Source organism: Paenibacillus sp. SSG-1 (assembly GCF_002224835.1).
In the GTDB taxonomy this organism is placed as follows: domain Bacteria; phylum Bacillota; class Bacilli; order Paenibacillales; family Paenibacillaceae; genus Paenibacillus_AQ; species Paenibacillus_AQ favisporus.
This window is the reverse complement of record NZ_MBRK01000001.1, coordinates 3,907,911-3,965,581: the sequence shown is the minus strand read 5'-3', so window position 1 is coordinate 3,965,581 and position 57,671 is coordinate 3,907,911. Positions and strand designations below refer to the sequence as shown.

51 protein-coding genes are annotated in these 57,671 nt (G+C 55.8%); 42 read left to right on the top strand and 9 right to left on the bottom strand.

Going from position 1 to position 57,671, the window contains the following annotated elements; translation table 11 throughout:
- Positions 1-406 precede the first annotated feature (406 nt).
- Positions 407-2,323: a threonine--tRNA ligase gene (gene thrS / locus BCV73_RS18380; RefSeq protein WP_089550312.1), complete on the top strand. Its 1,917-nt coding sequence runs from the start codon at positions 407-409 to the stop codon at positions 2,321-2,323.
- A gap of 168 nt (positions 2,324-2,491) precedes the next feature.
- On the opposite strand, the gene BCV73_RS18375 is transcribed toward thrS, so the two are convergent.
- Complete coding sequence (locus tag BCV73_RS18375) at positions 2,492-4,249, bottom strand: Rqc2 family fibronectin-binding protein (RefSeq protein WP_089548145.1); 1,758 nt, start codon at positions 4,247-4,249, stop codon at positions 2,492-2,494.
- Between the two features lie 190 nt (positions 4,250-4,439).
- Here BCV73_RS18375 and BCV73_RS18370 point away from each other — a divergent pair, with 190 nt between their 5' ends.
- The 19 genes from BCV73_RS18370 (at position 4,440) to spoVM (ending at position 25,536) form a co-directional block, all read left to right on the top strand.
- Positions 4,440-7,235, top strand: a complete 2,796-nt coding sequence (locus BCV73_RS18370) for a calcium-translocating P-type ATPase, SERCA-type (protein WP_089548144.1) — start codon at positions 4,440-4,442, stop codon at positions 7,233-7,235.
- A gap of 79 nt (positions 7,236-7,314) precedes the next feature.
- Entirely contained in the window at positions 7,315-8,154 is an 840-nt protein-coding gene (gene dapF / locus BCV73_RS18365; RefSeq protein ID WP_089548143.1) for a diaminopimelate epimerase, read from the top strand.
- A 211-nt stretch (positions 8,155-8,365) separates the two neighbouring features.
- The gene (locus BCV73_RS18360; protein ID WP_089548142.1) at positions 8,366-10,249 is read left to right on the top strand and encodes a bifunctional homocysteine S-methyltransferase/methylenetetrahydrofolate reductase; all 1,884 of its coding nucleotides are present in this window, start codon (positions 8,366-8,368) and stop codon (positions 10,247-10,249) included.
- Positions 10,250-10,284: 35 nt separating this feature from the next.
- Positions 10,285-11,181 (top strand): YicC/YloC family endoribonuclease, encoded by an 897-nt coding sequence (locus BCV73_RS18355; RefSeq protein WP_089548141.1) that lies wholly within the window; start codon positions 10,285-10,287, stop codon positions 11,179-11,181.
- 58 nt (positions 11,182-11,239) lie between these two features.
- Positions 11,240-11,500 carry an extracellular matrix/biofilm regulator RemA gene (gene remA / locus BCV73_RS18350; RefSeq protein WP_006209218.1) on the top strand — a complete coding sequence of 87 codons (261 nt, stop codon included), beginning with the start codon at positions 11,240-11,242 and terminating at the stop codon, positions 11,498-11,500.
- Positions 11,501-11,516: 16 nt separating this feature from the next.
- Positions 11,517-12,089 (top strand): guanylate kinase, encoded by a 573-nt coding sequence (gmk, locus tag BCV73_RS18345; protein ID WP_089548140.1) that lies wholly within the window; start codon positions 11,517-11,519, stop codon positions 12,087-12,089.
- 45 nt (positions 12,090-12,134) lie between these two features.
- Positions 12,135-12,359 carry a DNA-directed RNA polymerase subunit omega gene (gene rpoZ / locus BCV73_RS18340; protein WP_076169934.1) on the top strand — a complete coding sequence of 75 codons (225 nt, stop codon included), beginning with the start codon at positions 12,135-12,137 and terminating at the stop codon, positions 12,357-12,359.
- Between the two features lie 160 nt (positions 12,360-12,519).
- On the top strand, positions 12,520-13,746 hold the full coding sequence (coaBC, locus tag BCV73_RS18335; RefSeq protein WP_089548139.1) for a bifunctional phosphopantothenoylcysteine decarboxylase/phosphopantothenate--cysteine ligase CoaBC: 1,227 nt from the start codon (positions 12,520-12,522) through the stop codon (positions 13,744-13,746).
- Positions 13,747-13,751: 5 nt separating this feature from the next.
- Positions 13,752-16,289: a primosomal protein N' gene (gene priA / locus BCV73_RS18330; RefSeq protein WP_089550311.1), complete on the top strand. Its 2,538-nt coding sequence runs from the start codon at positions 13,752-13,754 to the stop codon at positions 16,287-16,289.
- Positions 16,290-16,376: 87 nt separating this feature from the next.
- The gene (def, locus tag BCV73_RS18325) at positions 16,377-16,859 is read left to right on the top strand and encodes a peptide deformylase (RefSeq protein ID WP_076169936.1); all 483 of its coding nucleotides are present in this window, start codon (positions 16,377-16,379) and stop codon (positions 16,857-16,859) included.
- 6 nt (positions 16,860-16,865) lie between these two features.
- The gene (gene fmt, locus BCV73_RS18320) at positions 16,866-17,798 is read left to right on the top strand and encodes a methionyl-tRNA formyltransferase (RefSeq protein ID WP_089548138.1); all 933 of its coding nucleotides are present in this window, start codon (positions 16,866-16,868) and stop codon (positions 17,796-17,798) included.
- Positions 17,795-19,180 (top strand): 16S rRNA (cytosine(967)-C(5))-methyltransferase RsmB, encoded by a 1,386-nt coding sequence (gene rsmB / locus BCV73_RS18315; protein ID WP_076169938.1) that lies wholly within the window; start codon positions 17,795-17,797, stop codon positions 19,178-19,180. Before fmt ends, rsmB begins: the two co-directional genes overlap by 4 nt.
- A gap of 154 nt (positions 19,181-19,334) precedes the next feature.
- Positions 19,335-20,375 (top strand): dual-specificity RNA methyltransferase RlmN, encoded by a 1,041-nt coding sequence (gene rlmN, locus BCV73_RS18310; RefSeq protein WP_089550310.1) that lies wholly within the window; start codon positions 19,335-19,337, stop codon positions 20,373-20,375.
- Between the two features lie 7 nt (positions 20,376-20,382).
- Positions 20,383-21,159, top strand: a complete 777-nt coding sequence (locus BCV73_RS18305; RefSeq protein WP_089548137.1) for a Stp1/IreP family PP2C-type Ser/Thr phosphatase — start codon at positions 20,383-20,385, stop codon at positions 21,157-21,159.
- Positions 21,156-23,339 carry a Stk1 family PASTA domain-containing Ser/Thr kinase gene (gene pknB / locus BCV73_RS18300; RefSeq protein WP_089548136.1) on the top strand — a complete coding sequence of 728 codons (2,184 nt, stop codon included), beginning with the start codon at positions 21,156-21,158 and terminating at the stop codon, positions 23,337-23,339. Before BCV73_RS18305 ends, pknB begins: the two co-directional genes overlap by 4 nt.
- A gap of 119 nt (positions 23,340-23,458) precedes the next feature.
- On the top strand, positions 23,459-24,373 hold the full coding sequence (rsgA, locus tag BCV73_RS18295; RefSeq protein WP_076169941.1) for a ribosome small subunit-dependent GTPase A: 915 nt from the start codon (positions 23,459-23,461) through the stop codon (positions 24,371-24,373).
- 4 nt (positions 24,374-24,377) lie between these two features.
- Positions 24,378-25,040 carry a ribulose-phosphate 3-epimerase gene (rpe, locus tag BCV73_RS18290; protein WP_089548135.1) on the top strand — a complete coding sequence of 221 codons (663 nt, stop codon included), beginning with the start codon at positions 24,378-24,380 and terminating at the stop codon, positions 25,038-25,040.
- A gap of 4 nt (positions 25,041-25,044) precedes the next feature.
- Positions 25,045-25,305 carry a hypothetical protein gene (locus BCV73_RS18285; RefSeq protein WP_076169943.1) on the top strand — a complete coding sequence of 87 codons (261 nt, stop codon included), beginning with the start codon at positions 25,045-25,047 and terminating at the stop codon, positions 25,303-25,305.
- A 150-nt stretch (positions 25,306-25,455) separates the two neighbouring features.
- Positions 25,456-25,536 carry a stage V sporulation protein SpoVM gene (gene spoVM / locus BCV73_RS18280; protein ID WP_036707696.1) on the top strand — a complete coding sequence of 27 codons (81 nt, stop codon included), beginning with the start codon at positions 25,456-25,458 and terminating at the stop codon, positions 25,534-25,536.
- A gap of 354 nt (positions 25,537-25,890) precedes the next feature.
- On the opposite strand, the gene rpmB is transcribed toward spoVM, so the two are convergent.
- The gene (gene rpmB, locus BCV73_RS18275) at positions 25,891-26,079 is read right to left on the bottom strand and encodes a 50S ribosomal protein L28 (protein ID WP_047910965.1); all 189 of its coding nucleotides are present in this window, start codon (positions 26,077-26,079) and stop codon (positions 25,891-25,893) included.
- 284 nt (positions 26,080-26,363) lie between these two features.
- On the opposite strand from rpmB, the gene BCV73_RS18270 reads away from it, so the two are divergent.
- From BCV73_RS18270 to BCV73_RS18235, 8 genes are all read left to right on the top strand, one after another.
- Positions 26,364-28,169 carry a DAK2 domain-containing protein gene (locus BCV73_RS18270; protein ID WP_089548134.1) on the top strand — a complete coding sequence of 602 codons (1,806 nt, stop codon included), beginning with the start codon at positions 26,364-26,366 and terminating at the stop codon, positions 28,167-28,169.
- Between the two features lie 58 nt (positions 28,170-28,227).
- Entirely contained in the window at positions 28,228-29,085 is an 858-nt protein-coding gene (locus tag BCV73_RS18265; protein WP_089548133.1) for a DegV family protein, read from the top strand.
- 13 nt (positions 29,086-29,098) lie between these two features.
- Positions 29,099-31,150, top strand: a complete 2,052-nt coding sequence (recG, locus tag BCV73_RS18260) for an ATP-dependent DNA helicase RecG (RefSeq protein ID WP_089548132.1) — start codon at positions 29,099-29,101, stop codon at positions 31,148-31,150.
- A gap of 62 nt (positions 31,151-31,212) precedes the next feature.
- Positions 31,213-31,500: a stage VI sporulation protein F gene (locus tag BCV73_RS18255; protein WP_076169947.1), complete on the top strand. Its 288-nt coding sequence runs from the start codon at positions 31,213-31,215 to the stop codon at positions 31,498-31,500.
- 312 nt (positions 31,501-31,812) lie between these two features.
- Positions 31,813-32,598, top strand: coding sequence for a gluconate 2-dehydrogenase subunit 3 family protein (locus BCV73_RS18250; RefSeq protein WP_256992892.1), 786 nt, complete (start codon positions 31,813-31,815; stop codon positions 32,596-32,598).
- A 67-nt stretch (positions 32,599-32,665) separates the two neighbouring features.
- On the top strand, positions 32,666-34,345 hold the full coding sequence (locus BCV73_RS18245; protein WP_076169949.1) for a GMC family oxidoreductase: 1,680 nt from the start codon (positions 32,666-32,668) through the stop codon (positions 34,343-34,345).
- Positions 34,346-34,420: 75 nt separating this feature from the next.
- Positions 34,421-34,612 (top strand): twin-arginine translocase TatA/TatE family subunit, encoded by a 192-nt coding sequence (gene tatA / locus BCV73_RS18240; RefSeq protein ID WP_076169950.1) that lies wholly within the window; start codon positions 34,421-34,423, stop codon positions 34,610-34,612.
- A gap of 41 nt (positions 34,613-34,653) precedes the next feature.
- On the top strand, positions 34,654-35,040 hold the full coding sequence (locus BCV73_RS18235) for a cupredoxin domain-containing protein (RefSeq protein WP_076169951.1): 387 nt from the start codon (positions 34,654-34,656) through the stop codon (positions 35,038-35,040).
- Between the two features lie 126 nt (positions 35,041-35,166).
- On the opposite strand, the gene BCV73_RS18230 is transcribed toward BCV73_RS18235, so the two are convergent.
- Positions 35,167-35,841, bottom strand: a complete 675-nt coding sequence (locus BCV73_RS18230; protein WP_089548130.1) for an SOS response-associated peptidase — start codon at positions 35,839-35,841, stop codon at positions 35,167-35,169.
- A 302-nt stretch (positions 35,842-36,143) separates the two neighbouring features.
- Here BCV73_RS18230 and BCV73_RS18225 point away from each other — a divergent pair, with 302 nt between their 5' ends.
- The 8 genes from BCV73_RS18225 to BCV73_RS18185 all read left to right on the top strand — a co-directional run bounded on the left by BCV73_RS18225 (position 36,144) and on the right by BCV73_RS18185 (position 46,873).
- Positions 36,144-37,412 (top strand): DNA polymerase IV, encoded by a 1,269-nt coding sequence (locus BCV73_RS18225; RefSeq protein ID WP_089548129.1) that lies wholly within the window; start codon positions 36,144-36,146, stop codon positions 37,410-37,412.
- A complete protein-coding gene (locus BCV73_RS18220) occupies positions 37,409-37,909 on the top strand; it encodes a YhjD family protein (protein ID WP_076169954.1) in 501 nt (166 codons plus the stop codon). Before BCV73_RS18225 ends, BCV73_RS18220 begins: the two co-directional genes overlap by 4 nt.
- Before the next feature lie 870 nt (positions 37,910-38,779).
- Positions 38,780-41,014 (top strand): hypothetical protein, encoded by a 2,235-nt coding sequence (locus BCV73_RS18210; RefSeq protein ID WP_076169955.1) that lies wholly within the window; start codon positions 38,780-38,782, stop codon positions 41,012-41,014.
- A gap of 36 nt (positions 41,015-41,050) precedes the next feature.
- Positions 41,051-42,244 (top strand): HEAT repeat domain-containing protein, encoded by a 1,194-nt coding sequence (locus BCV73_RS18205; protein ID WP_076169956.1) that lies wholly within the window; start codon positions 41,051-41,053, stop codon positions 42,242-42,244.
- 43 nt (positions 42,245-42,287) lie between these two features.
- Positions 42,288-43,655, top strand: coding sequence for a glycosyltransferase family 2 protein (locus tag BCV73_RS18200; protein WP_179232149.1), 1,368 nt, complete (start codon positions 42,288-42,290; stop codon positions 43,653-43,655).
- Between the two features lie 49 nt (positions 43,656-43,704).
- A complete protein-coding gene (locus BCV73_RS18195; protein ID WP_076169957.1) occupies positions 43,705-44,511 on the top strand; it encodes a response regulator in 807 nt (268 codons plus the stop codon).
- Between the two features lie 69 nt (positions 44,512-44,580).
- A complete protein-coding gene (locus tag BCV73_RS18190) occupies positions 44,581-45,942 on the top strand; it encodes a nucleotide sugar dehydrogenase (RefSeq protein WP_076169958.1) in 1,362 nt (453 codons plus the stop codon).
- A gap of 16 nt (positions 45,943-45,958) precedes the next feature.
- Entirely contained in the window at positions 45,959-46,873 is a 915-nt protein-coding gene (locus BCV73_RS18185) for a hypothetical protein (protein ID WP_089548127.1), read from the top strand.
- A gap of 134 nt (positions 46,874-47,007) precedes the next feature.
- Here the strand turns inward: BCV73_RS18185 and BCV73_RS18180 are convergent, their stop codons facing one another.
- The gene (locus BCV73_RS18180) at positions 47,008-47,391 is read right to left on the bottom strand and encodes a YhjD family protein (RefSeq protein ID WP_089548126.1); all 384 of its coding nucleotides are present in this window, start codon (positions 47,389-47,391) and stop codon (positions 47,008-47,010) included.
- A 221-nt stretch (positions 47,392-47,612) separates the two neighbouring features.
- Between BCV73_RS18180 and BCV73_RS18175 the strand changes: the two genes are divergently transcribed.
- Positions 47,613-48,110, top strand: coding sequence for a Crp/Fnr family transcriptional regulator (locus BCV73_RS18175; protein ID WP_076169961.1), 498 nt, complete (start codon positions 47,613-47,615; stop codon positions 48,108-48,110).
- Between the two features lie 286 nt (positions 48,111-48,396).
- Here the strand turns inward: BCV73_RS18175 and hmpA are convergent, their stop codons facing one another.
- Positions 48,397-49,599: an NO-inducible flavohemoprotein gene (gene hmpA / locus BCV73_RS18170; RefSeq protein ID WP_089548125.1), complete on the bottom strand. Its 1,203-nt coding sequence runs from the start codon at positions 49,597-49,599 to the stop codon at positions 48,397-48,399.
- A gap of 654 nt (positions 49,600-50,253) precedes the next feature.
- Here hmpA and BCV73_RS18165 point away from each other — a divergent pair.
- On the top strand, positions 50,254-50,958 hold the full coding sequence (locus BCV73_RS18165; protein WP_089548124.1) for a YitT family protein: 705 nt from the start codon (positions 50,254-50,256) through the stop codon (positions 50,956-50,958).
- Positions 50,959-51,108: 150 nt separating this feature from the next.
- Here the strand turns inward: BCV73_RS18165 and BCV73_RS18160 are convergent, their stop codons facing one another.
- Positions 51,109-51,540 (bottom strand): DUF2188 domain-containing protein, encoded by a 432-nt coding sequence (locus tag BCV73_RS18160; protein WP_256992891.1) that lies wholly within the window; start codon positions 51,538-51,540, stop codon positions 51,109-51,111.
- 161 nt (positions 51,541-51,701) lie between these two features.
- Here BCV73_RS18160 and BCV73_RS18155 point away from each other — a divergent pair, with 161 nt between their 5' ends.
- Positions 51,702-52,493, top strand: a complete 792-nt coding sequence (locus tag BCV73_RS18155) for a lipid II flippase family protein (protein ID WP_089548123.1) — start codon at positions 51,702-51,704, stop codon at positions 52,491-52,493.
- Between the two features lie 130 nt (positions 52,494-52,623).
- On the opposite strand, the gene msrA is transcribed toward BCV73_RS18155, so the two are convergent.
- Both msrA and BCV73_RS18145 read right to left on the bottom strand, forming a co-directional pair.
- Complete coding sequence (gene msrA, locus BCV73_RS18150) at positions 52,624-53,589, bottom strand: peptide-methionine (S)-S-oxide reductase MsrA (protein WP_089548122.1); 966 nt, start codon at positions 53,587-53,589, stop codon at positions 52,624-52,626.
- An 84-nt stretch (positions 53,590-53,673) separates the two neighbouring features.
- Positions 53,674-54,288, bottom strand: coding sequence for a TVP38/TMEM64 family protein (locus tag BCV73_RS18145; protein WP_089548121.1), 615 nt, complete (start codon positions 54,286-54,288; stop codon positions 53,674-53,676).
- A gap of 398 nt (positions 54,289-54,686) precedes the next feature.
- On the opposite strand from BCV73_RS18145, the gene BCV73_RS18140 reads away from it, so the two are divergent.
- The 3 genes from BCV73_RS18140 to BCV73_RS18130 all read left to right on the top strand — a co-directional run bounded on the left by BCV73_RS18140 (position 54,687) and on the right by BCV73_RS18130 (position 56,733).
- Positions 54,687-55,373 carry a TerC family protein gene (locus tag BCV73_RS18140; protein WP_076169968.1) on the top strand — a complete coding sequence of 229 codons (687 nt, stop codon included), beginning with the start codon at positions 54,687-54,689 and terminating at the stop codon, positions 55,371-55,373.
- A gap of 93 nt (positions 55,374-55,466) precedes the next feature.
- Entirely contained in the window at positions 55,467-56,432 is a 966-nt protein-coding gene (locus BCV73_RS18135) for a Gfo/Idh/MocA family protein (RefSeq protein ID WP_179232028.1), read from the top strand.
- Positions 56,425-56,733 (top strand): hypothetical protein, encoded by a 309-nt coding sequence (locus BCV73_RS18130; protein WP_076169969.1) that lies wholly within the window; start codon positions 56,425-56,427, stop codon positions 56,731-56,733. The genes BCV73_RS18135 and BCV73_RS18130 overlap by 8 nt, the downstream gene beginning before the upstream one ends.
- Positions 56,734-56,830: 97 nt before the next feature.
- On the opposite strand, the gene BCV73_RS18125 is transcribed toward BCV73_RS18130, so the two are convergent.
- Positions 56,831-57,671 (bottom strand): glycosyltransferase WbsX family protein (locus BCV73_RS18125; RefSeq protein ID WP_256992890.1); only part of this gene is annotated, 841 nt, incomplete at its 5' end.

Here is a 57,671-nt window from a genome sequence, read left to right as displayed (position 1 = left end):
TTGCAAAATTGGAAAATTGGGCTTGCGCCGGGCTTGCAGGCCGTACTATAATGTTGAACCAAGCAACAAACACAAACTTGTAAGGCGATGACCAAAGACATGATTTCGATCCAGGACTGCCCAGAGAGAGAAGTGAGTGGTGCAAGCTTCTCCTGACACCGGTTCAGAAATTACCCCTTTGCAGCTGTCCCTTTGAACCCGCTGTCCCAAGCGGCGGCAGTAGAAGGAACCGGTTAATCCCCGATATCGGATGCTTAATAAGGACTTTGCATATGTACGTGTTCGGATGAACCGTCGGATGCAGGTCGAATTAGGGTGGAACCACGAGCTGAACGCACTCGTCCCTTGGGATGAGATGCGTTTTTTTGCGTTCACCAAATCGACCGAATTTGACGGAGGGAAGAACATGAACAAGGAAATACAAGTCAAGCTGCCGGACGGCTCGGTAAGAGCATTCGAGCAAGGCGTCCGGCTGGAGAGCATCGCCGAATCGATCAGCAGCAGCCTCGTGAAAAATGCCGCAGCAGGCAAAATTGACGGGATCCTGGTGGATCTCAGTACGCTGGTGGAGCAGGACAGCAGCATTGAAATCGTGACGGTGGACAGTCCGGAAGGGATCGGGGTGTACCGGCACAGCACAGCGCATTTATTGGCGCAGGCTGTGAAGCGTTTATTCGGAGCATCTTCCGTCAAGCTGGGGATCGGGCCGGTCATCGAGGACGGATTTTATTACGACATGGATCTTCCAAGCCCGCTGACGAGCGATGATTTATCCCGGATCGAACGGGAAATGAAGCGGATTGCGGAAGAGGATCTGCCGATACGGCGGAAGGCGGTCAGCCGGAAGGAAGCGCTGGACCTGTTCGCGCAGCTGCAGGAGCCGCTGAAGCTTGAGATTATCCGGGACCTGCCCGAGGACGCCGAAATTTCGATTTACGAGCAGGGAGAGTTTGTGGACCTGTGCCGAGGACCGCACCTTCCTTCCACGGGTAAAATCAAAGCGTTCAAGCTGCTGAGCGTAGCCGGAGCCTATTGGCGCGGAAGCTCGGACAACAAGATGCTGCAGCGGATTTACGGCACCGCCTTCCCCAAGAAGGCGCAGCTTGACGAGCATCTTCACATGCTCGAGGAAGCGAAGAAACGCGACCATCGCAAGCTGGGCAAGGAGCAGGGGTTGTTCCTGTTTTCGGAGGAAGCGCCGGGCATGCCGTTTTACCTCCCTAAAGGCATGACCATCCGCAACGAGCTGGAGAAGCTGGAGCGTGAGCTGAACGCCGCTAGAGGATATGAAGAGGTCCGCACGCCGCTTATGATGAACAAGCGGATGTGGGAGGAATCCGGGCACTGGGATCACTACAAGGACAACATGTATTTTACCCAGGTGGACGAGACGGAATATGCGCTGAAGCCGATGAACTGCCCTGGGCATATGCTGATTTTCAAGAGCGGCCTCCGCTCCTACCGCGAGCTGCCGATCCGGCTGGCCGAGTTCGGACAGGTTCACCGCCACGAATATTCGGGCGCGCTGAGCGGCATGATGCGTGTGCGGACGTTTTGCCAGGATGACGCTCACCTCTTTGTCAGACCTGACCAAATCGAGGAGGAAATTGCCGGCGTCATCGACCTGATCGACCATATGTACGCCATATTCGGCTTCTCATACCGGATCGAACTGTCGACGCGGCCGGAGGATTCCATGGGCTCGGATGAGCTGTGGGAGCAGGCCGAGCAGTCGCTGCGCAGCGTGCTCGAGCGGAGGGGGATCGAATACCGCCTGAACGAGGGGGACGGAGCTTTCTACGGTCCGAAAATCGATTTTCATATTCTCGATGCTCTGAAGCGCAGCTGGCAGTGCGGGACGATCCAGCTCGATTTTCAAATGCCGGAGAAGTTTGGTCTCAGCTATGTCGGTGAATACAACCAGAAGCATCGCCCGGTCATCATTCACCGCGCCGTCTACGGCTCCATCGACCGTTTCATCGGCATTCTGACGGAGCATTACTCGGGAGCTTTTCCGCTGTGGCTGGCACCGGTCCAGGCCAAGGTCGTCCCGGTATCCGAGCACGATCTGGATTATGCTTATCAGGTTAAGCAGTCGCTTGCGAAAGAGGGCATTCGGGTTGAGGTCAGCGCCAAAAACGAGAAGCTGGGCTATAAAATCCGCGAAGCCGAGCTGGAAAAAGTGCCGTACGTGCTCGTCGTCGGCAAGAGCGAGCAGGAGGCGGGTGCAGCGGCGGTCCGCAAGCGGGGCGAAGGGGATCTTGGCATGCAGAAGCTGCCGGATATCATCGAGCGACTAAACCGGGAAATCCGGGAGAAATAAACCGGACAGACATTAAATCAGGAAGACATCAAAAAAGGCTGTATCCCACCCGCTCTCAGGAACGGAGGATATAGCCTTTTCTATTATGGGCGTTAAAGCTTACGGACGTTCATTGAGCACGGCTCAAACGTCTTCTTTCTATATTTAGAAATCTAAAGCTTTGTATGATTATTTAATGACGCTCGGAAGCGACTTGATCAATTCCTCGTCAGGCGTGACGATCAGCGTCCGCTGGTGATCATAAATGACAAAGCCCGGTTTGGCGCCGCTCGGCTTATGCACATGGCGGATGAGGGTGCAGTCGACCGGTACACTGCTGGATTCCTTGGCCTGGCTGAAGTAAGCGGCCAATTGGGCGGCTTCCTCCAGGGTCTGGTCCCCGAACTGGCTGCTGCGGATGACGACGTGGGACCCGGGGATATCCTTGGTGTGCAGCCACGTATCACTGCCGCTGGCCAGCTTGTTGGTCACGTATTCGTTCTGCAGGTTGTTTTTACCTACGTAAATTTCGATGCCCTCGGATGATGTGAACACATGCAGCGTAGGGCGGTCGTTTTTCTTCTTTTTGCGCGTTTTTTTGCTGCGGTCGCGGAGATATCCCTGCAGAACGAGCTCCTCACGGATTTCGTCGATATCGTTCATGGATGCATGGGCCAGCTGTTGGAGCAGGTCGTCCATGTAGCGGATCTCTTCCTTCGTTATAGCAAGCTGCTCGTCGATGACGGCCAGACTGTTTTTGTACTTATTATATTTCTTGAAATACCGCTGTGCGTTATCGGAAGGGCTGAGCAGCGGGTCCAGCGGAATGGCCACTTCCTTCTGTTCCTCGTCATAGAAGTTGGTCAGCACCGCTTCCTTGTCCCCCTTTGCAATCGTATGCAGGGAGGCAAACAGCAGCTCGCCGTAAATCCGGTATTGGTCCGCATCGGCGGCTTCCTCCAGATCGGCGTGCAGGTGGTCCAGCTTTTTAATGTTTTTGGCGCGCTCATTGTGCAGGAAACGCAGCAGATCGCTCGTTTTTTGCTTGACGGTGTCGCGCTCGGCTTTTTCACCGTAATAATCCTCCATGCATGTGCTGATGGATTCATAGCGTTTGACCTCTTCCTGAATCATCGTCAGCTCGACGGCGGAAAAAACCATTTTCCCCTTGGCGTTCGCCCCTGACATCGGCTGGTACGCCTGCTGTCTGACGCTGTCCATCAGCCCGGTAAAGGCGTTCCATAGGGCGCTTCGGCGTGCTTCGCCAGCTTCGGGCCCTTCTTCCGAGTAGGACTGAAGGCCGGCGCGGTGCACGATCTCCTGCGCAACCAGCGGGCTTACGCCGCTGAACGTATCCACGATCCACGAGATCGGTTCGGCATCCGCTTCCTCGGTATATTTTTGTGCAAATAGCTCTCCTGTAACCTCAAGCGGATTCAGCTTATGCTGCTGCGGAGGCTCCGTATAGGAAAAGCCCGGCATGACGACTCGGTAGCTGCTGATGCTCGGGGTGACATGGTGGATGCCGTCCAGAATCGTCCCGCTCGAAGGGTCTGACAAAATAATGTTGCTGTGCCGGCCCATCAATTCGATGATGAGCTGCTTTGAGGACACATCCCCCAGCTCATCCCGCTGTCTGACGGTAATATGAATGATCCGCTCCATTCCAACCTGCCGGATGTTTTCGATGATGCCTCCTTCGCAGTGCTTGCGCAGCAGCATGCAGAACATCGGCGCCTCCTGCGGATTCAGAAAGCTTCGTTCGGTGAAGTGCACCCGCGGATACGTCGGGTTGGCTGACAGCAGCAGCTTGGCGTTGCCCTCCCGGGTCCGGAGGTGAAAGAGCAGGTCGTGATCGTTGGGCTGGTATATTTTACTGATCCGGGCGCCCTGAATGCTTTGCAGCTCATGGACAAGGGCCCGCGTTACGATTCCATCTAATGCCATAGTGTATCTCCCATCTTTACGCTGTACTTGGTTACGATTGCCTCCATACTATGATGCCATAGTTTGGCCAAAAACTTAAGAGGCCAGGCTTGTGATATTTTAGGCCCTGTCCGAATACATTTACGATAGAACAGGTGGAAAAGCTGTTGAACACCCGCAGCGCACAAAGACCGGGAGGGAAAGGGAAGCTATGGAACAAAAAAAATGGCATCAGTTGGACGCGGAAGAACTGCAGCATGTCCTCGGCGTTCACCCGCATCAGGGCCTTTCGGAAGAAGAGGCGGAGGAAAGACGGAAGAAAAACGGATGGAACGAGCTTTCGGAAGGAAAGCGTATTTCTCCTTTGGCCTTATTTTTGAACCAATTTAAAGATTTCATGGTGCTGGTGCTGATGGGGGCAACGCTGGTTTCGGGCCTCCTCGGCGAATACCTGGACGCCATCACCATTATCGCCATCATTCTGCTGAACGGGGTCCTCGGCTTCATCCAGGAGTTCAAAGCGGAACGCTCCCTGCGCGCGCTGAAGCAGCTGTCCGCTCCGGGAGCGAAGGTGCTTCGCGGAGGCAAGGTAGTTCAGGTGCCGGCCAAAATGCTCGTTCCCGGGGACGTTGTTCTGCTGGAAAGCGGGGACCGTGTGCCCGCCGATGTCCGCTGGCTGGAAACGAGCAGCTGTTACATTGAAGAATCCGCGCTGACCGGGGAATCGGTGCCGGTAGGCAAGCATGCCAAGCCTATTCAAGAAGCGGACGTGCCCCTGGGCGATCAGAAGAACACCGGCTTCATGGGAACCATGATGACGCGGGGGACCGCCAAAGGCGTTGTCGTACGCACTGGCATGGATACGGAAATGGGGAAAATCGCCGATCTGATCCAGAATACAGACTCGCAGGAAACGCCGCTTCAGCACCGCCTGGAGCAGCTCGGCAAAATGCTCATCATCCTGTCGCTGGGGCTTACGGTCATGGTCGTCGTTGCCGGAATTTTGCATGGACAGCCTGCCGTCGGCATGTTCCTGGCCGGCGTCAGCCTGGCCGTAGCGGCGATTCCCGAAGGACTGCCTGCCATCGTGACCGTGGCGCTGGCGCTCGGCGTGCAGCGGATGATCAAGCGGAAAGCGATCGTGCGCAAGCTGCCGTCGGTCGAAACGCTGGGCTGCGCATCGGTTATCTGCTCCGATAAAACCGGAACGCTGACGCAGAACAAAATGACCGTTACTCGCGTATGGGTCGGGGGAAGAAGCCTGGAGGTCACCGGCGACGGTTATGCGCCAACCGGACAAATCCTCGAAGAGAAGAAGCCGGTCGACGTGAAGAACGACCAGGGGCTGCGCAGGCTGCTCCAGATCAGCGCGCTGTGCAACAATGCGGAAATTTACGAAACGGCGGCTCCGGAGTCGCACGGCAAGCGCAAAGGCAAGGATGAGCCTCAAGGCCCGGTATGGGAGCTGAAAGGGGATCCGACCGAAGGGGCGCTCATTACCCTCGCTTCCAAAATGGGGATGACGACGCAGTCCTTGTCGGCACTGTATCAGCGGGATAAGGAATTTCCGTTTGATTCCGAACGGAAGCTGATGTCGGTCGTGGTGAGCCACCAGGGCGGTAAAATTTTATGCACTAAGGGCGCGCCTGACGTGCTGTTGAACCAGTGCACTTATATATTGTGGGAAGGCAACGTTGTGCCGTTTACCGGCACGCTCCGGCAGAAGGTGCTTGCCGCCAACGAAGAGATGGCTTCCTCCGCGCTTCGCGTGCTGGGGACGGCATACCGCGACCTGCGCCCGCATGATTCACTGGACAGCGAAGCGGACGCCGAGAGCCAGCTCGTCTTCGTCGGCCTCGCCGGCATGATCGATCCGCCGCGCCGCGAAGTGCGCGATGCGATCAGCACCTGCCGCCGCGCGGGCATCAAGACGGTGATGATCACCGGCGACCATGGCACGACTGCCGAGGCGATCGCCCAGCAGCTTGGCATTATGCCGCGCGGAGGCGAAGCCATGTCCGGCCGGGAGCTGTCGCAGATCGACGACCAGGAGCTCGATGCGAAGGTCGACAACGTGTACGTGTACTCGCGCGTATCTCCTGAACATAAGCTGCGCATCGTCAAATCACTGCAGCGCAAAGGCCATGTCGTCGCCATGACCGGCGACGGCGTCAACGATGCGCCTGCCATCAAGGCGGCGGACATCGGCATTGCCATGGGCATTACCGGTACCGACGTCACCAAGGAAGCATCGGCGCTCATCCTGAGCGACGACAACTTCTCGACGATCGTGGCGGCAATCGAGGAAGGCCGGAGCATCTATGAGAATATCCGCAAATTCATCCGGTATTTGCTTGCATCGAACGTCGGCGAAATCTTGACGATGTTCTTTGCGATGATGCTCGCCCTGCCGCTGCCGCTGCTGCCGATCCAGATTTTGTGGGTCAACCTCGTGACCGACGGCCTGCCGGCGATGGCTCTGGGCGTGGATCAGCCGGAGAAGGACCTCATGGAGCACAAGCCGCGCGGGGCCAAAGAAAATATATTCGCCCGCCGGCTGGGATGGAAAATCATCAGCCGCGGCTTCCTGATCGGTCTGTGCACGCTCGGCGCGTTCTGGCTCACTCTCCGCGTGGATCCGCACAACGCCGCTCAGGTCACCAAAGCCCAATCGGTAGCTTTCGCCACGCTCGTTATGGCCCAGCTCATCCACGTGTTCGACTGCCGGAGCTCCAGATCGATCTTCCACCGCAACCCGCTGCAAAACAAGTACCTGGTGCTGGCGGTGCTGTCCTCGGTCCTGCTCATGCTCGGCGTCATGTACATCGAGCCGCTTCAGCCGATCTTTAAAACCGTGCCGCTCGGCTTCCGCGAATGGTGCATTACGATCGTCGGCGCCGGCGTGCCTACCTTCTTGATGGGCATCGGCAGCGTATGGGGCGGAAGACGCAACAAGCGGCGGGGAAGCGGCCGCCTCGTGGCGAAAAGTACAAACATTTCTGCATAAAGTCAATAGCACGGCCCGGTCCTTTGAGGTATGCTAGTGGACAGTAAAAAGCTAGCATAACAAAGGAGTGGCACCATCCATGGAATTTACAAAAATGCACGGACTCGGGAACGACTTTATCGTTATCTACGGCGAGAAGGCTCTGCCGGACAACGCGGCAGAGCTCGCCTTGAAATGGTGCGACCGCTATTTCGGCATCGGAGCGGACGGACTGGTATATATTTTGCCGTCGGAGAAGGCGGATTTCCGCATGCGCATCATCAACTCGGACGGCTCGGAAGCGGAGCAGTGCGGCAACGCCATCCGCTGCGTGGCAAAATACGTGTACGACCACGGCTATGTCAGCAGTGAGCAAATTACGATCGAAACGCTTGGAGCCGGCGTGCAGCCGGTAACGATCCATGTGGACAACGGCCTGGCCGCCACCGTCACGGTGGATATGGGCGAGCCCGTGCTCGACGGATTGAGCGTACCGACGACGATTGACGCGAACCCGGTCGTGGATGCGCCGATCGAGGCTGACGGCCGGCAGTTCCGGTTTACGGCCGTGTCGATGGGCAATCCGCACTGTGTCATTTACGTGGACGATGCGGTGAACTTCGACCTCGCCACCTGGGGACCAAAGCTGGAAGTGCACCCGGTATTCCCGAAAAAGGTGAACGTCGAATTCGCGACCGTGAAGGACCGCGGTACCGTGGACATGCGCGTCTGGGAGCGCGGCGCCGGTCCGACGCTGGCCTGCGGAACCGGGGCGTGTGCAACCCTCGTATCCTCCGTGCTGAACGGTTTAACCGACCGGTCGGCATCGATCCGGCTGAAAGGCGGAGACCTGTTCATCGAGTGGAGCGAGAAAGACAACCACGTCTATATGACAGGCCCTGCGGCTGTCGTGTATACGGGAAGTATCCAGGACGTTTAATCGCCCGGACTTTTGAAAAACCTGCGTTAACACCTTAATAGCCCGGGGAGCGTATCGGCGGATACGATCCGCCGGGCTTTCCTGCTTCTCGGGGGTGCAGATCGTCCAAATCCGACTCTAGTAAAATAACTGGAGGATTCTATGACTTATCTTGGGCGCCGATTTATGATACATTAATGTGAAACTACTTTTTCGGGGTGGAGGAGCCAACATGAAACCGGATTTGCGTCAAGCGTGGGATCAACAGGTGCTGATCGGCGACGGAGCGATGGGCACTTTTCTATATCAAATGGGCTTTCCTGTGGGAATTTCCTATGAAGAACTGAACCTGACCTCACCGGAGGTCATCAAAGATGTTCACCGGCGTTATGTGGAAGCCGGGGCTCAAATCATTGAGACCAATACGTTTTCGGCCAACTTCGACAAGCTGTCCAAATACGGGCTGGAGTCGAAGGTGGAGGATATCAACCGGGCGGGTGTCCGGATTGCACGGGAAGTAGCGGGAACCGCCGGCTATGTGGTCGGAGCCATCGGTTCCATCCGCGGCGGCAAACGGACCAACGTGTCGACGGCCGAGCTTAAGAAATATTTCGAGCAGCAGATTCAGGCCCTTCTGCAAGAAGGAGTGGACGGCATCCTGCTCGAAACCTTCTACGATGTGGAAGAACTGTATCTGGCCTTGTCTATTGTGCGCAAGCTCAGCCCGCTGCCGGTCATCTGCCAGTTCGCGGTTGAGGATGTAGCCCGGACCTTGGACGGCTATACGATGCCGGAAGCGTTCCGGATGATGCAGCAGCAGGGCGCGGACGTGATCGGCTTCAACTGCCGCACGGGCCCTAACGGCATCATGAGCGCGATGAAGACCCTCGGCGGCCACTTGTCCGTGCCGATGTCGGTGTATCCGAATGCCGGGGTCGCCGATTATGTGGATGGGGAATATCAGTACGGGGCCAAGCCGGATTATTTCGGCCAGATGGCGGTGAAATTCGCCGATCTCGGCTCCCGGATCATCGGCGGCTGCTGCGGGACGACACCCGCGCATATCGCGGCGATTTCGTCCGCGCTTCAGGGCTACGAGCCGCAGCCGATTACGTACGGGCCGATTGACATCGCCCCTGCCCCGATCGAAATTCATGAACATCTCGCGCCAGACGGCGGCGGTGAAGGCAAAGGCGGCAGCCCGAACCTGGTCGACCTCGTCAAAGAGCGTCACACCGTCATCGTGGAGCTGGACCCTCCGCGCGACTTGGATATCGCCAAATTTATGAAGGGGGCGCAGGTGCTGAAGGATGCCGGGACGGACGCGCTGACCCTCGCCGACAACTCGCTTGCGGTTACGCGGATGAGCAATATGGCTCTCGGCCATCTGGTGCAGGCTCAGACCGGTTTGCGCCCGCTGGTGCACATCGCCTGCCGGGACCGCAACCTGATCGGAACGCAGTCGCACCTTATGGGCTTTGACGCCCTTGGCATCGATCACGTGCTGGCTGTCACGGGCGACCCCGCACGCTTCGGGGATTTGCCGGGATCGAGTTCCGTATACGATTTGACTTCTTTTGAGATTATACGAATGATCAAGCAGTTAAATGAGGGAATCGCCTTCTCCGGCAAGCCGCTCAAGCAAAAGGCGAACTTCGTCGTTGGCGCGGCGTTTAACCCTCACGGGAAGCATCTCGATAAAGCCGTGCTGCGATTGGAACGCAAAATCGCTGCCGGCGCCGATTATATTATGACCCAGCCGGTGTACGATCCGGAGCTGATCCGCGCACTGAAGGAAGCGACGAGCCACCTCGACATTCCGATCTTCCTCGGCATCATGCCGCTGGCGAGCGGGCGCAATGCGGAATACCTGCACAACGAGGTGCCGGGAATTCAGCTCTCGGACGATGTGCGCCGCCGGATGAGCGGCCTGGAAGGCGAAGAAGGAAGAGCCATGGGGGTTGCCATTGCCAAAGAGCTGCTCGACGTGGCGATGGAGCATTTTAACGGAATTTACTTAATGACGCCGTTTATGCTGTATGACATGAGCGCCCAGCTCATCAGCCATGTGTGGGAGAAATCCGGACGCCGGCAGTCCCCCTTGTTTCACAGATAGTTATCAATTACAATAGTGTAATGGATGTGGTGCCGATGTCTTTCAGCATGACCGGTTACGGTCAATCCGCCCTTCATTTCGGAGGGTATAAAGTGGAAATTGAAGTGAAATCCGTGAACCACCGATACTGCGAAGTGGTCATACGCCTGCCGCGTGAATGGACACGCTTTGAGGACCCTTTGAGAAGAACGGTACAGCGGTTTGTCAAGCGCGGCCGGATCGATGTCTTTATTAACAAGGAGGCGGAAGAGAATACCGCTCCGCCTGTTTTGTTAAATCATAAAGCCGTCAATACTTATATGGAGGCGGCGCGTGAGGTATCCGAGAGGCATGGCCTGAACGGCGAACTGACGGTAAGAGACCTGCTGTCCCTGCCGGGCGTCTTTCTCACACCCGAGGAAGTCGGGACAAACCAGGATCCGGAGCCTGAAGAGTGGGGACGCGTGCTTGAAGAAGGTCTTGTAAAGGCCATGGAAGGACTCGTCGCGATGAGGACTTCCGAAGGAAGCTTCCTTGCCCGTGATGTGGAGCAGCGCCTGAACCGGCTGGAGAAGCTTCACGGAGAAATGGTACAGCTCGCACCCAGCGTAGTCGAAGAATACCGCAATAAGCTCAGACAAAGGCTGACTGAACTGAATGACGGTTCGTTTGCTTTTGATGAACATAAATTTGGCATGGAAATTGCTATTTTTGCAGACCGCTGCAATATCGATGAGGAATTGATACGTCTGCACAGCCATTTTGAGCAATGCAAAGGATTACTTCGTGCGGATGAACCGGTCGGAAGAAAACTCGATTTTCTGATTCAGGAAATGAACAGGGAAGTCAATACGATTGGATCCAAGGCCAATCATCTGACTCTGGTAAACCGTGTTGTCGAAATGAAAGCGGAGCTGGAAAAAATTAGAGAGCAACTGGCCAATATAGAGTAAGGCACAATTTCGACAGAAAACAGGAGAGAGTCAAATGAATAGGGGGAAGAACCTGAATATGGCAATCAAACTCATTAACATCGGCTTCGGGAATATTGTATCGGCTAACCGTATCATTTCGATTGTAAGCCCCGAATCAGCGCCTATTAAGCGGATTATTCAGGAAGCAAGAGATCGCCACATGCTGATCGATGCGACCTATGGGCGCAGGACGCGCGCCGTAATCATTACGGACAGCGACCATGTCATCCTGTCAGCGGTGCAGCCAGAGACGGTGGCTCATCGCCTGTCCAGCAAAGATGACGATAATGACGAATAACAAGATGGGGAGTAATATGTCAAAAGGAATATTGTTTGTATTGTCAGGACCTTCCGGGGTCGGTAAAGGAACCGTGTGCAGCGCGCTGCGCGGGAAGCTGCCGGATTTGGTCTATTCGGTATCGGCGACGACACGGAGTCCGCGCCAGGGAGAAGTGAACGGGGTCAATTATTTTTTCAAAACCCGTGACGAGTTTCTGGATATGATGCAGAATGACCAGCTCCTGGAGTATGCGGAGTACGTGGGGAACTATTACGGAACGCCGCGCGATTTCGTAGAGAAGACGCTGGAGAGCGGAAACGATATTATTCTGGAAATTGAGGTACAGGGTGCCCTTCAGGTCAAACAGAAGTTTCCCGAGGGGGTATTTATTTTCCTGCTGCCGCCTTCTCTGGACGAACTCAAGGACCGGATCATCGGGCGCGGTACGGAGAACCAGGCGACGATCGACCACCGCATGACGGTGGCGGTTGACGAAATCAATTTGATGCAGCATTATGACTATGCGGTGGTTAACGATCAGATTGATTGCGCCTGCAAACGAATAGAATCGATTATTATCGCCGAACATTGTAAAATCAAGCAATAAACGAAGACAGCAGCCATTTGAGAATAATAAAAGAGGTGTCGCCAAGTGTTGTACCCATCGATTGATGAAATGATGAATAAAGTCGACAGTAAATACTCGCTGGTCGTCGCGGCCTCCCGCCGTGCGAGACAGCTGCGCGAGGGCGCAAAGACCGACCTGAAGCATCCAAGATCCCACAAATACGTGGGCGTGGCGCTTGAGGAAATTTATGGGGATATGATTCGGGTGATTCCGGAACCGGTCGCCGAACGGGATGAGAATAAGGCGTAAGCCTGTTCTTCCCGGGACGGGGCTTTTTCTGCTGTTATGCGGCAGGTCTAACAAGAACTCATATTAAGTTTGCAGCAAGAGCGTATAGACGTCTTCCAGATACAACCGCAAGGTTGTATTTTTTTCTCTATCTAAATGAAACGGAAAGCGGGGAAATCGTATGTTAACCGGCAAAACCATCGTGCTCGGCGTGACGGGTGGAATCGCGGCGTTCAAGGCGGCCAGTCTGTGCAGCAAGCTGGTGCAAAAAGGCGCAGATGTCCACGTGATCATGACGGAATCGGCGAAGCAGTTTATTACGGAGCTGACCTTTCAGAGTCTGTCCAAAAATCCGGTATACAGCGACACGTTCGATGAGCGCGATCCATCCGTTGTCTCCCATATCCATTTGGCCGATGAGGCCGACCTCGTTCTCATCGCACCGGCTACAGCCAATATGATCGCAAAAATGGCCCATGGTCTGGCGGACGACATGCTGTCGACGACGCTGCTCGCCACCGAGGCGCCGGTCATGATCGCACCGGCCATGAACGTGCATATGTATGCCCATCCGGCGGTTCAGGCCAATATGCGGCTGCTCGAGTCCCGGGGCGTGATGATGATCGAGCCCGGCGAAGGACTGCTTGCCTGCGGCTATGTGGGCAAGGGACGGCTGGAGGAGCCGGAAACGATCGTCCAGGTGGTGGAGCGCTTTTTTACGGCTCGCAATGAATCCGTACAAGGGCAGGGTCTGCTCCGCGGGAAAAAGGTCATCGTCACCTCAGGCGGAACGGTTGAACGGATCGACCCGGTGCGTTACATCACCAATGATTCTTCCGGGAAAATGGGGTTTGCCATCGCCAAGGCCGCCAAAGACATGGGCGCGGAGGTGCATGTCGTTTACGGCCATACGGACGTTGAGCCCCCTTCGGACGTGGACGCGGTGAAAGTCCAGTCCGCCGAGGATATGTACCGGGCGGTGCTGGAACATTGGGAGGACAGCGACCTGGTCATCAAGGCGGCGGCTGTCGCGGATTACCGTCCGAAGGTGACGGCCGCAAGCAAAATGAAAAAGTCGGGGGATACGATGACGCTCGAGCTCGTCAAAACGGTGGATATTCTGGAGGAGCTCGGCAAGACGAAGACAAAGCAGTTTTTGATCGGATTCGCAGCTGAGACGAATGATGTGGAGAAATATGCCCAGGATAAGCTGAAACGGAAAAACGCCGATCTGATCGTGGCCAATGACGTAACGGCGGAGGGAGCCGGCTTCAGATCCGATACCAACATCGTTCAGGTATACGATGCCGGCGGACTGGTCGAACAAATGCCCGTAATGACCAAGGACGAAGTGGCCCGGCGCCTGCTGACGATCGCTGCGGCCCGGATGAACGGGGCTTTGTCCTGATGGAGATGCGTGTGGCAAAGGTGATCGTCGACGTCCCGGTGCGTGATACCGACCGTCCCTTTGACTATCTCATTCCCGAATCCATGCGGGCATGGATCGAGGTGGGAAGCCGGGTAGGTGTGCCGTTCGGCCACCGCACGGTCCAGGGATTCGTGGTCGGCCTTGAGCCGGAGCCGGCGGCTGCCGGCATGAAGCTTAAGGCCATCCAGGAAGTGCTCGACGTCATTCCGCCGCTGTCCGAAGAGCTGGTTGAACTGGCCGGGTGGATGAGCCGCAGGTATGCCTGCCGGATGATTACGGCGCTTCAGGTCATGGTGCCTACGGCCCTCAAGGGCAAGGCCGAACGGTTTATCTCGCTCGGAACCCCGCAGCCGAAGGAGCCTGAGGATTTGTATTCCGGCGGCTTGTTCGAATTGGAACTGGAGCCTTCCGGGAGCGAGCGGGCGATTCTTGATTTCGTCGAAAAAAGGGGTGAGGTCACCTCCAAGCAGCTGAGCAGACAGTTTCCGGACAGCGCACCGGTGATCAAATCGCTGCTGCGCCGGGGCGTGCTGCAGGAAAACCAATCCATCAAGGACAAGCTGCAGATCAAGACGCTGAAAGCCGTCGATCTGGCGGTAACGCCGGACGAAGCTGAGGCCGCGCTGGCATCGTTCGCGCCGAAAGCACAGCGTCAGCGCGAGGTGCTGCAGTTTATTGTGGAAATGAAAGAGATGCTTCCGCTTGCGCTGAAGGATGTCCTGGCGACGCTGCAGGTGTCGGCCGCGACCGTGAAAGGGCTGGCGGATAAGGGTTACATTACGATTGAGGACAAAGAAGCGTTCAGGGATCCTTACCGGGGTCGCTGGTTTAAGCCAAGCGATCCGCTGCCGCTGACCGCGGAGCAGCAGAACGCCTATGACCGTATTGTCTCGGTGCTCGATGCGCAGCGGCACGGGGTGTTTCTGCTGCATGGGGTTACAGGCAGCGGGAAGACCGAAATCTACCTGCAGAGCATCCAGCGCTGCATTGCGCAGGGCCGGCAGGCCATCGTACTCGTGCCGGAAATTTCGCTGACGCCGCAGATGGTGGAACGGTTCAAAGGGCGCTTCGGCGACCAGGTCGCCGTTATGCACAGCCGCCTGTCGGGCGGGGAGCGCTACGACGAATGGCGTAAAATCCGCGAAGGCCGGGCTGCCGTCGCCATCGGCGCCAGATCGGCGGTGTTCGCGCCGTTTGCCAAGATCGGGCTCATCATTATGGACGAGGAACATGAAACGTCGTACAAGCAGGAAGAAAGCCCGAAATACCATGCCCGGGACGTGGCCGTCCAGCGGGCGATGCAGCACGGCGCGGCGGTCATTCTGGGCTCGGCGACGCCTTCGCTTGAGAGCTACCATGCCGCGAGATCGCAGGCGAACGACGAGTTTGCGCCAATGCTGCTCGAGATGAAGGCTCGGGCGCTCGGCAATGAGCTGCCGGGAGTACAAATCATCGATATGCGGGAAGAATTAAAAGAAGGCAACCGCTCCATGTTCAGCCGTTCACTGCATCAGGCGGTTGCGGCCCGGCTGGAACGCAAGGAGCAGACCGTGCTGCTGCTCAACCGGCGCGGCTACTCCACGTTCGTCATGTGCCGCAGCTGCGGCTACGTGGCCGGCTGCCCCGAATGCGACATTTCGCTGACGTACCATCAGAAATCGAACAACCTCCGCTGCCATTACTGCGGCTATGCCGAGCCGGCGCCGTCCGTGTGCCCGGAATGCGGAAGCGAGCATATCCGCTATTTCGGCACCGGTACACAGCGCGTTGAGGAAGAGCTTGCGAAGCTGTTTCCGGGGATCCGGGTGATCCGGATGGACGTGGATACCACGACGGAGAAGGGATCGCACGAGAAGCTGCTGAAGCAGTTCCGGGACAAAAAAGCGGACGTGCTGCTGGGCACCCAGATGGTGGCCAAAGGGCTCGACTTTCCGGACGTAACGTTGGTCGGCGTCATTACGGCCGACTCGGCGCTCAACCTGCCGGATTTCCGGGCCGCAGAGAAGACGTTCCAGCTGCTGACCCAGGTCGCCGGCCGCGCCGGCCGCCACCAGCTCCCCGGGGAGGTCATGATCCAGTCCTATACGCCGGATCATTATTCGATCATTCACGCCAGCGGGCATGACTACGATTCGTTTGTCCGGGAGGAGCTGAAGCATCGGCGGAACCTGCATTATCCGCCGTACTGCCGGCTGATTCTGGTCACGCTGTCTCATGAGCAGCTGCCGTTTCTTGTCCGGATGGCGGAGAACATGGTATCCGTCCTCCAGGGCAAAGCCCGGCAGAAGGGCTGGTATGGCAGCCTGGACCGGCTGACCTCGGACGCTTTTGACGTGCTGGGGCCGGTGGCATCTCCTGTGCCCCGGATAAAAAATAGATACAGATTTCAATGTATGATAAAATGGCGTGGGACCATCGACGCTGTCGGCCTGGTCAGGGAAGCCGCCGAGCAGCTCGAGGATACCGCGCAGAATCCGAAGCTTCAAATCAGTATCGATGTAGACCCGCAAATGCTGATGTAGCGTTCTTAAGCGGCGTACCGTCATCATATGGAATCATGGATGAATAACCAACAATGAATATTTGAACCCGATAAGGAAGGTGTCAGCATGGCGATCCGAATTATTGTGAAAGAACCGGATGAGGTTTTGCATAAAACCGCTAAAGAAGTGAAAGAAGTTACCCCTAATGTCAAAAAGCTGCTGAACGACATGGCGGACACGATGTACGACGCGGAGGGCGTTGGCCTGGCCGCGCCGCAGGTCGGCATTTTGAAGAGACTGATCGTCGTCGATGTCGGCGATGAGCACGGCCTGATCAAGATGGTCAACCCGGAAATCGTAGCCAAGGACGGCGAACAGTTCGGCCCGGAGGGCTGCCTGAGCATTCCCGGATTAAACGGAGACGTGCGCCGTGCCGAGCAGGTTACGGTGAAAGGGCTGGATGAGAACGGCAAGGAAGTGACGATTACGGGCACTGGCCTGTTGGCCCGCTGCTTCCAGCACGAAATCGATCATTTGGACGGCGTGCTGTTTACCGACATTGCAGAAAGAGTGTATGAGTATACGCCGGAACGCGCCGGAAAGGAGTAATGCCTGATGAATATCGTTTTTATGGGGACGCCCGCGTTTGCCGTTCCCAGTCTCCGCATGCTGCTTGCGGAGGGCTACAACGTCGTGGCCGTCGTCACGCAGCCGGACCGTCCACAGGGACGGAAGAAGGTGCTGATGCCGACGCCCGTCAAGGAAGTGGCGCTTGAGCACGGCCTGCCGGTGCTGCAGCCGCAGCGCATGCGCCATCCCGAAGCGGTAAACGAGCTCGCGGCTTACAAGCCCGACTTGATCGTTACGGCCGCTTACGGGCAAATTTTGCCTAAAGCGGTGCTGGATCTGCCGGCCAAGGGCTGCGTCAACGTTCACGGCTCGCTTTTGCCGAAATACAGAGGCGGGGCACCGATTCAGCGCTGCATCATCAATGGTGAGACGGTGACGGGCATTACGCTCATGTACATGGCCGAAGGGCTGGACACGGGCGACATGATCGCCCAAGTGGAGGTACCCATCACCGACGAGGATACCTCGGGAACGCTGTTCGAGAAGCTGAGCACCGCCGGGGCGGCGCTGCTCAAGGAGCAGATGCCGCGGCTGCTGGAAGGCGGCGTCCCGGTGACGGTGCAGGATGACTCGCAGGCTACATACGCCCCGAACCTGAAGCGTGAAGACGAGAAAATCGACTGGAGCAAGCCGACGCGTGATATTTACAATCAAATTCGCGGCCTGGTGCCTTTTTCCGGGGCGTTTACGTTCTGGAACGACGACGTGTTCAAGGTCTGGGGCTCCCGCAAAGGAGAGAAGGCCTCCAAGGAAGCGGCTCCGGGAACGGTGCTTCAGCTTACGCCGGAGGGCATTGAAGTGAAAACCGGCGACGGGGCCCTGTGGCTGACCGATATTCAGCCGAGCGGCAAGAAGGCGATGGATGCCGGGCAGTTTATCCGGGGAACCAGCATGACGCCCGGGACGGTGCTGAAATGAGCGGACGCGGAACCCAAGAACGGAAGGGCCGCCAGCCCTCGGCACGCGAACTGGCGATGGATATCCTGACGCGCGTGGAGCAGGAAGGCGCCTACAGCAACCTGCAGCTTAACGCTGCGCTGCAGCGAGCGAACCTGTCCCGCGAGGATGCCGGCCTTGCGACCGAGCTCGTGTACGGTCCGATCTCCCGGATGAACACGCTGGATTATTTCCTGAACCGCTTTGTCAGCAAAGGCGTGAGCAAGCTGCAGCCCTGGGTGAGAAGCCTGCTGCGGCTCAGTCTGTACCAGATCATGTACCTGGACCGCATTCCTTCCCATGCCGTGGTTAATGAGGCTGTGAACTTGGCCAAGCGCCGCGGCCACCAGGGCATTTCCGGCATGGTGAATGGCGTGCTTCGGAACGTGCTGCGCAGCCCCGACAAGCTGGTTCTGCCGGAAAGCCTCGGACCGGCCGAACGGATCGCGCTGGAGCATTCCCATCCCGAATGGCTCGTTCAGCGCTGGATCGGGCAGTACGGGGAAGAAGCGGCCGAGGCGATCTGCCGGGCGAACAACGAGCCTCCGGCCGTCAGCGTCCGGGTCAACACGACGATGATCAGCCGCGACGGCCTGCTTGGCGAGATGGAGGAGAAAGGCATGGACGCGGTGCCGTCTCCGCTTACGCCGGAAGGCATTCTCGTCCGCAGCGGGGGTAACATGGCCCTGACCGGCTGGTACCGGGACGGCCAGCTGTCCGTGCAGGACGAGAGCTCGATGCTGGTCGGGGATGCGGTAGGTCCCGAGCCCGGCATGAGGGTGCTCGACTGCTGTGCCGCTCCCGGAGGCAAGACGGCGCATATGGCCGAGCTCATGCGGGACGAGGGGAAAATCATCGCCAACGATCTGCACGAGCATAAGCAGAAGCTGATTCGCGAGCAGGCCGAGCGGCTCGGGCTGGACGCCATCGAGCCGGTAACCGGCGATGCGCTGGAACTGGCCGGACGGTATCCGGCGGCGTCCTTCGACCGCATTCTGCTGGATGCCCCATGCTCCGGCCTTGGCGTTATCCGGCGCAAGCCGGACCTGAAATGGGCCAAGACCCCGGGGGACATCGAGGAGATCGCGGCCCTGCAGTACCGGCTGCTGGAATCGGTGTCGGCTCTGCTCCGGCCCGGCGGCATTCTCGTGTACAGCACGTGTACGATCGAGCCGCGGGAGAACGAAGAGAACGTCGAGCGGTTCCTGCGGAACCACCCGGAGTTCGCCATAGCGCCGGAAGCGCCCCCTGCCTGGGAACGGCTGCTGGGCACGGCGCTGCCGCGGGGCGGCGGCGTGCAGATTTTGCCCCAGCATTTTCATAGCGACGGATTTTACATTGCACGGATTCAGAGACTCTCCTAAACTAGCGGACCGCCCGCACGGGCAGCCGCTGCTTCCTGTAACCCGCCGGGCGCGAGCTTGGCGGGTTTTCTCTTTTACCGCTACTTTTATTTGTGTTAAAATAGGAAGAATGAGAAACAATAAGCATATGAATGAAAAGACAGGTGTGGTGAAGATGAAACCTTTTATATATGATTTGAATTTGGAAGACCTGCAAGATTGGGCGAAGGAAAACGGCGAGCCCGCGTTCCGCGCCGGCCAGATTTTTGACTGGCTCTACGTCAAACGGGTCAACAGCTTTGACGAAATGACGAACCTCTCCAAGGAGCTCCGCAAAAAGCTGGACGACCAGTTCCAGTTTGTGACGCTGCAGGAAATTACGAAGCTGGAATCTAAGGACGGAACCGTCAAGTTTCTGTTCGGCCTGCATGACGACCATGCGATTGAAACGGTCATCATGAAGCATAGCTACGGCAACAGCATCTGTGTCACGACCCAGGTCGGCTGCCGTATCGGCTGCACCTTTTGCGCCTCGACGCTGGGCGGTCTGAAGCGGAACCTGGCGGCCGGGGAGATCGTGGCCCAGGTGGTGCAGGCCCAGAAGATTCTGGACGAGAAAGGGGAGCGCGTCAGCAGCATCGTCATCATGGGCTCGGGCGAGCCTTTTGAAAACTATGAAGCGACGATGAAGTTCCTGCGTATTATGATTCATGAAAAAGGACTGAACATCGGGCAGCGGCATATTACCGTCTCCACGAGCGGCATCGTGCCGAACATTTATAAATTCGCGAACGAGGACACCCAGATCAATCTGGCGATTTCCATTCATGCGCCAAACGATGTGCTCCGCTCGAAGCTGATGCCCGTGAACCGCCGTTATCCGTTCGAGGATGTTATGGAATCCCTTCGCTATTACCTGGCCAAAACAGGCCGGCGGATTACGTTTGAGTACGCGCTGATCGGCGGTGTTAACGACCGTCCGGAGCATGCCCAGGAGCTGGCGAACGTGCTCAAGGATATGCTGTGCCACGTCAACCTGATTCCGGTCAATCACGTACCGGAGCGGAAGTATGTCAGAACGTCCCGTAACGATATATTCCAGTTTCAACGGGTTCTCGCCGATAGCGGCGTGAACGTGACGATCCGCCGCGAGCAGGGCCACGATATCGCGGCTGCCTGCGGACAGCTGCGGGCCAAGCACATGGAGTTGAGGTGAGAGGAATTTGATCAAAACTGTTCATGTCAGTAACGTTGGCCGGGTTCGCTCGGTCAATGAAGACTCGGTATGGGTCGGCCAGCTGCCGCAGGGCTATACCCTCGGGATCGTCGCTGACGGCATGGGAGGGCATCAGGCAGGCGATACGGCCAGCCGGCTGGCCGTCGAAACCATGACGGGCGACCTGTCCTCGCTAGAATCCGGCATTTCGCCGGAAGGCCTGAAGGCCGCGCTTAGCGACGCCATCCTGCACGCCAATGATGTGATTTATACCGAGGCCTCCAAACACGAGGAATTTTACAATATGGGAACGACGGTCGTGGCCCTGCTCCTGAGCGGGGAATCCGGCTACATTGGACATATCGGCGACAGCCGGGCCTACAAGGTTGCCGGCGGCGAGGTCGTCCAATTAACGGAAGACCATAAACTGGTGTATGAATTGTACAAACGCGGACAAATCAGCCTGGAGAACATGAAAGTCCATCCGATGCGCAATGCGATTACGCGCGCGCTTGGAACGGACGCCGACGTGTCCGTGGACCTGTATCCCATCTGCCTCTCCCCCGGAGAGGTGCTGCTCTTGTGCAGCGACGGCTTAAGCGATCTGGTCAGCTCCGAGCACATCGGGCAAATATCCGGAAACCGCGAGCTGCCGCTGGAAGAAAGAGCGGACCGTTTACTTCAACTGGCACTTCTCGCCGGAGGCGATGACAACATTACCGTCGCCCTGTTCGAACTTCAAGACGAAGTCGCCGGGCAAAGCATAAAGGAGTGGGATTCATGATCGGACACGAATTGGGCGGTCGTTATGAGGTGATCGAGCGGATCGGTGGCGGCGGAATGGCACTCGTTTACAAAGCTCATGATATTTTATTGGGCAGGAACGTAGCCATTAAGGTGCTGCGCCAACAGTTTGTGCACGATGAGGAATTTATTCGCCGTTTCCGCCGGGAGGCACAGTCAGCGGCTTCGCTATCGCATTCGAACGTGGTCAGCATTTATGATGTGGGCCAGGAAGACGACATTCATTATATCGTTATGGAATACGTCGAGGGACATAATCTCGACGAGATCATCAAGGAGCGGGCTCCCCTGCAGGTGGACGAAGCGGTGCGAATCGCCTCACAGATTTGTGACGCGCTGGATCATGCGCATCAGAATCAAATCATCCACCGGGATATCAAGCCGCATAACATTATGATCGGCCGCAACGGCCGGGTAAAGGTAACGGATTTCGGAATCGCCCGTGCCGTTACGTCGACGACAATTACGCAGACGGGTTCGGTGGTCGGATCGGTACATTATTTTTCTCCGGAGCATGCCAAAGGCGTGGTGACCGGGGAAAAGTCGGATTTATATTCTCTTGGTATCGTACTGTACCAGATGCTGACCGCACGTCTGCCGTTTTTGGGGGAGAGCCCGATCAGCGTGGCGCTTAAGCATCTTCAAGAGGAGTTTGAGGAGCCGCGTGAGGTGAATCCTCTCATTCCGCAGAGTGTCGAGAACATTATTCTGAAATCGATGCGCAAAAATCCGCAGGAGCGTTACCAGTCGGCCAAGGAAATGCTTCAGGACCTGGAGACCTGTCTGCTGCCGGAGCGCCGGAATGAGCCGAAGATCGAGTTTGACGATATGGACGATGAGGATCGGACCCGCGTCATTCCGGCCATCAAGCCACAGCCGCGCTCCATTTCGAGAGCGAAAGCGCAGGCCGTGGAGGACGATGACGAGGCGGACGAGCCGGCGGTCGGCAAAGGCAAGCCAAAGAAGAAAAAGTCGGGCAGGGCGGCGCTGTGGATCAGCTTAACCCTGGTCGTTCTATTGGCTTTGGGCGGTGTGGTGTGGTACGTCAACCAGAAGCTGGTCGTGCCGAATGTCACCGTGCCGAGCGTCATTAACATGACCGAGGATCAGGCGCGCAAAGCGCTCAGCGACAAGGGGCTGCTGGTGGAAGATCCGGTCATCCGGAAGTACAACAAGGACTTTGGCGATGGCATCGTCTATAAACAGAGCAGGCCGGAGGGCACGGTCGTCAAAGAAGGCGCGGCGATTCAGCTGACGGTGAGCACGGAGAAGCCGAAGGTACCGATGCCTGACGTCAAGGGTTATACGTTTGACGATGCGAGAAAAGCACTGAATGCCAAGGGCATTAAAGACGATAACATCAAGAAGAAAGAGGAATTCAGCGACAATGTTGAAAAGGGACTGATCATCAGTTCTGACCCTGGAGCTAACGATGAAATCGATGTGGATAACCAGGAGATTACCCTGACGGTCAGCCAAGGCCCAGAAACCGTAAAAATGCCCGATTTGATCGGCAAGACACTGCAGGAGGCACAGGATCTTCTAACGCAGAAGAAGCTGAAGCTGCTGCGGGTCGTCGAAGAAGACAGCTATACGGTGGAAAAAGGGAAGGTCATCAAGCAGTTCCCGTTTGACCCGAATACCCAGGCCACGCCGAACGCCGAAATCACGCTCACGATAAGCAAAGGCTACCCGGTGGATGCCCTGAACTATACGCTGAACCTGCCTGTGGCTCCGGTCGAGGAAGGCAAAAATACGAAAATCCAGATCAAATACTCCGACGCCCATACCGAAGGCAAAACGGTCGATTGGGGAACGAAGACCGTCCAAACGACGCAGGTGCTGCCGATCGAACTGGTGGTCGATCCGAACAGGGACGCCGTCGTCACGGTGCTTCGCGACGGACAGGTGTTCGATACGTATTCGGTACGGTACACCGATGTACAGAACGGCACCGTGCCGCAGATCGAGCTCCCGGCCATGGGAGGCGAGGATCCCGGCGATCCGGGCCATGAGGGTGATCCCGGTGATCAGGGAGATTCCGGCAACGGGGATGGTCAAGGAGCAGACGAGACCGGATTTCTGAACGACCACCCGGGGAAGGGCAAAGGCAAGGACAAGGGTAAGGGGCCCGACACCGAAAACGTCATTTACAGATAACCAACGTGTCATTCGGACATATTGAATAGATGTCAAAGTTAGTTAACTTTTAACAATCATATTATCTCCGGCCCTGCCTCATCGGCAGAAGCCGGAAAGAAAGAGAGGCCTTGCAATGTATGCCTGATGGAGTAATCGTGAAAGCTCTGAGCGGATACTACTATGTCAAACCGCTGGAGAACGGAAAAGCCGTAGGAAGCGCCGAAGCCGTACAGTGCCGCGCGCGGGGGATCTTCAAGAAGAGAGGCACCTCTCCGCTTGTCGGGGACCATGTGGTGTACTCCCTTACCGAGAATGGTGAGGGGATGGTGGATGAGATCAAGCCCCGCCGATCCGAACTGATCCGCCCGCCCGTTGCCAATGCGGAGCTTGCGGTCCTGCTGTTTTCCGTTCGTGAACCGGATCTCAACCTGTCCCTGCTTGACAAATTTCTGGTCCATATTGAGCATTCCGGCCTGGAGACGATCATTTGTCTCACCAAACAGGATCTGCTTGCCGCGGATACGGATGCCCAGGACCCGGTAATGGCTGTCAAGGAGCTCTATGAGCGGATCGGCTATGAGGTTCTGGTTACGAGTTCACGTTCCGGCCTGGGAAGCAGCGAGCTGAAGGAACGCCTTACGGGCGTCATCAGCGTGTTTTCGGGCCAATCGGGCGTCGGCAAGTCCTCGCTTCTGAACCGGCTCGTTCCCGGACTTTCCCTCGAGACGAGCGCCATCAGCATGAGACTGGGGCGCGGGAAGCATACGACGCGCCACGTGGAGCTGATCGAGCTCGATAACGGCGGGTTTGTCGCCGATACACCGGGGTTCAGCCAGCTCGATTTCCTGGAGCTCGGCGTCGAGGAATTGTCCACCTGCTTCCGGGAATTTGCGCCTTATGCGGAGCTATGCAAATTCCGCGGCTGCAGCCATACGCACGAACCGGGCTGCAAAGTCATTGAGGCGAAGGAGAGCGGGGATATCGCATCAAGCCGCTACGAGCATTATGTGCAGTTTTATACGGAAATGAAAGAAAAGAAGCGGAGGTATTAACACGATGATTAAAATCGCACCATCGATATTGTCGGCGGACTTCGCCAAACTGGGTCAGGAGGTTGCCGAAGCGGAGAAGTCCGGAGCCGACTGGATTCATGTGGATGTCATGGACGGGCACTTTGTGCCGAATATTACGCTGGGGGCGCCGATCGTCAGCGCTATTGCCCCCCACACGACCCTGCCGCTGGATGTGCATCTGATGATCGAGAATCCGGAGCGGTACATCCCGGATTTCGCCAAGGCGGGAGCGGCTTTCATTACAGTGCATGCGGAAGCCTGCACGCATTTGCACCGCGTTGTGCATATGATTAAAGAGCTGGGCGTAAAGGCGGGGGTTGCCCTGAATCCGGGCACACCGGCGTCTGCGATCAGCGAAGTGCTGGAGGATCTGGACCTGGTGCTGGTCATGACCGTTAACCCGGGCTTCGGCGGACAGGCGTTCATTCCGCGCACCGTTCACAAAATCCGCCAAATCCGCCAGCGGCTCAACGAACTGTCGCTGTTTAACGTCCATATCGAAGTGGATGGCGGCATTACGTCCGAGACGGCGCCGCTGGTCACCGAGGCGGGTGCCGACGTGCTGGTGGCGGGAAGCGCCGTGTACGCACAGCCTGACAGAGCTGCTGCCATTTCGGCCATTCGCCGCAGCGTCGGGGGAAAATAATTTCATGAAATTCAAAGACGCGCTGTATCTGACTTTGGCCAGTATCGGAACAGGCCTGTTACTCGGTATATTTTCCATTCTGAAATCGCCGTTTAATGCCATCGCCTCGCTGATTGCGGTGGTGCTGGCCATTTATTATTTCCGGAAAAACGAACGCAAGGGATTAAGGATCGGCTACGTCATCTTTTCGATCCTGTACTACCTGCTGTTTATCTTTATGCTGTCGGTCTACCAATTTTATCAATTGTCTCCGGCTTCAGCTTGAGGCTTAAGGCATAGGGCGTGCTCTTTGAGCATACATATGGTTACATGAGTCAAGGTTCTCATGTAACCTTTTTTTTGTTCCGTCTTAACATTGATCTGGTTCAGGGCATACCATACCGTGATGACATGAGAATGATGGGGAGGGTGAGATATGAAATTTTATACGTTTAAGCTGCCAAAGTTTTTGGGAGGATTCGTGAAGGCTCTTTTAAACACGTTTCACAAAAGCTGATCTTGATACCCTTTGGTATGCCGCTTGCACAACCGTAAACGGCTTCGCCTTATTGAAGATCATAGAACATACAAGGTTCAGCGGAGCTGAACGATTCTATGATCGCAAGAAAAACTTCTGCTTCACGCGGTCTGTCTTCCCATGAGAGCGCATCAATAGACGTTTTTCTTACAGGCGGAGCTCACGTTTCGCGGATGAAATATAAGGCCGGTATAAGAACACAGGCGGATTGACCCTTATATTTCAAAAAAAACCTCTGACAGATGCCAGCGGCATGGCTGCCAACTGATACCGGCCAAAGGCATTAAAAAAGCACCTGCTGGAAACTAGGTGCTTTTTGCTTATATGTCATTACTAAACGCGGGTAACTTTACCTGCTTTCAACGCGCGAGTGCTTACATAAACGCGCTTCGGTTTGCCGTCAACGAGGATACGAACCTTTTGAACGTTTACACCCCAAGAACGACGGTTACGGTTGTTAGCGTGGGATACGTGGTTACCGCTGCCTGGTTTTTTGCCAGTCACATAACATTTGCGAGACATAGATTACACCTCCTTAGCTCCAAACACCTGCATAAAACAATACTTGTATATTTTATCATAGCAAAAAATGCTTCGTCAACCGCCTGCAAAAACATTTATTTCTGGGGTGTCTTATAGTACAATGTTGATTAGCCCATACTATTTTGAGATGGGATCAATTAACATTTATTTTTTTGAATAGGATTATCCGAAAATTGGACGAATGGCGAAACGAAAACGTGCATTGATTCGTATTTATAAGGACGCCAATGGCTTAGGGATCAAGCTAGGAAGGGGATTTATCATTGAGTAAGCGTTCTTTGAATGGAACTGATTTTACCGCTATGGTTCTGGCTGGGGCGGAACAATTGCAGCAGCATGCCGAGCATGTCAATTCATTGAATGTGTTTCCGGTACCTGATGGTGATACGGGCACGAACATGAATCTGACGATGGGTGCCGGTGTAGCAGAACTGAAGAGAAACAATTCGAATTCGATCGGGCACAGCGCAGGCGTGCTGTCCAAGGGACTGCTCATGGGCGCGCGGGGGAACTCCGGCGTGATTACCTCCCAATTGTTCCGGGGCTTTGGACGCTATGCCGCAACCTATGATGAACTGAATGCGGTTCAGTTCGCGCAGGCGCTGCAGACCGGAGTTGACGCAGCTTACAAGGCGGTGGTCAAGCCGGTGGAGGGCACGATCCTGACGGTTGCGAAGGAAGCCGCGAAGCATGCAGTATTTTTGGCACGGCGAACACCGGATATTACGGAGCTCATGGAACAGGTGCTCACCAAAGCAAAAGAAACATTAGCCCAGACTCCGGAGATGCTCCCTGTCCTGAAGCAGGTGGGGGTTGTCGATTCGGGGGGACAAGGTCTGGTTTATATTTACGAGGGATTTTTGCAATATTTGCACAGCGTCAGCGAAGGCGGCTATGACTACCAGTCCTTTGCGGCACCGAGTGCGGTACAGCCCGCCCAGGATCAACCGGCGGCAGCAAGAGCCCAGGTTAAGCCAGCGCCCGTGGCGACAGAAGTGCCGGATATTGCGCAGTCCCGCCTGGAAACGGAAGACATCGAATTTTTATATGATATGGAATTTTTCATTAACCGGAAGTTAGGGGATGCGGCAGGTACGCATTTCGACGAGGATCAATTCAGGAAAGCGTTGTCAATGAACGGGGATTCGATTATCGTCATTGCCGATGACGAGATTATCAAGGTTCACGTGCATTCCAAAGCACCGGGCGAGGTGCTGAATTTGGCACTGCGTTACGGTGAAATTACCCAGATTCATATTCTGAATATGCGCGAGCAGCACCGGGATCTGCTGTCGGCCGGGATGGACATCGCGCCGATGCCGGAGGTTTTTGCCGACATTCCGGTCGAATCGATGGATCAGACGCCGGAAGAGGCGCCCGCCGAGCCGCCGGCCGATGAACTGGCACCTTACGGGTTTATCGCTGTGGCCTCCGGACAGGGTATTGCGGACATTTTCAAGAGCCTGGGCGTCGATGTCGTCCTCTCGGGGGGCCAGACGATGAACCCGAGCACGGAGGACTTTGTGAACGCGATCGCGTCCATTTCCGCGCACCATATTTACATTTTGCCGAACAACTCCAATATCGTGCTGGCCGCCCAGCAGGCGGGAGAACTGCTTGAGGGCGAACGCAGCGTGAAGGTCATTCCGAGCAAGACGGTGCCTCAGGGCATTGCCGCGGCATTCGCCTTTTCGGAGGAAGATTCCGAGGAGACGAATACGAGCAGCATGCTGGAAGCGATCGGCCGGATCAAGTCGGGTCAAGTGACCTACGCCGTGCGCGACTCGCAAATCGATCAGCTGGATATTAAAGCCGGCCAGTTTATCGGCATCGAAAATTCGAAGATCGTGACGGCTGCCGAAGGTCTTCTGCCTGCATGCCAGGAGCTTTTGACCAAGATGCTGGAGAACGGGGACGAAATTGTGACCATTCTCGCCGGGGAAGAGGCGAACCCGGAAATGACGGGCGAGTTGGCTGCGTGGCTGGCAGAGCAGTACCCGGATGCGGAAATTGAAGTGCATCAGGGCGGACAGCCGCTGTACTATTACATTTTTTCAGTGGAATCTTGAAGAGCAGCCTTGGGACCGAAAATCGAAGTTTGAATGAAAATGAAGGAGGCCCCATTCGATGACCCAACCGGTAATTGTAACGGACAGTACGGCCGACATACCCGAGGATATCGCGAAGCAGCATGACATTCACGTCGTTCCGCTCCGGCTGATGTTCGGCGAGGATACCTTTGAAGACGGCGTGGATATTTCCGCCGAGGTGTTCTACAAACGGCTTGTCCAGTCCGAGCAGCTTCCGACTACGTCGCAGGCTTCTCCAGCAGATTATATGCAGGTTTATCAAGAAATTATGAACGAATATCCGGGCTCGCCGATTATTTCCTTTCATATTTCTTCCGGGCTGAGCGGCACGTATCAATCGGCCACGATTGCCAAGTCCATGCTGGAGGGTGACCCGGATATTACGATCGTCGATTCCAAATCGGCGTCCTACGGATTCGGCCTGCTGGTCGTGCATGCAGCCAGACTGGCTGCCGAAGGCAAAACTGTAGAGGAGATCGTGCGTTCCGTTGAAGAGGTACGCAGGCAGCGCAAGCTGTATTTTCTCGTGGACACGCTGGAATATTTGCAAAAGGGAGGACGAATCGGCAAGGCGGCGGCCATGATCGGCAACCTGCTGAACATCAAGCCGATTCTGTCCATTGACGAAGAAGGCATTATTTATGCGGTGGAGAAGGTCAGAGGCCGCAAGAAGGCGCTGGCCCGGATCCTGGAGCGTTTTCGGGAGGATTTGGGCGGCGTTCAAAACATCAATGTGGCAGTGGGCCATACGGCCGACCCGGCTTCAGCCGAGCCCGTGCTTGAGGATCTGTCGCGGGACTTCCGGCTGCAGGAGGTCGTTCTGACGAACATCGGACCGGTCGTCGGAACCCATGTCGGGCCCGGGACGCTGGCCGTGTTTATATGGCCCGCTTAAATGAGGGATAACCATGAGCTTGAGTCTTGAACAAATATCGGTACGGCAGGTCCGCGGCGTGAGCGCCCTCAAGGAAGGGGAGCTTCACGCCTTTGGCATCTTTACGGTGAAGGATTTGCTGGAATATTATCCGTTCCGGTACGAGGATTACCGGCTTCGTTCGCTGCAGGACGTGAAGGACGGGGACAAAATTACGATCCAGGCGAAGGTGATGGGCGTTCCCGTACTGCAGCGGTACGGGCGAAAGTCCCGCCTCAGCTGCAAAATGATGGCTGAGGAATGGATGTTCACCGCCACCTGGTTCAATCGGCATTTTCTGAAGGATCAGCTGACCTCCGGGCGCGAAATCGTGCTCGTCGGCAAATGGGACCAGCGCCGTATGCAGCTGACCGTGTCGGAATCGGAGTTTCCGGACCAGGGGGCATGGCGCAGCGGTACGGTGCAGCCGGTCTATTCGGTCGGGGGCAAGATTACGCAGACCTGGATGCGCAAAACGATGACCCAGGCACTCGAGCAGTACGGGGAAATGATCCCGGAAATTTTGCCGGAGGAACTGCTGCGGAAGTACCATCTGATGCCGCGGAAAAAGGCGATCGCCACGATCCACCAGCCCCAGGATACCGGGGAAGGGCAGCAGGGGCGCGAGCGGATGGTCTATGAGGAGCTGTTTCTGTTTCAGTTGAAAATGCAGGCGTTCCGCGCCCTGAACCGGGAGCGGATGGACGGCGTCGTCCATACGGTGGACAACAAAACGATGCGCGAGTTCGTGCGCAGCCTGCCGTTCGAGCTCACCGATGCGCAGAAGAAGGTCGAGCTCGAAATTTTGCAGGACATGCGCTCGCCGCACTGCATGAACCGGCTGCTGCAGGGAGACGTCGGCTCCGGCAAAACGGTGCTGGCCGCGATCGCCTTGTACGCGTCGGTGCGTTCGGGCTATCAGGGCGCGCTGATGGTGCCGACCGAAATTTTGGCCGAGCAGCATACGCGCTCGCTGCAGAAGCTGTTTGAGCCGTTCGGCATCACCGTCGGCCTGCTGACCGGCAGCGTTACGGGGCGCAAGCGCAAGGATCTGCTCGCCTCGCTGCAGATGGGCTTGACCGACATCGTCGTCGGAACGCATGCCCTGATCCAGGAGGACGTGTTTTTCCGCAAGCTGGGCGTGGTGGTTACCGACGAGCAGCACCGTTTCGGTGTCAACCAGCGCGGCATTCTGCGGCGCAAGGGGTATAATCCGGACGTGCTGACGATGACCGCGACGCCGATCCCGCGGACGCTGGCGATTACAGCGTTCGGCGACATGGATGTGTCCACGCTGTCAGAGCGCCCGAAAGGACGGATTCCGATCACGACGTACTGGGTCAAGCACAATATGCTCGACCGGGTGCTGGGCTTCATCGCCCGCGAGGTGGACCAGGGACGCCAGGCGTACTTGATCTGTCCGCTGATCGAGGAGTCGGACAAGCTGGACGTGCAGAACGCGATCGATCTGCATGTCCAAATGCAGCAGGCGTTCCCTTCCTACAAGGTGGGCCTGCTGCACGGCCGTATGACGCCGGCCGAGAAGGAGGAAGTGATGCGGGCCTTCTACGAAAACGAGGTGCAGCTGCTCGTTTCGACCACGGTCGTCGAGGTCGGGGTGGACGTGCCGAACGCGACGCTGATGGTCATTATGGACGCGGACCGTTTCGGCCTGTCGCAGCTGCATCAGCTTCGGGGCCGTGTCGGACGTGGTGAGCACGCTTCCTACTGCGTGCTGATCGCCGATCCGAAGTCGGAGGTCGGTCAGGAGCGCATGAACGTCATGACCGAGACGGACGACGGCTTTGAAGTATCCCGGCGCGACCTGGATCTTCGCGGACCAGGAGATTTCTTCGGCACGAAGCAGAGCGGTCTGCCCGAGTTCCGCCTGGCGGACATGGTCAGCGACTTTGCCGTGCTGGAGCAGGCGAGGGATGACGCCGCCCGGCTGGTGGCGGATCCGGCGTTTTGGACCTCCCCGGCGTACGGGCCTCTGCGGGACTATTTGCAGCAGGAGCAGATTTTTCAAGGAGATTTGGTCGATTAGGTCAGTGGACAACCCCTCCCGTCATATACTTAGTTGGACTGCATTAGACGGGAGGTGCCAATATGGGTTATCAGCAGTACGGAATCAGCCCCCAATTGGTCGCACGGATCAAGCTGAAGATGAAAAATCCGGCCACCAAGGAGCGCATTAAAAAATTGATCGAAGGCGTAAACAAACAGGACCTGCAGGATCCGGCCAGGGTACAGCGGCTGGTCAAGTCGGCATCGTCCATCCTGAACGAGAAGCTGACCGGCGCCGAGGAAGGACAAATCGTCCGGTTTGTGATCGCCCAAAAGATCGATCCCAATAATACGTTCCACCTGATCAAGTTGTGGGGAATGTTTCGCTAAAAAAGCATACAAGCGCTTAGAATGCAGCCCTCCGGGAGAAACCCGGGGGGCTTTTTTTTGTATTCAAAGCAGGCAGCAGCGAGACCTGCCAGAACTCCTTGACGTATTAGGCTGTCAGGTGTTTTGCGGACTCTCTTCCTTTGAAAATCAATGCGGCGGTTGTGATGGAAACCGCGAGGTTCGTCCTAGTCATTTGGTCGCAATATGACGTCTGATGTCAGATATTGCGTTTGAAACAGAGAAATTTTGGGTAACTGATTCGAAGTGGTCTTCTTTATTGCATCCACAATATTCATAATTGGAGGGATCATGTTGCCAGGACTGAAATTGGGGAAGAGCAGCAAGCCGGCCCGGTCGAAAGAACCGGATGAATCCCGGCGGAAATTTTTGAAAGCCTCGGGAATGACGCTTGGCGGTCTGGTCGTCGGCGGTGTGTTCGGGGGCGTCCTGACGGACAGTCTGGAGAAAAATCAGGCCCCCAAGACGGCGCCTGCCGACAGCAAGCCTGAGGCTTCACTGCAGGACGCGCTGATGTTCTTTAACCAGGAGCAGTTTAAAATGACCGAAGCGGCGGCCGAAAGGATTTATCCCGAAGATGAGAACGGTCCCGGCGCCAAGGCGCTGGGCGTCGCTTTTTTTATTGATCATCAGCTCGCAGGACCATGGGGGTATAACGCGCGGGACTATATGATGGGTCCTTTTGTCCAGGCCCAGGCAACGCAGGGGGAGCAGTCGCGGCTGAAGCGCAATGAGATGTTCACGCTGGGCCTGGAAGGACTGAAGAGCTACTGCCAGCAAAAGCACCAAAAGGCTTTTACGGAGCTTGAGGGCCAGCAGCAGGACGAAGTGCTGACCGCCATGGAGAAAGGGGACAAATTCCCCATGCGCGGGGTGACGAGCAGCAGCTTCTTCAACATGCTGAAAAATTTGACGATCGAGGGCGTATACGCCGATCCGCTCTATGGCGGCAACCGGAATATGAACGGGTGGAAGATGCGGAATTTTCCGGGCAACCAGATGAGCTACGCCCAGCAGATTACGAAGGAAGGGCTGGTCCAGATCCAGCCGAAAAGCCTGCAGGCTCACATGAGCGAATAAATTTCACAGATATAAGGGGACATCAGAATTGGCCAAATTACCTAAAGTACCAGTAGTTATTGTTGGAATGGGCTGGGTCGGCGGCATCATTGCGGCCGAGCTGACCAAAGCGGGCGTCCAGGTCGTCGGACTGGAGCGCGGAAAAAGCCGGAGTACGGAAGATTATTTCATGGATCATGATGAGCTGCGGTATGCGCGGCGTTTTGAACTGATGCAGGACTTGTCCAAGGAAACGATCACGTTCCGCAATACGGAATCGATGAGGGCGCTGCCGATGCGCAGCTATGGCTCCTTCCTGCTGGGGGACGGGCTCGGCGGCGCCGGATCGCATTGGAACGGGCAGACGCACCGCTTCCTGCCGTATGACTTTGAGATTTACAGCCAGACGGTCGATCGGTATGGAAAAGGCAAAATTCCCGCCGGCATGCAGCTGCAGGACTGGGGAATCACGTATGATGAAATCGAGCCGTATTACGACAAGTTCGAGCAGATGGCCGGCATTTCCGGGGAATCGGAAGCGAACCCGATGCTTGGCAAACGGTCCCACCCGTTTCCGACGCCGCCGATGAAAAAAACGCCTATCCTGCAAAGGTTCGAGGAGGCTTCCAAAAAGCTCGGGTACCATCCGTACATGATCCCTTCGGCCAACCTGAGCGAGAACTACAAAAATCCGGACGGCGTCTCCCGTGCGGCCTGCCAGTACTGCGGATTTTGCGAGCGGTTCGGCTGCGAGTACGGCGCCAAGGCGGATCCGGTCGTGACGGTGATCCCGACGGCGATGGCCACCGGCAAGCTGGAGGTGCGTACGTTCTCAAACGTGACCGAAATTCTCCATGACGGCAAAAAGGCGACCGGGGTCGTGTACATCAACACGGTAACCGGGGAAGAGGTGACCCAGCCGGCGGACGTGGTCATTCTCGGCAGCTTTGTGCTGAATAACGTGCGCCTGCTGCTGAGCTCCAAGCTCGGAACGCCCTATGACCGGAAAACCGGCCGGGGAACGATCGGCCGGAATTATGCGTATCAGGTCAACTCCGGGCACGCGGTCGGCTTTTACGATGATGAGGAATTCAGCACGTTCATGGGCGCCGGGGCGCTCGGGATGGAGTTCGACGACTTCAACGGGGACAACTTTGACCATTCCGATTTGAAGTTTCTGCACGGGGCGGGCATCCGGATCAGCCAGAACGGCCTGCGCCCGATCGAAAACAATCCGGCGCCGAAGGGCACGCCGACCTGGGGCAAGGAGTGGAAGAAGACCACACTGAAATATGCTAACCGCGTGCTGACCGTAGCGACGCAGGGGGCAAGCTTGCCCTGGAAGCACCACTATTTGGATCTCGATCCGACCTATAAGGACATTTACGGCAAACCGCTGCTGCGGATTACGTTTGATTTCGAAGATCAGGACCGTGAGCTGACGAAGTTTCTGGCAGACAAGGCCGGTGAGGTCATGAAGGAGATGGGTCCTTCCCATGTGGAGGTCAAGGACAAGCTCGATCCGTACAATATCGTTCCTTACCAATCCACCCACAATACCGGGGGGGTCATTATGGGCGCGGACCCGGAAACGTCGGCGGTGAACAGTTATCTGCAGATGTGGGAAGCGGAAAACGTGTTTGTGGTAGGTGCTTCGGCATTTCCGCATAACAGCGGCTACAATCCGACCGATACCGTCGGCGCGCTTGCCTACCGGGCGGCGGAAGGGATTCAGAAGTATTTGAAACAGGGAGGCATGCTTGTCTGAACTGGCAGTGCTGTCGGGTTTCGGGCTACTGTGTGACGGTCATGCAACTTCAAAATGGAAAAGGAGGGATCGGCCATGCTTTCGACGATCGGAATACCGGGGCTGCTGCTGTTGCTGCTGCTCGTCCTGCTGCTGTTCGGGCCGTCCAAGCTGCCGCAGCTCGGCAAGGCGGTGGGAACGACGCTTCACGAATTCCGCAGCTCTGCGCGGCAACTGACGGAAGAGGATGAGGAGAAGCAAGATGCGGGGCGCCGCCAGGAAGGATAACAGAACCACATACTTATTTATTTTAAATGGAGGGATTTAACATGAAAAAATGGATGCTGATGGGACTTACACTGCTGCTGGTTTTTGTGCTTAGCGCCTGCGGAAGCAGCGGCGGAAGCGGGAGCGGCTCGTCGGACGAGTCTTCGTCTTCCGGCGGCTCTGACGGCGTGAAAGAAATTAAGGTGACGGCGTCAAACTTTAAGTTTGAGCCATCCGAGATCAAGGTCAAGAAGGGCGAAAAAGTCAAAATTACGCTGGAGAACAAAGATGGAAACCACGGTCTGGCTATTCCCGATTTCAACGTGGACCTGCAGAAGCCAAGCTCGGCAGAATTTACCGCCGATCAAGCAGGTGAGCATGAGTTCCACTGCTCCGTCATGTGCGGTGCCGGCCACAGCGATATGAAAGGGACCCTGATTGTTGAATAAATTGACTTGGCAGATGATGGAGCACCGGACTGCCTTCTGACGACACAGGAGGCAGAATCGAGAAAGCGCCGCCCAGCCGGACCGTAAAGGTTCGCGCAAGGCGGCGCTTTTTTTGCATATATACGGTTACGCGCCTTCCGGCACCCGTTCGATGCAATCGGGCGTATCGTTTTTAACCGAATTGACCGTCCTTGCGACCGGGTAAGCTTCCATTTCCTCGGCAGGATAGGGCACCAGCAGCTTCTGCAGGGCGTTCACGTCTGTTTGCCCGCGGTCCAGCCAGGCCATTTCGTCCTCCGGGCGCAAAATGACGGGCATCCGGTCATGGATCGGCGCCATCAGTGCATTGGGCCCGGAAGTGATGACCGTGCAGGTGCTCAGCTTGCTGCCGTCCTCCTGCAGCCAGGTGTCGTAGAGGCCGGCCATGCTGAAGATTCCCCCACCCCGGAGGGTAATCCGGTAAGGGACTTTGCCGCTGTCGGTTTTCATCCATTCATAAAATCCGTCGGCGGGGATCAGGCACCGCTTCCTCGCAAAAGGCAGCTTATAGGCCGGCTTGTCCGCCAGCGTTTCGCTTCTGGCGTTGATCATCCTGCTCCCCATGCTGCTGTCCTTGGCCCAGGACGGGACCAGTCCCCATTTAAGCTGACCGGCGCGAAGGCTGCTTCCGTCATGAATGACCGCCAGTACATTCTGCGCCGGAGCGATATTGTAACGGGGATGAAAGTTCAGCGCAAGCTCAAGCTCATAGCGCAGCATCAATTCTTCCATCGACACGGTCAGTGTATAACGGCCGCACATCAGGCACTCCCCCTTTTGTGGAATGATCGTTGTAAACAGTGTACCGCGGGATGCCGGTTTACGCCAGCCTGTCTGCCAGCAGCAAGGGAAGGCTGTCAAAAAATACATTTGCATAGAGAACATGTGTTTGGTATATAATACGAATATACGTTCGCTTACCGAGTGAGCATGCTTCGTGGAGAGGGAAGCGGCCCGGATCGTTTTTTTCGACGAGCGGTCTTTAGGGAGCTGGAGCTTCTCGGAGCTGCCCGGCCCAAACCGGTTTAACGAAATGCCAAAGTGGATGTGGAGGGTGTGTGCGCTTGAGCAGATCAAAGGAGAGAATTATATTTTTGGCCGATTGTCAGAGCTTTTATGCAAGCGTAGAGAAGGCGGATCATCCGGAGTATAAAGACAGGCCGCTCGCCGTTGCCGGAGACCCGATGCGCAGATCGGGCATCATTCTTGCCGCATGCCCGATCGCCAAGAGCTACGGGGTATCGACCGCCGAACGGCTGGGGGAGGCGCTCAAGAAGTGCCCGGATCTCGTCATTATGCGTCCAAGAATGCAGCATTATATCGATGTCTCGCTTCAGATTACCCGGATTTACGAGGAATATACCGATCTGGTCGAAATATTCAGCATCGACGAGCAGTTTCTGGACGTGACCGGCAGCCTGGCTCTCTTCGGCGACCCCGTGAGCATTGCCAAGTCGATCCAGCAGAAGGTGATGGAGGAGACGGGAGTCTGGGTACGGGTCGGCATCAGCTCGAACAAAATTTTGGCCAAAATCGCCACCGACATTTGGGCGAAGAAGAACAAGGAGGGCATTTTTATACTGCCCAAAGCCGACATCGAGAAGAATCTGTGGCCGCAGCCGGTCCATAAAATGTTTGGAGTGGGCTCGCGCATGACGGCCCATTTTGCCAAGCTCGGCATGACGACGATCGGGGATGTGGCGAGAACGCCTCTTCCCCAGCTGAAGGATAAATTCCGGGCGCGGTTCGGCAAGCAGTCGGATATCCAGGCCGAAGTGATGTGGCGCACCGCCAACGGCATGGACGACAGCAAGGTGACCCCGGAAACGTTCGACAAGCCTCCCAAATCGGTCGGGCATATGATGACGCTGCCCCGGGACTACGCCATCCCCAAGGAGGTCGACACGATTCTGCTGGAGCTGACGGAAGAAGTATGCCGCGACTGCCGCCGGAAGGGATATATGGGTTCGGTCGTCACGGTCAGCTGCATGTGCAGCCCTTATGACGCGCCGACAGGCTTTTCCCGGCAAATGAAGATGCCGGATCCCACGAACAACACGAACAAGGTGTATGAAGCCGTAAAAGCGATTTTTTATAAGCACTGGGACCGCATGCCCGTTAGGCGCGCCGGGGTCATGCTGAGCGAGCTCAGCGACGACCGGAATTACCAGCTGACGCTGTTTGAAGACCAGGAGCGGCTGCGGGCTCTGGAAAAGGCGACGGACCATATCAAGCAGCGGTACGGCAGCATGGCGATCGTAAGAGCCTCTTCCCTTACGGGCGCCGGCCAGGCGGCGGAGCGGTCCATGAAAATCGGGGGGCATTATAAATGAGCAAGAAGCTTGAGAATAACGGGATTTGGGAATCCAGCCGCATGATGCTGCCACAGCACCGGGAGGAACTGCTGAAGCGGCGCTCGCAGCAGCCGGAGGAGCACCGGCCGCCCCGCAGGGAGGACCTGGAGCTGATGCGGGACAGAATCCTGCTGCCGGTCATGATATCGATTGTGAAGAAGCGGATCCAGGCGATCGAGGCGTCAAGCGAGGCTTTGAAACACCTTTATTCGAAGGTGGCCCAGGTCCTGCTGCAGGACATCCAGAAGGATTTGTCCAAGGTGGAGCAAACCATGCTCGATGAGCGCATCGATCTGACCCAGGAGGGAAAGGACACCCAGATGATCTGGTACCGGTATTCGTTTCATGGGTATGAGGATACCTTCACGATCACGCGGGATTATATGCGCACGGAGGTCAGCGTAAGAATCGGACGGTACTCGGACCGGCTGATTACGGCATTGTACGCCCGTCTGCAGGATCATAAGCAGAAATAACCGAATGGAGCCCGTTGTCTTGTCTGGGAGACAACGGGCTTTTGGCCGTGTCGTACCTGGGCGAGATCAGGATCGGCGGACATCCAGGCCGCTGTGGCCATAACGATGGAAAGGAAGCGTACAGCAGAAATTACCAGGTTCAGCCGCCGGGATTCAGGGTAGGTATGGGAGTGGAACGCCCAGGAACGGAATGGGGCCTGTTTCCTATTTTGGAAATCCGGGGGATCATACGTTTTGCAATTCGGCGGGAAAAAGGCCGCCAATGGTAAATTTCAACAAATTGCGATTTTAAAAAAAGCCCCCATATCGATTGATTTTTGAAAAACCTGCCCGATGATCCTAGTCAAAAAGGAACGGGGGAACGGGGAGGAAGGACCACAAAAATGACCGAAAAGTCTGGTAATTGAAATCCAGTAAATGGAATGATTTGGTGAAAAAAAGACAGGAGGTCCTACCCGGGACCACGTTCTCATTTTTGTAATGTGACATAAATTGGCAAACGTTGATGTGACGCGGTTTTTCGCTGTCGCTTTATCGGACTATGGTATCAATTTTGTAATCTTTATGGATAAAGCTGTTAAATAGACCACAACTTTAGCAATTTTGAGGCGTATAAATGTCCAGTTAACCTGTCGCCTCAAGGCTTGGTTTACGTTTCTTTGTTATTCGTAACGGGGCCGGTTGACAGGGGATGGCAGGGCTCTATGGTCCGCACGAGGGAGTGGCGGGCTAGGTCGACGGGGTGGGAAATTTCCAACTACTAGCCTAGTTTACAGATCGGGGCCGAATAGTTAAAAATTAGATTTAGGCGAAGGCCAAGCCCCGGACCGATGAGGCAAAAATCGAAAACGAGGTGGGAACGAAGAGGCGATGATCAGACGTAAAACACTATTTATTTGGATCACGGCGGCTGCGGTTCTCATAGCCGGAGGCGGGGCGGCGGGACTGATGTTGAAGAACCCGACGGCTGCGGCCTACAAAGATCCGGACGGTACGAGATTTACGTTTAAAACCCAGGGGGACCGTTTCCTGAAGTACGAGAAGGACGGGACATGGAAAGAGATATTCGTTAAAGGCGTTAATCTTGGCGCCACGGTACCGGGACATTTTCCGGGGGAGCTGCCGGCGACCGAGGAAGATTATCTGCGCTGGTTTAAAGAAATTGACGACATGGGCGCTAACGTCATACGGGTCTATACGATTCACCAGCCCGTATTCTATCAGGCTCTCGTCAAGTACAACAAAGACAAGGGGGACGACCCTCTGTATTTTATGCAGGGGATCTGGTCGCCTGAAGAACAGCTGATCGAGCAGCAGGACGCCTATTCGGGGGATATTACGAAACAGTTCAAAGAGGAAATCAAGAAAGCGGTGGCCGCGGTATACGGCGATGTCACGATCCCGCAGAAGCAGGGTGCGGCAAGCGGGGAGTACAAGGCGAATGCCGGCAAGTACTTGATGGCATGGCATCTTGGAACCGAATGGGACCCGGGTATGGTCAAAAATACGAACAAGGTGCACAGCGACGTGAAGGCTTATCAGGGCAAGTATTTTTCGGGTACAAAAGACGCGGCTCCGTTCGAAAACTGGCTGGCCAGCTTGCTTGACTATACGGCCGAGCAGGAGGAGCATTACGGTTGGGAGCATCCCGTGACTTTCACCAACTGGGTCACGACCGATGTGCTCAGCCACCCTGGCGAACCGCTGTTCGAGGAAGACATGGCGAGCGTTGATGCCCGGCATGTTCAGCCTACCGGCTGGAAAGGCGGTTATTTTGCGGCCTATCACGTCTATCCGTATTACCCGGACTTTTTCCGGACGGATTCGACGCTCCAGACGATCAAGGACGACCAGGGGAACTACAATACCTACAAAGCTTATCTCCGTCAGCTAAAGGCCAAGTATAAGGACATGCCGCTGATGGTCACGGAGTACGGTGTTCCTTCTTCTGTCGGCGTGTCGCATTTTGGCGCCGGAGGGCGCGACCAAGGCGGCCATAACGAACAGGAACAGGGAGTGATCGATGCATCACTGACCAAAGACATTCACGACGAAGGCTACGCTGGCGCCATCCTGTTCATGTGGCAGGACGAATGGTTCAAGAAAACCTGGAACACGATGCCGATGGAGCTGCCTGAAGACCGGAGGTCCTATTGGATCAATGTTCTGACCAATGAGAAAATGTTCGGCCTGCTCGGCATGCTGCCGGGCAAGGAGAAGCTGATTACGATTGACGGCAATCTCACCGACTGGGACAGGCTCCCGGAAGGGGAAGTACAGCACTGGCAGGGCAAGATCCCGGGAGTCCAGGATATGAAAATTACGCATGATGAGGGCTACCTGTACATCGGCATGAAGCTGGATCATCCATTTGATCCCGCCAAGTCGAAGCTCTACATCGGTGCCGACACGATCACAGGCGGCAACCAGCCGTCCGCGAAGCAGCTTCCCGGGAGGAAGCTGGAAGGCGGGGCGCCCGAGACGCTGATCGAAATCGGCAAGGACGAGGAGTCCCAGGTGGAAATCGCGGCCGATTATGATTTTCACCAGCGGCTGTACGGCAAAGACGGCTATTGGATGCTGCCCGAGGCGGAGGCAGGAAACACGGCGCCGTTCCATCCGTGGAAGCTGGCGATCAGCCTGCTCATGAATCCGCCGGATACGCGCTTTTCGCATCCGTTCATCGACAAGACGATTGGTACGCTGAAAAGAGGGACGACGGACCGCAGCAAGGAGACGTTCGACTCGCTGACTTCTTGGCAGTACAGCGGTGATTCGATAGAGATGCGAATCCCGTGGATGCTGCTGGGCTTCTCGGATCCGAGCTCCCTTCAGGTCATCGACTACGGTCCGCTGAAGGAACGGAGTTACTTCGGCACGACCACAACCGACGGGATACGGCTTATTCCGTGGATCGTCCAGCGTGACGGAAGCGGCGTGTCCTGGCCCGGAGGAGACCAGAAGACGCTGAACGTGCAAAGCCTGCCGCTGTATACCTGGAAGCAGTGGGACACGGTGCAGTACAGTGAACAGTTGAAGCAGAGCTATTACATCATGAAGGATGCTTTTACGAAAATTTCCGGCCCTAAAGAGAAAAAGGAGTAGGAGAATTGACTTTCTAAAAAGGAGGAACCTGCTAACATGTTTCATTTAACCGTTGCCTATATTTTCATCTATGTGTGCCTCGGCTTGATTGCCCTAGGGATTCTGCTGTTGTTCCAGATGAAAATATCGCATAACCGGGAACAGCGGAACCGTGAAGCGTATGCGAAGAAGCATCATGACTACTTTGTGTACGTTCAAGCCAATCTGCAGGATAATGTCGAATTGAGGCTTCCGCCCGGCAAGCTGAAGAAGCTTGAGAAGAGAGTGATTCAAGATAAATTCATCGAGTGGATCGAGCAGTTTAAAGGGGATTACCGTTCCAAGCTGATCGAGCTGTGCCGTGAGGCCGGCTTTGTGGAGGAGGACCTGAAAGCACTCCGCAGCATCCGGTACGGCCGGAGGCTGGAGGCGGCCTACCGTTTGGGAGGCATGCGCGCACCGGAGGCGGTGCCGATGCTGCAGAACATCCTGCAAAAACGCAAATACAGCTCGCTGTCGATCGTTCTGGCCCGCTCTATTGCGAAAGCGGCGGATAACAGCGAGGATCTGCTCCAGATGCTGCGCGCCCTCTTGTCTCACGGCAAGCCGATCCATAACCTGGCGGCGGATATTATGCTGGAGACGGGGCTCGATTCGAGTGCGATTTTGCTCAAGCTGCTGAACGACTCCGATTCCGCGCTGGTCAAGGTGGGACTGGTGGCCATGTGGGGACAGGCTGTACCGGAAGTCATGCCGGTTCTGGGACGTTTGGTCGGTGCGGAAGAGAAGGACGTTCGCGCCGAAGCGGTCAAGCTGTATCTCACTACAAATCCAGCGCTCAAGGACGATACGATCGCCCAGCTGATGAGCGACCGAAGCTGGGAGGTCCGGGCCGAGGCGGCGAGAGCGCTTGGCCAGCTGCACGCCGCAGGCAGCATTCCGCTGCTGACCGATGCGCTCCGCGACTCCAGCTGGAAGGTGCGCTATAACAGCGCCGAGAGCTTGGCGGAGCTGGGTGAAGCCGGCTTTGAGGCCCTGTGCCAGGCTGCGCTGACCGGTGCCGGCATCCAGCGCGAGGCTGCGCTGCACCGGATCGAGCTGGTGATGGAAAAGGAGCGCGAGCACAGCGCGATCGAACAAATGGTGGCTTACAACAAGAAACGGCTTCTGTACGACCGTTATTTCGGCGTGAAGCAGCCGGCCAAACGGGTTGGCGGGGTAGCCGCTGTAGGAGGGGATTACTCTGCTTAGAGACATACTTATGTATTACGGCATGGTCGCCGTGTATTACGTCATGATCGTTAACATTTTGTACTTTACCATTATGATCCTATCGTACCGGAACATCGGGACCATCTACCGGAGGTCCAAATATTCCAATTACAATACGCTGTCCGGCTCCGAGCTGGTGCCGCCGGTATCGCTGCTGGTGCCGGCCTTCAATGAGGAACTGACCATCAGCGAGAACGTCAACTGCCTGCTGACGCTCAACTATCCGACCTACGAGGTCATCGTCATTAACGACGGGTCCAGCGACAATACGGTGGATGTGCTCATCAAGGAGTTCCGGCTCAAGAAAATGCCGAATCCGGAGTTCCGGGGGACGATCGACACGCAGGAGATTCGAGGCGTTTATCATAATCCCGATTATCCCTCCCTGTTTGTAATAGATAAGGAAAACGGCGGCAAGGCCGATTCGCTGAATGCCGGTATCAACTTGTCGCATTATCCGCTGATCTCTTCCATCGACGCGGACTCGCTGCTGGAGAAGGATGCCCTGATCCGCATGGCCCGCATGTACATGGAGAATCCGGAGGAAATGGTGGCGATCGGCGGCGACGTGCGTATTGCCAACGGCTGTCTGATCGAGAACGGTGCGGTGCAGAAAGTGTCGCTGCCGCGCAAAATCTGGCCGATGTTCCAGTCCATCGAGTATATGAAAGCCTTCCTGGGCGGACGGATCGGCTGGAGCCACATGAACGGCCTGATCATCGTCTCGGGCGCATTCGGCCTGTTCCGCAAGGACTATGTCATTGCTGTCGGCGGGTACCGCGGCGGTTATCCGGGAGAAGACATGAACATCATCATCAAGCTTCACCGGTACATGCTCAGCCATAAAATCCCGTACAAGGTAGCTTTTTGCCCTGAAGCGGTCTGCTGGACGCAGGCACCGGATACGTACAAGATTATCTCCAACCAGCGCAAGCGCTGGGGGCGGGGAAATCTGAAGAACATGATCGAGAACCGCGGAATGCTGTTCAATCCGAAGTACAAGGTCATGGGTATGATCACGATGCCTTACAACGTCCTGTTTGAAACGTTAAACCCTTATTTTAGAATCACGGGCCTGTTGGCTCTGGTAGGATATACGCTGCTGGACATGACTCACTGGCGCATTCTATTGACTTTCTTCCTTCTGAACTTCCTGAGCGGCTATCTGCTCAGCGTCGGTGCCATCATCCTGGAGGAAATCGCCTTCCGGCGATACAAGAAATTGTCCGATCTGTGGAAAATGCTGCTGTTCTCCGCGCTGAAGTTTTTCGGATACCATCAGCTCGGCGTGCTGTGGCGCGTCCAAGGACATATCCAGTATCTCCAGAACAACAATTCCTGGGGAACGATGACCCGGCAAAGCTGGAGCGAAGAAAGCAAAACGGCCTGATGGGCCCCGATTCAAAGATTTATACATTTGAGAGAGGTGGGAGTGGATTATGCCGCAAACCGTAACTTTACAGAGAGAACAGACGACCGATGTGTACCACCATCTGGGAGAACGTTTGAAGGAAACGTCGCCGGACACTTGCGGAATCATGTTTCTGTACAGCAGTGCGAACCCTCCGCAGCTGGAAGAGCGGGTTCGGGAGATTTTGCAGCATGGTTCCGGGCTCAACTATGAGGTGCTGAAGGATGCGCAAACCCGGACGCTGGCGATTCTGCTGCCGGGACTTACGCTGGATGCGGCCCATTACCAGGCGCTGCTTCTGAAGCAGCAGCTGCAGGAGACGGTGAAGGATGCCGATCCGCGGATTACGCTGACTGTATTCCCGGGGCAGGTCGAACCTACGCCTGGCGTTCTCAAACAGATGGCCGAGTCTACAAAGCTCAGCACATCGTCCGATATTCATATATTTACGAAAGAGGAGGCCGCGGAAGAGGCTGGAAGAATTTTGATCGTCGACAATGACGCCACCGTCCGCGAGTTTCTCCAGATTCGTCTGAAAATGCAGGGCTACGAGACGCTGGCCGCTCATGACGGCACGTCCGCCCTGGAACTGATCGAGAAATGGGAGCCGGATCTGGTGCTGACGGAGCTCAACCTTTACGGGATTGACGGGCTGCCGTTCATTCACCAAATCCAGCAGCTGCCGGTCGACAACACGCCGAAAATCGTCGTGCTGACCGAACAGCGCGTGGAGCAAACCATCAGCCAGTGCTTTAAACACGGAGTAGACGACTATGTGACCAAGCCTTTCTCTCCGGTAGAGCTGGATGCCCGTATACACCGGTGCTTTCACTAAATCATCCGCTTTTCTTGAGCGTTACTTAGCAGCAGACCAAAACTTACATCTAATGGAGGTTGAGTGCTTGTGAATCACGAATATGAGCAGTTGTTGGAAGGAATTAAAACCAAAAAGGCCGTATTGGGCGTAGTAGGACTGGGATACGTAGGACTTCCGCTGGCCGTGGAAATGGTCAAGCAGGGCTTTACCGTAATCGGTATCGACGTGGATCCTGCGAAAATCGATAAAATCTATCAGGGCGAATCCTATATCACGGATATCTCTTCTGAAGACTTGGCCGCGGTCGTGGCTAGCGGACGCTTCAAGCCGACGACGGACTACAGCATGATCGCCGTCATCGACGCGCTCAGCATTTGCGTGCCGACACCGCTCAGCGAAAACCAGGATCCGGATACGTCCTACATTACGAGCGTTGTGGATCAAATCAAGCTGCACATGAAAAAAGGCATGCTGATTACCCTGGAAAGCACGACTTACCCGGGTACGACCGAAGAGCTGATCCAGACGGAAATCGAAGCGCTCGGCTACAAGGTGGGCGAAGACTTCTTCCTCTGCTTCTCTCCGGAGCGGGTGGACCCTTCCAATGTGCGCTTTAACACCTTCAATACGCCAAAAGTTATCGGCGGTACGACCGAGGCCTGCCTTGAGCTGGGGACGGCGCTCTACTCTCAGTATGTACAGACGGTGGTGCCCGTCACTTCGCCGAAAGTGGCCGAAATGTCCAAGCTGCTGGAAAACACGTTCCGCAGTGTAAACATCGCCTTCATCAACGAAATGGCCATGATGTGCGACCGCATGGGCATCGATATTTGGGAAGTCATCGACGCAGCGGCAACCAAGCCGTTCGGCTTTATGCCGTTCTATCCGGGTCCTGGCATCGGCGGACACTGCATCCCGCTCGATCCGATGTACCTGTCGTGGAAGGCGAAGGGCTTCCGCTTCTACAGCAAGTTTATCGAGCTGGCACAGTCGACCAACGACAACATGCCGTATTACGTTATCGGCAAGACGTCGACGATTCTGAACGAATACGCGAAGTCCATCAAGAAATCGTCGATTCTCATCCTCGGCATGGCTTACAAGCCGGACATCAGCGACCTGCGCGAATCTCCGGGGCTTGAAGTCTACGAGCTGTTCAAAGAGAACGGGGCGAACGTGGAATACTACGATCCGTACGCTGTCAGCTTCCGCGACAAACACGGTGAGACCGTGCACAGCGTAGCCTACGATCCGGCGCAGTTTAAAAAATACGACTGCATGGTGCTGATCACCAATCACAGCGGACTCGACTACGGCGAAATCGCGGCGATGGGCGTGCCGATCATCGATACGCGCAATGCATTCAAAAACTACACCCTGCCTCATATTTATAAAATCGGACATTCGGTGCAGCACGTGGAAGAGCCGGATGTGGCGTTAATCGTATAATAAAGGAGGGGATGGTTTGGGAGAGCTGCTCAAAAAAGCGAAAATCCCGGTGATCATAGTCATCTGCGGCTTGCTGCTCCTGCCTCTCCTGTTAAAATCGTCATCCATGGAAGATCAAAAAGCGACCTGGCTGTGGGATACCGAGCTGATCAAGGATCCCGGCAAAATTATAGCATTCTGCAGGGAGCAGAACGTAGGCACGATCTTCCTTCAGGTTCAGAAAAAGGTTAGCGATGAGGACTACCGCCGCTTTATTGCGGCAGCCTATGAGGAAGGCATTGCCGTGCACGCGCTGGACGGGCAGCCCGATTGGGCCTATGAACGCCAGAGCAGGGAGGCGGATCAATTTCTGCAGTGGGTGTTTGATTATAATGCAAAAGCAGCCCCAAGCGAGAAGTTTACCGGCATCCAGCTGGATGTGGAGCCCTATCAGTTAAGACGCTGGCAGAGGGATCAGGACGGCGTAGTCCGCGAATGGAGCAGCAATGTGGAAAAATGGGTAGCCCAGGGCAAGGAGAAGGGCCTGTACATGAGTGCGGCTGTTCCCTTCTGGCTGGGCAACGTTAAGGATGCCAACGGCAGCGGGAACCTGAGCCGGTGGATGATCAGCCAGTTTGATGCCGTCGCCGTCATGTCGTACCGGGACAGTGGACGGAAGATTTACGATGTGGCCCGCGAGCAGTTGGATGAAGCGGACCAGCTCGGTAAATCGGTATGGATCGGCATGGAGCTGGGCGACACCGAAGAAGGTTCGCACATCACGTTTTTTGGCAAGGCCGTGCCTGTGATGGAGGAAGAGATGAAGTCTGTGAACAGTCTGGGCGACAGCCATCCTTCCTTTGCCGGACTGGCGGTACACCATTATGAAATTTGGCAGGACAAAATCGCTTCAGCGGCTTCGGACGAGAAGCCCGAGAAGTCCAATCAGTAAATGGAATCAGGCGTGCGAAGAGGGAAACCATTCGCACGCTTTTTTTCGTGGATGGAGAGCAGCCTCGGCACCGCACAAGGTTGAACGCACATCGCACACCGATATAAAAGGCCCCGCTTGCCGGGGGCTTCGTTTCAGGCATCCGGCATCCGGATGCCGAGATAACGGCTGAGCACGAGGCCCGATTCCGCCTGCACGTACGTCCAGAGCATGGCGAACCGCCGCTGGTATCCGCGGCATAGATACGACGCCTCAATGCCCTTGGCGGTCCGGGTTTCCTCGTAGACCCGAATGCCTCGGGCCTTCATCTCGCGGCGGATCGACGTCAGGCTCGCCATAATCTGATCCTGGATGGACGACAGGGCGCGGATATACAGCTGTGCCATCTTCAGCGGGACCGTGCCGATCAGGCGAATGTCCTGCTCCAGCGCATCAAGCAAAACCACGTGCAGCAGGTAGGCTTTGACCAGACGGCCGTCTTCTTCCGAGGGGGCCGGAGGGGAGAGGGATGCTTTCATGAGGCATGGCACTTCCTTACTAACAGTATAGGAACATACGTTCTAATTATACTCATGTTAAGGCAAAAGTATTCGGGAAGGCAATAACGAATTTATGGAAGCGCGCAGAGTTTCGGTCCGGACGGGTGGATTTGGTATAATAAAGAGAATCGTAGCTTCGCAGAAGCGGCATTGAACAAAAGAAACTTGGAATCGCGGAACTTTAGGTTGGAGGAAAAATCATGTTTTTGAACAAGGGAGAAATATTATTCAGACAGGGGGACAGCGGGGAGTTTTTATACCATATCAAGAGCGGTTTGTTCAAGGTAACACGGCTCCACAAAAACGGGAACAGCGTTCTGTTTAACGTGCTTTATCCGGGGGAAACGGTGCCTCACCATTCGTTGATCACCCCGAAGGATACCCACGGTACGGCAACGGCCCTGATGCGCAGCGAAGTCGAGAAAATTCCGGCAGAGGAGTGGTACCGCGAGCTCCGTGAGCACCCGGAGAAGGCGCTTGAAATCGCCCTTTTGCTGCAGGAAAAGGTGCGCTTTATGCAGCAGCGGATCGACCACTTAACCGTCGGGACTCCGGCCGAGAGGCTGGCGCTGCTGACCGATTGGCTGGACAGCTACGCCCACGGTATCCACTTTACCGAGCTGCTGACCCAGGAGGAGATCGGCCAGCTGATCGGGGTACGCAGGGAAACGATCAACCGGCTGCTTCGAGGGCATTAACATAGCGCCATCCACCCATCCGCCATACGCAAACGGTCCGGTAAACAAACAAAAGGGCTGCCCATTCAGGTTCTCTGAACCTGGGGCAGCCCTTTTGTGCATTTTAGTAAATCGTATTGGCCGGTTTGGAAATCGCATAGGCTAACTCAGTGCATTGCATTTGCTAAATCAGCGCATCGCATTGACCAATCCGTGCGTTGCATTGGCTTCAAATGACACCGTAGTCCGATAGGCGGGTTATCCCGCGAGCTGACAAGCTAACCGAGCTTGGCCCGCCGCCGATACGTTAGTCGAGCTGGCCTGCCGGGCCGAAAAATTCGTAATGGATCCGCTCTGCGGGGATTCCCAGCTCCTTAAGGGCGCTGTAGACGGTGCGCATGAACGGAACCGGACCGCAGAAGTAAAAATCAGCGTTTGGATCGACGATTTGCTGCAGCCATGCAGCGTCGATATATCCGGTTTTATGGCAGCTGTCGCCTTCAAGCGGTGTCTCATAGCAGAGGTAGGAGGACATTTGCGGATGCGCGCCTTCAAGGTCGGCGATATGCTCCTTCATCGCATGATGGCTTCCGTTTATCGCGGCGTGAACATAAGTGACTTTACGGGCCGGCTGTTCTTTCAGCAGCGTCTCCAGCATGCTGACCATTGGCGTCAGGCCGACCCCGCCGCTGATCAGCACGACGGGAATGTCTTGGGTCTGATCCAGCGTAAACGTGCCTGCCGGTGCACTGATTTCAAGGACGGTGCCTTCTTGGGCATGCTCGTGCAGATAGTTGGAGACGACGCCTGCCGGTTTACCCGGCGCGGCATCTTCGCGGCGCACCGAAATCCGGTAGGAAGAACCGCCCGGCGCAGTGGACAAGCTGTAGTGGCGGATCTGCGTATACGGCTGGCCTTCAGGCTGAACGCGGACCGTGATGTATTGTCCCGGTAAATAAGAGGCGATCGGTCCGCCGTCTTGCGGTTTTAAATAGAAGGAAGTGATCACTTCGCTCTCCTTCACTCTCCGTTCCACGACGAATGGGCGGAAACCGGACCAGCCTCCCGGTGCGGCTTCAGCTTCCCGGTACATTTCCGCTTCCACGCTGATAAATGCGTTTGCAATGACGCCGTAAGCCTCTTTCCAGGCTTCAAGAATTTCCGGTGTGGCCGCGTCGCCAAGAACTTCCTTGATGGCCCCAAGCAAATACTGCCCGACGATCGGGTAATGCTCCGGCTTGATTTGCAGCGCCCGGTGCTTCTGCCCGATCTGCTTGACGGCTGGAATAATATCCTCGAGATGATCGATATGCGCGGCTGCGGCATAGACGGCGCCAGCCAAGGCGGCCGACTGCCGTCCTTGACGCTGGTTGGCATGGTTGAATATGTTCAGAAGCTCCGGATGATCCTTGAAGAGATTGTTATAAAAGACGGATGTAATGGACTGTCCGTGTACTTCCAGTACCGGAACGGTCGATTTGATCGTATCAATGGTTTGTTGGCTCAGCATAAAGGGTTCCTTCTTTCAACGTAATATTTAACGATTTCATACGTTAAGTATAGAAAAGCCGACCACCCTTTATTGTGATTTCAGTCACATAAAAAATTGACATTGTGTGAACTTGAATTTACGTTCTGAAGACATGATCCGACGGAATAGGGCATAGGATATGACACGGTATCACGGTATCATTCCTGAAATCTGGATGACAGCGCCTGCGGCATAGAAGCCCTTCTTTTAGATATAAGAAAAGGTATAAGTTTCGGAGACTGGTTTCCTTATATCGCAACCAAAACTATCATATAAACGCGGTCCGGCTTCTTGGAATGCACGACGATAGACGTTTCTAACGCATTCTCCTCAGCAAGCTGTTTAGCAGGCAGTGCAACTGTGGTATAATAAGTATAGAAGTTATCAAACAAAAGAAAGGATCAGGATACCATGTGTCCCCGAAGGAACATTCCCCAAAGGACGATTTGGAAACGTTATGATCTCTCTTACACTTAGCTTCCATCGTAGAGAACAAGCGCCCGGATATTGGGTTGTGACAAACTTCTCGCGAAAGAAGGAAGCTTAAGATGCGAAGGACTCGGTCCTACAGGTTTCTTCCCGCGGAAGTTAGTCGCGTCCCTGACCAACTAACTACGATGAGGGGTAACCTGTATGAGGAAGAAAGACCATGTAATTTCAACGCTTCGACCAATCGCTATTATGATGTTAGGTACTTTTTTGCTGGCTTTTACGTATTATCACATTAATTTTCAGAATCATCTGTCCGAGGGCGGCTTCGTTGGCCTGTCGCTGCTCGGCAAGTACGCATTCGGATTTGACCCGGCAGTGACCGTGCTGATCCTGGATATTCCGGTGATCCTCGTTGCGCTGCTGCTGAATGGACGCAAATTTATTGTGAACACGCTTGTGGCGACCGTTTCGTTTTCCGTTTTTTACGATCTGATGGAACGCTACTCTGCGCTTGACATCAATCTTCACGGCAACCTGCTGCTTGCAGCGCTGCTGTCAGGCGTCTTGTCCGGCTTTGCAACCGGACTGGTACTGCGGTTCGGAGGAGCGACAGGCGGCGACGATATCGTGTCACTGCTGCTCAGCCGTCTCACCGGCCTTAAAGTCGGCACCGTATTTATTCTGCTCGATGCGGCCGTCCTGCTCGTATCCTTGTTCTACCTGCCTCTGCAGGAAACGTTGTTTACGATTTTGGCCGTGAGTATTGCAGGGAAAATGATTACGTATACGGTCTCGTTTCGTGCGCATCGTACCTCGCCGGCAGCGGGAGATGCAGCACCTAAGATGACCGCGGGTCAGAAACAGCCTGCAGCCAAACCCGTTCACAAAGTTCGGAGTGTCCACTGATAGATAACCGCCTGGTTCCTGAGGGAATCAGGCGGTTTGCTGTTTATGGCAGGTATGGCAGGGCGGGGGCACCGTAAGGAGCCTCCCCGCGAAGACATACCACGAATCGCTCGATTTTGCCGTCTTGCGTGAACGCTGGCACGAACAGCATCACGAATAACTTCGATTGCTCTCGATTTTGCCGTCTTTGCCGTGAACGATGGCATGGACATCGTGTTTCGAGGCGTAGTCTTCCGCTTCGTCCATGGCTTCCTTCTTCGATCCAAAAGTCGACAAGGGCTTGTCTTTGCCTTCCACCTTGAGCGCCCATCCGTCCTCATGGGTGACGACATGGACGTCGGCATCGCCGCCCCGGCCGCTGCGGGAACGGGAAGTCTTGCCTGCGTGCTCGTCCCGCTCGTCATCCGAACGGCCGGATGCATGCTTCGATTGCCCTTCCTCACCGGCAGGGTGGTCCTCATTCCACTTTTCCGCCTGAGCGGTGCCGATGGCAATGGCGCGCCCTTCCTCATAGCCTTCCTCGAGCAGCGCATTGGCGATTTCGACCGCCTTATTCCGCACCCGGGGCTCCAAGTTTTTCATGGATACTGGGTAATCATGCTTATTCCAAGGCATTGTCAATCCCTCCAAACCAGTTCTCGTTTACTCCTATATTACCCGGCGCCGCGCGAATCAAACGATGTTCATCCGCCCGATATGCATTATAATGGAAAAGATTGAGAATAAAGGAGTGAGGAAGCGTGATGATGCAGATGCTGCTGGTACTGCTCTTGACGGGGATCATCCATACCGTGGACAGCCTTTCCTATGCTCTGCGGCTCGGCGGGCTGCGCAGCCGGCGGATTACGCTGGCCCTGTCCTTGTCGGGGCTGCTTGTGATCGTGTCGAGGACTTCCAACATGGCGCAGGGGCCGATGGTCGGCAGCATGGTGGACAAGGCGCTGGCGTCGGCCTCCTTTCATTTGGAGTCGAGGCTGCATTGGATCATCGCCGCCGCCACAGCCGGTACAGCCGCAGCCATGCTGCTGTTTCCGAGCGTGGTGCGGATTTGCTCGCGGCTGGTCGTCCATTTGGAAGCTGCCGGTTCCATCCCGCAAATGGTAAGGCAGCTGACTGCCGGGCGAAAATGGAAGAACGGGGCGGCGTACGTCAAGCTGCCGAATCTCCAGATGCTGCGCAGCCTTTTTCAAGGCCGCCTGCCCAGACGCCTGATGGCGATCAATATGGCCGTCACGGCCATTTATACCGTCGGCGTGCTGTCCGCGCTGTATGCCGCCTATCTATGGCCGGCTTCCCGGCTGGCGGCATCGACCTCCTCCGGTCTGATCAACGGGGTGGCGACAATTCTGCTGACGCTGCTCGTCGACCCGCGGATCGCCCTGCTGTCGGACCGGACATTGCGGGGAGAGTCGCGTCTGGGGCGGATGAATCAGGTGCTCGGCCTGATGCTCGTGTCCCGCTGCGCGGGGACGATCGCGGCCCAACTGCTGCTCGTTCCCTGCGCGTTCTGGATCGGCTGGCTTATTTCCGGCTGACCTAATGCAGCCGGAAATAAGGAACGCGCATGAAAAAGAGGGTAAGGCTGCAAGCCTTACCCTCTTTTTGTATAAAGAACGAACCCCAGCGCCTATCGCTTGCTGGTATCGCATAGAACAGCAGTACCGTTTATTCAAACAGCACTTTATATTCGGAATATCCTTCCTTATCCAGGTCTTCCTTCGGAATAAAGCGAAGCGCCGCGGAGTTGATGCAGTAGCGGAGGCCGTTCGGCCCCGGCCCATCGTCAAATACATGGCCCAGATGGGAATCCGAGCCTTTGCTGCGCACTTCGGTCCGTACCATCATATGGCTCAGGTCCAGCTTCTCTTTAATGTGGTAATCGCGGATCGGCCGGGTAAAGCTCGGCCAGCCGCAGCCCGAATCATATTTGTCCGTGGAGCTGAACAGCGGCTCGCCGGACACGATGTCGACGTAAATGCCGTCGCCGTGATGATCCCAGAACTCATTTTGGAACGGCCGCTCCGTGGCGTTGTTCTGGGTGACTTCGTATTGAAGCGGCGTCAGGCGCTGTTTCAGTTCTTCCTTGTTTATCTTGGGAGCCCAGTGCTTCTCCAGGAAGTCATCGCGGCCCGATCCTTTCCGGTACCGTTTGTAATGTCCAGGGTTTTTCTTATGGTAGTCCTGATGGTACTCTTCCGCTTCATAGAACGGGCCGGCAGGCAAAATCGGCGTAACGATCGGCTTGTCAAAGCGGCCGCTTCTTTCGAGCGCCTGCTTGGACGCTTCAGCCTTCTCGCGCTGCTCCTCGCTGTGATAGAAAATAGCGGTCTGGTAGGAAGAACCGCGATCGTAGAACTGCCCGCCCGCATCGGTTGGATCGATCTGCTGCCAGAACAGCTCGAGCAGCTTTTCATAAGGAAAAATGTCCGGGTTGAACGTAATCTGCACTGCCTCCACATGCCCCGTCGTTTCAGAGCATACTTCCTCGTAAGTCGGGTTCGGCTTATGGCCGCCGGTATACCCGGACACGATGCTGACGATGCCCGGCAGCTCCTCAAACGGGGTTACCATGCACCAAAAGCATCCACCCGCAAAAGTGGCTTTATGTTCAACTGGCTGTACGTCGCTCATGATATCACTCCGTTTCTTTCAAATCGTAAGTAAGGTGTACAACTCCATTATAATCCATCTGAGCAAGGGAACCAAGGAGCCCGGTTATTTCGGTCTCGTGCGGGAGAGGCGGCGGTACATTACCGCGATCAGTCCGAGCAAGAGGACATAAGCGGAGGCCGCAGCGGCGGAGATCCACGGGTGCGCAGACAGATTGCCGCCCAGGTAGGCATACAGCAGGATGCCCGGCACTTTGCCGATCCCGGAAGCGGCGGTGTAGCTCCAGAAGGGAAGCGCGGCGGCCCCGGCGAATATATTGACCGCCATCTGCGGAACGATCGGAATAACCCGCGCGGCTGCGATACTGACAAACGGATGCGTTTCAATGAATGCGGTGAAAGTCTGCAGCGGCTTGATCCGTTCCAGATACCTCCTGCCCCGGTCCCGTAACAGGTAGCGGACAAGTCCGTACAGAATCGTGGCCGCCAGCATCGTTCCGATCCAGGAGACGACCGCCGCCCACAGGGTCCCGTAAGCGTAACCGAGCGCTGCGATGACCAGCTTATAGGGAACGACAGGGAACAGGGCGACCAGGGCAGCAATTCCGACCAGCAGAAGGAAAGACGGCCTTTCGCCCAGCGCCTCCATGATCACATCCCGGTACAGGAAAGCCCAAACGAGCAGAAGGATGTACAAGAGGGGCAGCAGCCATTTTTTCATGGTGATTTCCTTTCCACTTAGCCTATAATCTCCATCATACCAAAAATTAATGAATAAAAATCATAGTAATTGCCTTAGAGTTTTGCTATAATGGTTCCAACAAGTGAATAGTTCCCAAAGGGGAGTAGCTCATGCAATAAAGTCGTCATTACGGGATCGGTATCCCCGGCTTTATTGGCAACGATTATGTTGTTTTGCGAGACCTTTGCCTGATTTTTCATTAGGTAAAGGTCTTTTTTGGTGGGCAAAAAAGCGCCATTTTACCTAATGAAGGTAAGGGGCGCTTTTTTTAGTGCGGCGACTAATCATTCTATCTATATAGAATGAACTAAAGAAATGAACGTTATAGGTAAAACTTTAGTTCATTCTATCTCAAACAACAGAAAGGTGGAAATCGTATGGAATTGTTTACTATGGCATTTTGGGCAGCGCTCATGTCCATCGTCATCATTGACCTGGTTCTTGCCGGCGATAACGCCATTGTAATCGGGCTCGCCGCACGGAACGTCAAAAAAGAAGACCAGAAAAAAGTCATTATTTGGGGGACCGTGGGCGCTGTCGTCATCCGGGTCATCGCCACGCTGCTCGTCGTGCAGCTGCTGCTGATTCCGGGACTGCGGCTTGTCGGGGGAATCGCGCTTGTATGGATCGCGTATAAGCTGCTGATTGACGAAAAAAAGCATGACATATCCGCAGGCAACCAAATGTGGGCGGCCATCCGCACGATCATTATCGCCGATGCCATGATGGGTCTCGACAACGTGCTGGCGGTAGCCGGAGCGGCCCATGGAGACTTCCTGCTCGTCATTATCGGACTGGCGATTTCGGTGCCGATTATGGTATGGGGCAGCACGATCATCCTGAAGCTGACGGAACGCTTCCCGGTCATTATTACGATCGGTGCGGCGGTGCTCGCCTGGACGGCATCCAAAATGCTGGTGGAAGAGCCGCTGATTCACGACTGGTTTGCCAGCCCGATCCTGAAGTACGGGTTTGAAGTGGTGGTCATTGCCGCCGTCGTTGCTTTGGGACTGATGACCAAAAAGAAAAAGCAGAAGGAAAACCGGGCGGCAGAGTCGATGTAACGGCTTAAATTTGCCGGCCAAAAGCGGTATAATGGGTATCTGTCCGGCATGTCCGGAAGGTTCGTTTGGATGGAAGAAAGGTGGACCATAGGCATGAATGTAATAAACCGTAAGCGGAAGGTTGCGCTGGCGGGGCTCGGTGATATCGCCCACAAGGTATATCTTCCGCTGCTGGCCCACCACGAGAAGGTGGAGGTTGCCGGGGTGATGAGCCGCTCCGAAGCTACGGTCCAGCGCGTGACGCAGACTTACCGGTTTCCTCAGGGGACGACCGATTTGGAAGAACTGCTGTCATGGGACCTGGATGCCGTTTTTGTTCACAGCCCGACAGAAACCCATTATGACATGGTTAAAGCTTGTTTGGAACGCGGGATATCCGTCTATGTCGACAAGCCGCTGACGACGGATCTCGCCAAGTCCAGGGAACTGGCCGCCCTGGCTTCAAAGAAAGGTCTGCTGCTCGCGGTAGGCTTTAACCGCCGGTTTGCTCCATTATATGTGCGGGCAAAGGCATGGGTCGAGGAGACCGGCGGATTTGTCCAGGCCGCTGCAGCCAAGCACCGGACCACCCTGCAGAAAGGGAGCAGCAGCGACACGATTTACGACGATCTGATCCATATGCTGGACCTGCTGCTCTGGCTGGGCGGAAGTGACTACGAGCTGCTTCATCACCATCTAAGCGAAGATGAACAGGGCCGGCTGCTGCACACCTCCGGCGAGCTTGGCCTCGGTCGGAACGTCACAGGAAGGTACAGTATGATCCGGCAGGCCGGAGCGGATATGGAGAAGCTCGAGCTGCACGGAAGCGGCCGGTCGGCGGAAATCGTAAATCTGGAGCGTGCGGTTCTGTGTGAGCATGGAAGGCCGCCCGAGACTCGCGAATTTGGAAGCTGGGAACCGATCCTGCATCGGCGCGGCTTCAGCGGGGCCGTGGATCATTTTCTGGAACATCTTGCTTCTCCGGAAGACTGTACTATTCGCGCTGAGCGGGTCATGCGCAGCCATGAGCTGGCATCAAGACTGGCGGAGCAGCAGAAGGGGGGGACTGACAATGGATGAACGGCAGAAGTCGCTGGAAGAAGGCATCGTGGAAAGCTACCGGCAGGATGAGGATATGATGATCCTGGTTTTTGCCCAGTGGTGCGTTAACCACGGATTGGACCCCCTGGAGCTGTACCGGCAGGCGTACCCGCAGCAGGGTGACAACGAGCGACTGCAGCGGGTGCTGGACCTGACCGTACCTAAAGAGGAGGCCGGGCCGATTCCGGACGATACTGTGCTTGGCGTGTTGTCGCTGTTCGGCAACGAAGACTTGGCGTTTGTCGTATCCGAAACGATCGCGGCGAGAGCCAAAAAATAAGCACCAGCACTTTGGCTGCAGCTTGAATGGTAAAAGCAGCCCAGAAGCCATGCCCCATATCCGGGCATGGCTTCTTTGCTCATAGGGCGGGAGAGCGTTATTTGCGGCCGGTATAACTCGCGGATGCTTCCAGCGCACTTTTCACCGCCTTCAAATATTGATAGCCGTGATGCCGGTCCGGTTCAAGGTAAGCTCCCTCTGCCCATTCGTTCCAGGCGTTGATAAACAGAAACTCGCTGCGGTACAGCCGGCTTGCCCTTTCGATCTGTCTCGCCAGATACCAGCCGAACTTGCGCGGGGAAGCCCCCATGCTGCTTTGCCCATGGGCGCCGAGCCGCGGCGTGTTGTCCCAGTTGACGAAAGCGCCCGGGAAAATCGTCTCCCCGGCACGATGAGGCGAACGGTTCAATATGTTTTCCCAGACATGATCATAATCCACAACGATGTGCGGGTCGCTGCCGTACGTATTGACATAGCTCCAGATTTGCTGGGAACGGCTGTGACCGAACGTATAGTGCGGTTCGAACTCCAGGCTTGCTTCGAAGCCAGCTTGGTTGGGGAGGGGGAATCCCCCTAGCGTGCGCACAAAATAGATGCCTTCAAGCCCGTTTCTCCGGGCCAAATCGTTCCATAACCGGATCATCTCCTCGCAGTGGGGGATGTTCCCGGGCCGATAGATGATAAACATCGGTTTCTCTTGAACACGGATGTATCTCTCATCCCGGAAGGCATCCAGCAGCGCATAAAAGTGCTCTTCCCAGTCACGTTCATCTCCGTAATCCTGCGGCATCAGCAGGTGATGATCACCGCCGTCCCACCTCCGGGTCCATGGCTCGTTGGCCCAGGACAGGCAGAACGGGATCCGGGGCTCACCCAGCCGCAGCACTTCGTTAAAAGGCTTTTCGAGCAGCCGCTTTCCTTTGAACCAGTAGTGGTAA

Coding starts and splice junctions, on each gene's coding strand:
- coaBC (WP_089548139.1), top strand. CDS start 12,520: ATGTTAACCGGCAAAACCATCGTGCTCGGCGTGACGGGTGGAATCGCG.
- BCV73_RS18140 (WP_076169968.1), top strand. CDS start 54,687: ATGGAATTGTTTACTATGGCATTTTGGGCAGCGCTCATGTCCATCGTC.
- BCV73_RS18255 (WP_076169947.1), top strand. CDS start 31,213: ATGGGTTATCAGCAGTACGGAATCAGCCCCCAATTGGTCGCACGGATC.
- rlmN (WP_089550310.1), top strand. CDS start 19,335: ATGAAACCTTTTATATATGATTTGAATTTGGAAGACCTGCAAGATTGG.
- BCV73_RS18235 (WP_076169951.1), top strand. CDS start 34,654: ATGAAAAAATGGATGCTGATGGGACTTACACTGCTGCTGGTTTTTGTG.
- rsmB (WP_076169938.1), top strand. CDS start 17,795: ATGAGCGGACGCGGAACCCAAGAACGGAAGGGCCGCCAGCCCTCGGCA.
- BCV73_RS18180 (WP_089548126.1), bottom strand. CDS start 47,391: ATGAAAGCATCCCTCTCCCCTCCGGCCCCCTCGGAAGAAGACGGCCGT.
- fmt (WP_089548138.1), top strand. CDS start 16,866: ATGAATATCGTTTTTATGGGGACGCCCGCGTTTGCCGTTCCCAGTCTC.
- BCV73_RS18165 (WP_089548124.1), top strand. CDS start 50,254: ATGAGGAAGAAAGACCATGTAATTTCAACGCTTCGACCAATCGCTATT.
- BCV73_RS18285 (WP_076169943.1), top strand. CDS start 25,045: ATGAAATTCAAAGACGCGCTGTATCTGACTTTGGCCAGTATCGGAACA.
- BCV73_RS18245 (WP_076169949.1), top strand. CDS start 32,666: ATGGGCTGGGTCGGCGGCATCATTGCGGCCGAGCTGACCAAAGCGGGC.
- pknB (WP_089548136.1), top strand. CDS start 21,156: ATGATCGGACACGAATTGGGCGGTCGTTATGAGGTGATCGAGCGGATC.
- def (WP_076169936.1), top strand. CDS start 16,377: ATGGCGATCCGAATTATTGTGAAAGAACCGGATGAGGTTTTGCATAAA.
- priA (WP_089550311.1), top strand. CDS start 13,752: ATGCGTGTGGCAAAGGTGATCGTCGACGTCCCGGTGCGTGATACCGAC.
- BCV73_RS18145 (WP_089548121.1), bottom strand. CDS start 54,288: ATGAAAAAATGGCTGCTGCCCCTCTTGTACATCCTTCTGCTCGTTTGG.
- BCV73_RS18195 (WP_076169957.1), top strand. CDS start 43,705: ATGCCGCAAACCGTAACTTTACAGAGAGAACAGACGACCGATGTGTAC.
- remA (WP_006209218.1), top strand. CDS start 11,240: ATGGCAATCAAACTCATTAACATCGGCTTCGGGAATATTGTATCGGCT.
- BCV73_RS18135 (WP_179232028.1), top strand. CDS start 55,467: ATGAATGTAATAAACCGTAAGCGGAAGGTTGCGCTGGCGGGGCTCGGT.
- BCV73_RS18205 (WP_076169956.1), top strand. CDS start 41,051: ATGTTTCATTTAACCGTTGCCTATATTTTCATCTATGTGTGCCTCGGC.
- BCV73_RS18210 (WP_076169955.1), top strand. CDS start 38,780: ATGATCAGACGTAAAACACTATTTATTTGGATCACGGCGGCTGCGGTT.
- BCV73_RS18200 (WP_179232149.1), top strand. CDS start 42,288: ATGATCGTTAACATTTTGTACTTTACCATTATGATCCTATCGTACCGG.
- BCV73_RS18130 (WP_076169969.1), top strand. CDS start 56,425: ATGGATGAACGGCAGAAGTCGCTGGAAGAAGGCATCGTGGAAAGCTAC.
- dapF (WP_089548143.1), top strand. CDS start 7,315: ATGGAATTTACAAAAATGCACGGACTCGGGAACGACTTTATCGTTATC.
- BCV73_RS18370 (WP_089548144.1), top strand. CDS start 4,440: ATGGAACAAAAAAAATGGCATCAGTTGGACGCGGAAGAACTGCAGCAT.
- tatA (WP_076169950.1), top strand. CDS start 34,421: ATGCTTTCGACGATCGGAATACCGGGGCTGCTGCTGTTGCTGCTGCTC.
- BCV73_RS18360 (WP_089548142.1), top strand. CDS start 8,366: ATGAAACCGGATTTGCGTCAAGCGTGGGATCAACAGGTGCTGATCGGC.
- msrA (WP_089548122.1), bottom strand. CDS start 53,589: ATGAGCGACGTACAGCCAGTTGAACATAAAGCCACTTTTGCGGGTGGA.
- thrS (WP_089550312.1), top strand. CDS start 407: ATGAACAAGGAAATACAAGTCAAGCTGCCGGACGGCTCGGTAAGAGCA.
- recG (WP_089548132.1), top strand. CDS start 29,099: ATGAGCTTGAGTCTTGAACAAATATCGGTACGGCAGGTCCGCGGCGTG.
- BCV73_RS18230 (WP_089548130.1), bottom strand. CDS start 35,841: ATGTGCGGCCGTTATACACTGACCGTGTCGATGGAAGAATTGATGCTG.
- BCV73_RS18375 (WP_089548145.1), bottom strand. CDS start 4,249: ATGGCATTAGATGGAATCGTAACGCGGGCCCTTGTCCATGAGCTGCAA.
- BCV73_RS18160 (WP_256992891.1), bottom strand. CDS start 51,540: ATGAAAAACTTGGAGCCCCGGGTGCGGAATAAGGCGGTCGAAATCGCC.
- BCV73_RS18155 (WP_089548123.1), top strand. CDS start 51,702: ATGATGCAGATGCTGCTGGTACTGCTCTTGACGGGGATCATCCATACC.
- BCV73_RS18265 (WP_089548133.1), top strand. CDS start 28,228: ATGACCCAACCGGTAATTGTAACGGACAGTACGGCCGACATACCCGAG.
- rpe (WP_089548135.1), top strand. CDS start 24,378: ATGATTAAAATCGCACCATCGATATTGTCGGCGGACTTCGCCAAACTG.
- BCV73_RS18175 (WP_076169961.1), top strand. CDS start 47,613: ATGTTTTTGAACAAGGGAGAAATATTATTCAGACAGGGGGACAGCGGG.
- rsgA (WP_076169941.1), top strand. CDS start 23,459: ATGCCTGATGGAGTAATCGTGAAAGCTCTGAGCGGATACTACTATGTC.
- spoVM (WP_036707696.1), top strand. CDS start 25,456: ATGAAATTTTATACGTTTAAGCTGCCAAAGTTTTTGGGAGGATTCGTG.
- BCV73_RS18220 (WP_076169954.1), top strand. CDS start 37,409: ATGAGCAAGAAGCTTGAGAATAACGGGATTTGGGAATCCAGCCGCATG.
- BCV73_RS18355 (WP_089548141.1), top strand. CDS start 10,285: ATGTCTTTCAGCATGACCGGTTACGGTCAATCCGCCCTTCATTTCGGA.
- gmk (WP_089548140.1), top strand. CDS start 11,517: ATGTCAAAAGGAATATTGTTTGTATTGTCAGGACCTTCCGGGGTCGGT.
- rpmB (WP_047910965.1), bottom strand. CDS start 26,079: ATGTCTCGCAAATGTTATGTGACTGGCAAAAAACCAGGCAGCGGTAAC.
- hmpA (WP_089548125.1), bottom strand. CDS start 49,599: ATGCTGAGCCAACAAACCATTGATACGATCAAATCGACCGTTCCGGTA.